The organism is Bradyrhizobium sp. 2TAF24, from assembly GCF_052115025.1.
Taxonomy (GTDB): Bacteria; Pseudomonadota; Alphaproteobacteria; order Rhizobiales; family Xanthobacteraceae; genus Bradyrhizobium_A.
The window spans coordinates 1-56,727 of sequence record NZ_JBFRFW010000014.1 but is presented as its reverse complement, the minus strand read 5'-3'; the positions used below and the strand labels follow the sequence as shown (position 1 = coordinate 56,727).

The following is a 56,727-nucleotide window of genomic DNA, read 5'->3' as shown; positions in this document are numbered from 1 at the left end:
CGCAAGGTCGGCACCCGCCAGCAGATCATCATCGACGAGGTCGGCCCGAGCGTCGTCAGAGGCCGCTCCAAGGCCGACGCGCCGGAAATCGATGGCAGCGTCTATCTGTCGAGCCGCCGCCCGCTCAAGGTCGGCGACATCGTCACTGCCAGGATCGAGCGCGCCGACGCCTATGACCTGCACGGCACCGTCGCCGGCTTTTAAGGCGTCTTGACAAAGGGGGCCGTTCGGCTGTACGAGCGCGCCCCATGATTTCAACCCGGACCATCCGCCGCGCAGACCGCCGTCGTCGCTCGTTCGACGATGATGGGTCGCGCCGAGTCCGACGACAGAGCTGAAGCACCAGGTCAGCACCGTTTTCGAGAAGGCCGCGCCCGCAAAGCGCGGCCTTCTTGCATTTCAGCCCCCGTTTCCACTGCCCACGTTCCCCAACCACAGGAGCCTGCCATGACCGCTGCGATCCATCCGTTCGACACGCTGATGGACATCACTGCCCGCCCGCCCGTGGTGTTCGTGCGCGGCGAAGGCGGCTGGCTGTGGGACGACAGCGGACGCCGCTACCTCGACTTCGTGCAGGGCTGGGCCGTGAACAGCCTGGGTCATTCGCCGCCTGCCCTCGCCGACGCCCTCGCGGCCCAGGCGAGGAAACTGCTGACGCCGAGCCCGGCGTTCTACAACGCCCCGAGCCTGAGGCTCGCGCAGCTGCTGGTGGAGAGCAGCGGCTTCGACCAGGTGTTCTTCGCCAACTCCGGCGCGGAGGCTAATGAGGGCGCGATCAAGCTCGCGCGCAAGTACGGCACGCTGCACCGTGGCGGCGCCCATGAGATCATCACCTTCGCGGGCGCCTTCCACGGCCGCACCCTCGCCACCATGTCGGCCTGCGGCAAGAAGGCATTCGAGCCGCTGTTCGAACCGAAGGTGCCGGGCTTTCCCAAGGCGACGCTCAACGATCTTGCATCGGTCGAACGGCTGATCACCGACAACACTGTCGCCGTGATGCTGGAGCCGATCCAGGGCGAAGCCGGCGTATGGCCCGCGACCGACGCCTTCCTCCACGAACTGCGGGAGCTGACCATGGCGCGCGGCCTGCTGCTGATCTTCGACGAGATCCAGACCGGCGTCGGCCGCACCGGACACCTGTTTCACCATCAGGGCGTCGGCGTCACGCCGGACATCATGACGCTCGGCAAGGGTATCGGCGGGGGCGTGCCGCTCGCCGCCCTGCTCGCCACCCGCGAAGCGTCGTGCTTCGCCCATGGCGACCAGGGTGGGACGTTCAACGGCAATCCGCTGATGTGCGCGGCGGGGGCCGCGATCGTCGAGCAGGTGCGGCAACCGGCCTTCCTCAAGACGGTCCGCGACAACGGCCAGTACCTCGCAAGCGAGCTGCAGCGGATTTCCGCCCGGCACGGGCTCGGCGACGTCCGCGGCCAGGGCCTGCTGCTGGCGCTCGACCTCAAGCGGCCAATCGGCGCCGCGATCGTCGCCCAGGCGCTTGACGAGGGCCTCCTGCTCAACGCGCCGCAACCGGACGCGCTGCGATTCATGCCGGCCCTCAACGTCAGTCGCGACGAGATCACGCAGGTGATCGCGGCGCTGGATTCAATCCTGCGCCGGAGCGGCGCTGCGCGCTGTGTGAGCTGACTGAGGAGTGCATGGCGGCGGCCTCGTGGCCGCCGCCAGTCCGCGCCTACGGGCGCAGCACCGATGCGCCGACGGTTGCCCGGCTCTCGAGATCGCGATGCGCCTTCTGCGCATCCTTCAGCGCATAGGCGTGATGGATCGGCACGTGCAGCTTGCCGTTGAGCACTGCGGCGAACATGGTGTCTGCGGCTTCGAGCAGTTCACGGCGGGTGCCGACATAGTCGTTGAGCTTGGGCCGCGTCGCGAACAGCGAGCCGTGGTTATTGAGCTCCAGCAGAGAGAACGGCGGCACCGGGCCCGACGCATTTCCGAAGCTGACGAACATGCCGCGCGGCTTGAGGCACGACAGCGAGCCCGGGAACGTCGCCTTGCCGACACCGTCATAGACGACGTCACAGAGTTCGCCGCGGCTGATCTGCTTCACCCGTGCGACAAAATCCTCCTCATTGTAGAGGATGACATGATCGCAGCCATTGGCGAGCGCGAGCTCGGCCTTTTCCTGCGAGCCGACGGTGCCGATCACGTTGGCGCCGAGCGCCTTGGCCCACTGGCTGGCCAACAGCCCGATGCCGCCGGCAGCGGCGTGGATCAGCACGCGGTGCCCCGGCTCGATCCGAAAGGTCTTGTGCAGCAGATAGTACACCGTCATCCCCTTCAGCATCAGCACTGCGGCCTGCTCGTGGGTGATGGCGTCCGGCAGCTTGACCAGCCTGTCGGCGACGATGTTCCGCTCCGTCGTATAGCTGCCCAGATTGGTGTAATAGGCGACGCGGTCGCCCGGATGGAAATTGGTCACCCCGGAGCCGACCGCCACGACCTCACCCGAGGCCTCGTTGCCGGCGATGAACGGCAGCGCCGGCGCCTTGTACAAGCCGGTGCGGTAGTAGGTGTCGATGAAATTCAACCCGATGGCGTGCTGCCGGATTCTCACCTCGCCGTTGCCGGGCGGCGGCACATCGACGTCCTCATAGGTCAGCACCTCTGGTCCGCCGACCTGATGGACACGCACAGCCTTGGTCATCGTCAACTCCCATTCCTCCGCGCGACATTAGGCGGCGGAACAGGATGGAGCAACCCGGTCAGCGGGTATCCTTGTCTGGCCGCGGCCGCTCCCGGTTGCGGCGCGCCATGATGTTGAAGGCCTCCACCGCGAGCGCAAAGGTGATCGCGAAGTAGATGTAGCCGCGCGGAATGTGAAACTGGAATCCGTCCGCCACCAGCGCCATGCCGATCAGCACCAGGAACGCCAGCGCCAGCATCTTGGTGGTCGGATGCCGTGCGACGAATCCGGCAATCGGCCCCGAGGAGACATACATCACCACGCAGGCGATGATCACCGCCGCGATCATGATGGTGAGGTCCTGCGCCATGCCGATCGCGGTGATGATCGAATCCAGCGAGAACACCATGTCGATGACAATGATCTGGACGATCACCCAGAAGAAGGCATTGGCCGGCGTCGCGCCGCCCTCGCCATCGCGGGCTTCGACCTCGCCGTGAATTTCGTGGGTGGCCTTGGCGATCAGGAAGGCGCCGCCGCCGATCAGGATGATGTCGCGCCAGGAAAACGCCTGGCCGAACGCAGTGAAAACCGGTGCAGTCAGACCGATCAGCCAGACCAGGATCGACAGCAGTGCGATGCGAAACACCAGCGCCAGGGCGAGGCCGAGCTGCCGTGCGCGCTTGGCCTGGTGCTCCGGAATGCGCGATACCAGCACCGAGATGAAGATCACGTTGTCGATGCCGAGAATGATCTCGAGCGCGGTGAGCGTCACCAGCGCGGCCCATGCTTCAGGGCTGGCCAGAAGTTGCATCATGCATTCACCTGTTCACCACGATCCGGATGATAATGTCGCTGCACAGAACGTAGAAAGCGATCACACAGAGGCCGACGCGCACCATGACCGGCACCTGAAAATCCTGCACGACCGTCATCAGCGCAAGGATGCCCCACAGCGCGACCAATACCAGATTGAGCGACCGCAGCCGCGTGACGCGCACCGGATGCATGACGTTGAACGGCACAAAGGTCAAAACCAGCAGCGCAAGGACCAGCAGGCTGGCGCTGATCGGCCCCGGCCTCAGCAGGAAGAGATAGAAGGCGGCGACATTCCACAGCGTGGGGAAGCCGCGGAAATGATTGTCGTCGGTCTTCATCCGACGGTCAGCGAAGTAAAGCGCCCCCGTGACGGCGATGGCGGCGCCGAGCAGCGGCGCAGCCATCGGCAGCAGCAGCCCGCTCGCCATGATGGCATAGGCCGGCACGAACACGTAGGTGACGAAATCGACCACCAGGTCGAGCGTCTCCCCCGACCAGTCGGGCAGCTGACGCACCACGTCGAGCCGGCGCGCCAGCGGCCCATCCGCGGCATCAACCACCAATGCAGCCCCCAGCCAGCCGAACATCGCCGCCCAGTGCTCGCGCACCGCCTCGAGCAGCGCCAGCAGCGCAAGCCCGGCGCCGAGCGCAGTGAGGACATGCACCCCGAACGCCCGCCGGCGGGTCGCGGGGGTACCGATCGGCGCCTGGTATGGGTCCGGCTGGGTCATGGGTCGTCATGAATTATCAGGAATTGCGCTGATTTGCACAGGCCGCATTGCGGCGATGCGTCGCGCGATCGTCATACGGCCGCGGTCTGCGAAAGCCGATTGCAGGACCTTTCGGTGGCGCTTATATCCAGCGTCCATGAACGACGCGCCAAGTCCGCACCATCCGTTCGACGTCGCCGTGATCGGCGGCGGTCCCGCCGGCCTCGTGGCTGCGATCGCGCTGGCCCTGGCCGGCGCCGCCACGGCCTTGCTCGCCCGGCGTATTCCCTATACCGACAACCGGACCACGGCACTGCTCGGGCAGTCGATCGACCTCCTGGATACGCTCGAGGTCTGGCCGCGTTGCAGGGACAGCGCTGCGCCGTTGCGGGTGATGCGGCTGATCGACGACACCGGCCGCCTGATCCGCGCCCCCGAAGTGCGTTTCACCAGCGACGAGATCGGCCGCGACGCGTTCGGCTACAATATCGAAAATCGCATTCTGGTCGCGGCGCTGGAGGCGCGCGCCGCGGAGCTTTCGAACCTCACCCGGTTCGACGACGAGGCCCACACCGTCACGCCGCAGGATGACGCGATTCACATCGGTACCCGCCAGGGCCGGACTCTGACGGCGCGCCTCGTGGTCGGCGCCGAAGGCCGCCATTCGATCAGCCGTGAAGCTGCGGGCATCGACGTCAGCCGGCGCGCTCTGGCGCAGACTGCCCTCACCTTCAACGTCGCCCACACCCGTCCGCATCACGACGCCTCGACCGAGTTCCACACCGTGAACGGGCCGTGCGTGTTCGTGCCGCTGCCGGGCGCACGCTCCAGCGTGGTCTGGGTGACTTCGCCGGCGGAGGCCGAGCGGCTCAAGCAGCTCGGCGACAATGACCTGGCGTTCGCCGCAGAGCAGCGCGCCCATTCGATCCTCGGACGGATGCGCATCGAAGGCGGCCGCAACACCTTTCCGCTGGCCTTCGAGCGGCCGAGGCGTTTTGCCATGCAGCGCGTCGTACTGGTCGGCGAAGCCGCCCATGTGCTGCCGCCGATCGGCGCGCAAGGGCTCAATATGGGCCTGCGCGACGCCGCCGACATTGCCGCGATCGTCGGCGAGGCGCTTGCCCGGCACGACGATCCCGGCGCGCCGGCCGTGCTGTCCCGCTTCGAGCGCGCGCGCTGGGCCGACGTCAACAGCCGCACCTTCATGATCGACCTCGCCAACCGTTCGCTGCTGAGCGACCTGTTGCCGTTGCACATGCTGCGCGCGGCCGGCATGCACCTGCTCGGCCATGTCGGGCCGTTGCGCCGCCTCGCCATGCGCGAGGGCCTTGCGCCGTCCTGGCGTTCGGATTCGCGCTAAACGCCCCTCGCTCAGGGTAGCGCGATCTGCCCGGTCTTCAGCGCCCACATCACACTGGTCAGCGTCACCACCGAGACGAAAGTGCCGAGCAGCACCGCGGCAGAGGCCGGCTCGATCCAGGCGTCGTACTGCCGCGCGATGACGAAGACGTTGAGCGCCGGCGGCAGCGACGCCATCAGGATCGCGGTCGCCGACCATTCCGGCACGAACGGCCCGGCCGCGCACAACAGGCCGAACACGATCAGCGGGTGCCCGACCAGCTTGATCAGGATGATTCCCGGCACCTCCCAGGGCACCCGGCTGAACGGCCGCAGCGCAACGGTGACGCCAAGCGCGAACAGCGCGACCGGCGCCGCGGCGCCCTGCAGGAACTGCAGCATGTTGTCGATCGCCGCCGGCGGGTGCCAATGCAGCGCCGCGGCGATGGTGCCGCAATAGGCGGCGACGATCAGCGGATGGAAGACGATCTGCTTGATGACCGACACGACGGTCGGCCACAGCCGCTGCTGCCTGCCGCCGGAGATCGCGATCAGCAGCGGCGCGAGCGAGAACAACAGGATGTTGTCGAAGCAGAAAATCAGCGCGACAGGCGCCGCCGCCTTCGGTCCCAGGGTCGCCAGCGCAAGGCCAGGCCCCATGTAGCCGATGTTGCCATAGCCGCCGGCAAGGCCCGCGAGCGTCGCCTCGCGCAGCGACAGCCGCCCCAGCAGCCGGCCGATCAATACCGACAGGGTGAAGGCGAGCGCGGTCGCCGCGGTGGTCGCCACCACGAACGGCAGGTTGTTGAGCTCCTCGAACGGCGTTTTGGCCAGGATCCGGAAAAACAGGGCCGGCAGGGAAACGTAGAGCAGGAAGAAGTTCATCCAGGCGAGCCCCGCCTCGGGGAGCCGCCGGAACTTGCCGCAGGCGAAGCCGATGAAGATCAGGCCGAAGTACGGCAAGGCCAAATTCAGAATATCAATCATGAGGATAGCCGGCGCTTGGGCGCTTCTTGCGGGGACATCAGGGATGATTTCGGGGGCGGTTCAGCGGCCTCAGCAGACCGGTTTTGCCACTAGCATCGGCCACAATCCTGGTCTATCGACGAGACATGATCAAAGCGCGTACCGCCAAGTTCCAGATCGGCCAGATCGTCCGCCACCGGATCTTTTCGTTCCGGGGGGTGATCTTCGACATCGATCCGGAATTCAACAACACGGAAGAATGGTGGTTGTCCATCCCGGAGGGTGTGCGCCCCCACAAGGATCAGCCATTCTACCATCTGCTGGCCGAGAATTCCGAAACCGAATACGTCGCCTATGTCTCAGAGCAGAACCTCGTTGCCGACGAATCCGGTGAGCCGGTCCGGCACTCGCAGGTCTCTGAAATCTTCGTGAAGGACAAGTCGGGCGGCTATCGTCCGCGCAATCCGTCGCTGAACTGAGCACGCCATCCGGCGTCGTGCCGGGTGGACACCGCAACTCCGCTGCGCCATCGGTCAAATTACAGCTGAAACAAAAAGGGCGCGCATCGCTGCGCGCCCTTTTGCTGGTCTGTCAGCCGAGGATCACTTCGGCGCGGCCGGCGCAGCGCCGTTGGCGGCAGGCGCGGCCTGCTCGAGCTTCTGGCGTGCCTCATTGGCGCGCTTCTGCAGTTCTTCCTGCAGCTTCTTCTGGTTCTCCTCGAACACCTTCGGGTCGGTCGGCGGACCGTCGTAGGCCTTGGCGAAGCTGGCGCCGCCGGTTTCCTGCAGCGGCAGCTGCAGCGTCAGCGGCACGCCGTTCGCGTTGATCGCCTGCACCGTCAGGACCTGGCCCTTTTTCAAGTTGGCGATCATTTCGGGAGACGCTTCGTAGTCGGACATGCAGCCGTTGGCGAAGCAGATCACGTAGGGGCTCTGCGCCGGGGCATTGCCGTCGACGATCACCCGGGTGCCGTGAACGAGCTGCATCCCGAGCGGCAGCGTCACGCGCAGGATCTTCTTCGGCTCGCCTTCCGGCTCGATGAGCACGGCGGCAACCACGGGCTGGCCGGACTCGATGCGGCCGTCCTTGCCGGTGAAGCAGATCTGCTTGGCGTTGGCGTCCTGGCCCTTGAGGCAGAACTTGGTCCACGGCGCGTAGATCAGCTGGGGCACCTGCTGTTCCGCCTGCTGCTGGGCCTGCGGAGCGGCCGCGGGCGCCTGGGCGGCGGGAGCCGCCGGCGCAGCCTTCGGGGCGGCCTTGGGTGCAGCAGCCTTCGGCGCCGCCTTGGGCGCGGCAGGCGCCGGAGCCGGCTGCTGGGCGTATGCGGTCGAAATGGTCAATGTCGCGACGGCAACTGCCGCCAAAACCCGCCCGCGCGGCTTCACCGGCACGGCCAAGAGACGAAAATTCATTGCGGAAGACCCTTTCTGAACCGTGGTATCGAAACCGCAGATGCCAGCACCACCCCCCACGATCGGTGGCTGTCTCTGCGGCAAATAAGGCAGTAGCGTGACCGGTCGGGCGGCCCGCCTTCAATCGCCCGCCTTCATACATCCGCCGACGAAAAGATCAATGCCGACGGTCACTTTTGACGAGATCATGAGGTCTTATCCGACACCTGCATGGGGGAGAATGACGTGCGGATGACCGAATCGATTGCAGGTTTCGGACGGGCACTGCTGCGGACCGGGAGGATCCTGCTCCAGGGCTGCCGAACGGCGATCCTGCTGGCATGTCTTGGCTTGTCTGGTCTTGGCTTGGCTGGTCTTGGCTTGTTGTCCGGTCTTGGCCTGTTCGGCCTCGCCGCCGCGGCAGCACCGGCGCCAGCCACCTCCGGCCTCGCCATGCACGGCACCCCGGCCCTGCCGCCGGATGTCGACCATATGCCCTATGCCAACCCGACCGCGCCGAGGGGCGGCCGGCTGACTTTCGGCGTTCTCGGCACCTTCGACAGCCTCAACCCCTTGATCGTCAAGGGCCTCGCGGTTCAGCAGATCCGCGGCTACGTGATCGAGAGCCTTCTGACCCGCGGGCAGAACGAGCCTTTCACCTTGTACGGCCTGCTGGCTGACCGCGTCGAGACCGACGACGCCCGCAGTTTCGTCACCTTCCATCTCAATCCGAAAGCACGCTTCAGCGACGGCCGGCCGGTGCTCGCCGAGGACGTGCTGTTCTCCTTCGCGCTGCTGCGCGACCACGGCCGCCCCAACCACCGGCTCTACTATGCCAAGGTCGTACACGCGGATGCGCTCGACCTGCGCACGGTGCGGTTCGACTTCGGCGACGCCGGCGACCGCGAGCTGCCGCTCATTCTCGGGCTGATGCCGGTGCTGCCCAAACACGCCGTCGACGCGGGGCGCTTCGAGGACACGACGCTCGCTCCGCCGCTCGGCTCCGGTCCCTACCGTGTCACAGAGGTCAACCCGGGCGTCCGCGTCACCTTGAAGCGCGCTCAGGATTATTGGGGCAACGACCTCGCCGTGAACCGCGGGCTGTGGAATTTCGACGAGGTGCGGCTCGACTATTATCGCGAAGCCAACGGCGCGTTCGAGGCCTTCAAGCGCGGGCTCTACGACTTCCGCATCGAGACCGATCCGCTGCGCTGGCACGAGGGCTACGACTTTCCCGCCGCCCGCCGCGGCGAAGTGGTCCGCACCGAGCTTCGCACCGGACTGCCCCAGCCCTCCGAATTCCTCGTGTTCAACACCCGCCGGCCCATGTTCGGCGATCGCCGGGTGCGCCAGGCGCTGACGCTGCTGTTCGATTTCGAATGGATCAACCGCAACTATTTCTTCGGCCTTTATGCACGCGCCGGCGGCTTTTTCGCTGGCTCCGAACTGTCTGCCTACGGCCGGTCCGCCGACGACCGTGAACGCGCATTGCTGGCACCCTATCGCCAGGCGGTGCTGCCCGAGATCCTGGACGGCAGTTGGCGGCTGCCGATGAGTGACGCCTCGGGCCGGGACCGCGACACCCTGCGCGCCGCGCTGAAGCTGCTCGATGACGCCGGTTACGAGCTCGACGGCACCACGCTGCGCAACAAGGCGAACAAAGCGCCGTTCGGCTTTGAATTCCTGGTCACCACGCGCGAACAGGAGCGCATCGCGCTGGCGCTTGCCCGCGACGTCAGGCGGGCAGGCATCGCGATCACGGTGCGCGTCGTCGACGCGGTCCAGTACGACCAGCGCAAGCTCGCCTACGACTTCGACATGATCCAGAACCGCTGGGACCAGTCGCTGTCGCCCGGCAACGAACAGAGCTTCTACTGGGGCAGCGCCGCGGCGGACAACCCGGGCACCCGCAACTACATGGGCGCCAGGGAGCCGGCAATCGACGCTATGATCGGCGCCCTGCTCGAGGCACGCGCCCGCCCCGACTTCGTTGCCGCCGTCCGCGCCCTCGACCGGGTGCTGATGTCCGGCTTCTACGCGATCCCGCTCTACAATGCCGACAGGCAATGGATCGCCCGATGGAATCGGATACAACAACCGCAGACGAATGCGCTGAGCGGGTATCTGCCCGAGACGTGGTGGCAGCAGCCAACCGCGACGGGACAGTGACCTGCGCGACGCCAACCGGACCCGAATTCTGGAAGTCATTCAGGTGTCTGACCGGACCGCCCCCAGGACCAGCCAACCCGCGGCGAATACTGCCTCGCCGTCTCTGGACGACATTTTTCGCCGCCTGGTCGCCCGCCAGCCCGGCCTTCCCGCCCTGATCGATCCGCCCGACAAGCGGCGAATCACGGGCACAGCCCCCTCGGCCTTGACCTTTGCGGAGGCTGACCTCGCGGTGTCCTCGCTCGCCGCACAGTTCGTCAACTCCGGCCTGCCCGCCGGCTCGGTGATCGCTCTGCAACTGCCGAACACGGTCGAGTTCATGCTGACCGTGCTCGCGGCGCTGCGCGCGGGCCTCGTCATTGCGCTGGTGCCGCAGCTGTGGCGCCAGGCCGAACTTTCCGCCGCGCTGAATCGCACCGGCGCCCGTGCCGTCGTCACCATGGGCACGATCGATGGCGTCAATCACGCTGATCTGGCGATGAACGCCGCGGTGGAAGCGTTCTCGATCCGCCATGTGTTCGGCTTCGGCATCAACCTGCCGGAGGGCATGACCCCGCTCGACGGCCAGCCGGACACATCGCCGCGCTTCCCGACCCAGGACGTCCGGCGCGTGGCCGCCATTTCCTTCGATGTCACGCCGGACGGCTCGCGGGCGATTCCGCGCACCCAGCTCCACCTGATCGCGGGCGGGCTCGCCCTGTTTCTCGAGAGCGGCATCGCCCAGGGCGCGACCATACTCTCGACGATGCAGCCATCGTCCTTCGCCGGGCTGACCGCCTCGCTGGTGACCTGGCTCCTGAGCGGCGGTACGCTGGCGCTGAACCATCCGTTCGACAGCGCCGTGCTGGAGCAGCAGCTGGTCGACGAAAAATGCGGCGCGCTGGTCGCACCGGGGCCGTTGGTTGGCCGTCTGCAGGAGGCTGGCATGCTGGAGCGCCTGCCGGCCCTGCGGCATGTCGTCGGGCTCTGGCGCGCGCCGGAGCAGGTCGCTTCCAGCCCCGAGTGGACGCAGACGTCGGCGACGCTGACCGACGTCTACCTGTTCGGCGAGATCGGCCTGTTTGGCGCCCGCCGTGGCGACAACGGTGCGCCGACGCCGATCCAGCCCGGCCCATATGGCGCGTCACGGAACGAGCCGGCCACCCCCATGGCCGGCGAGATCATCCTCACGCCGCACGGCACGCTCGCTCTGCGCGGCCCGATGGTACCTGCTTCCGCCTACCGGCCTCTGACGGATGGCCCGCGCACAGCGCTGTCGCCGGCACCGCCGATCGCCGTCGACTATGTCGACACCGGATATGCGGCGCGGCGAGATCGGGCGAGCGGCGCTCTCTGCATCACGGCGCCCCCCGCCGGGCTGATGTCGGTCGGCGGCTACCGTTTCCTCGCCAACGACCTGCAGGAATGGGCGAAGAGGCTGGCGCAAGGCGCGATGCTGACGGCGCTTCCCGACCGGCTGAGCGGCCATCGCCTCGCCGGCCGCGCCAACGACAACGCGCGGGCCCGCGAAGCGCTGAGCGCGCTCGGCCTCAATCCGCTGATGGTCGAAGCCTTCCGCGACCGCACAGCCGCGGCGTCATGACGCGACAATCGTTCGACATTGGGTGTCTCCATTGACGCCGCATTAAGGGCGTTTGGCTAATGTTGTGGAGCGTCGCGTTCGCGGCGGCGCCTTCGCAGACAGCCGCCCGCCAGACGATGTCCCAGCAAGCTCCTGTCCTCTGCATCACCGACGGCGATACGGCCTCGTCGCAGGCGCTCGCGAATATCGAAACCTTCCCGCTGATCGATACGACCTGGGAGGATGCCGCCGAGGCGATCGTCCGTCTCGGACCCGCCGCTGTGCTGGCGCTGGACGGCCGCGACCACCGCCTCGCCGCGATCGCCGCACAAGTCGGTGCACTGTCTCCCTACGTTCCCCTGATCGCCATCGATCCGGCGACACTGACCGACGTGCCCAACGCCCTGCCGCTGTCGATCATCGATCAGCGGCCCGGCCGGCTTGATGCCCGCCTGAACGCGGCCCTGCGGATCCGCACCCTGCATGCCACCGTGCTGCGCCGGATCGGCGACGACCCTGCCTTGCAGCGGCAACTGCCGACCAGCGATCCTCTCGACGACGCCACCGTGCTGCTGATCGGCCGCGGCGCGTCCTATCCAGCCCTGTCCATCGCACTCGGCGAAAAGATGGGCGTCGTCGGCGCGCTCAGCATCGAGGCTGCGGCCAAGCATCTCAATGGCCGCGACCTCGACGGCGTGGTCATCGGCGATGGTTTCAGCCACCGCGTGATCGACGCCTTTCTCACGGTGCTGTCTGAAGATGCACGCTTTCGCGACCTGCCGGCTGTCCTGTCCGGGGCCGCGGCTGCCTTCGCTTCGCTGCCGGGGCTGCCCAACCTGGAAGTCGTCTCAGGCCGCCCCGAGGACGTCGCGGCCAACGCCGGGCCGCTGATCCGTCAGCACGCTTTCGATGCCCGGCTGACACGGGCGCTGAGATCCCTCGATGTCGGCGGTCTGCTCGATCCTCGCACCGGACTGCTGACCCCCGCGGCGTTCGCGACGGATTTCTCCCGCGCCGTCGAGGAGACGCAGGTACGCGGCGGTGGCCTGTCGGCGGCCCGGATCACGTTCGGCGGCGCGCCGGAGCGCATTCGCTTTGATGCCGCACGCATTCTCGGCCGGCTGATGCGGCGGATGGATTTCGCGACGATGCAGGACGACGGCGCGGTTGTGATCGCGTTCGCCGAGACCGACCTGCGCACCGCGCACATGATCGCACGGCGGCTCGCCAGCGTGCTCAAGCACACCATGCAGGGGGTGACCCAAGAATCCCGCATCGCTCCGGATGTGACGCTGGTCACGCTGCTGCCGAAGGACACCCCGGCGAGCCTGATCGAGCGCCTGCACGGCGAGAACCGCCGCGCCGCATCCTGAGCCGCGCGCGGCCGTCCGTCAGGCGGCCTTGCGTCCTTCCGCCAGCCTCGCAAGATCCCCGAGAATGGTGGTGGTGCCCTCCAGACGCTCCTCCGGCGTCCGCCATTCCTGGAAGAACACGACCTTCATGTCGGGCCGCACCTTGGCGGCGGCGCCATGGGTGCGGATGAAGGCCACCAGACGATCGGGGTGCGCGAACGCGTTGTCGCGGAACGTGATCACCACGCCCTTGGGACCTGCGTCCACCTTCTCGACATTGGCGCGGCGGCAGTAGGCCTTGATGGTGACCACCTTGAACAGGTAGCGCACCTCGTCGGGCAGCGGGCCGAAGCGGTCACGCAGCTCGGCGCCGAATTCGGCGATCTGGTCGTCGGTGTCGAGGTCCGCCAGCCGGCGATAGAGCGACAGCCGCACCGACAGGTCCTTCACATAATCGTCGGGGATCAGCACCGGCATGCCGAGTGTGATCTGCGGCGACCAGCGATCGGCCACCGGCTCGGTGATGCCGGCCTTGAGGCTGGTGATCGCCTCCTCCAGCATCGACTGGTAGAGCTCGAACCCGACCTCCTTGATGTGGCCCGACTGCTCTTCACCGAGCAGGTTGCCGGAGCCGCGGATGTCGAGGTCGTGCGAGGCGAGCTGGAAGCCGGCGCCGAGGTTTTCCAGCGACTGCAGCACCTTGAGGCGACGCTCGGCCTGCGGCGTGATCTTGTGCTGCGCCGGCAGCGTGAACAGCGCATAGGCGCGCAGCTTCGAGCGCCCCACCCGTCCACGCAGCTGGTAGAGCTGCGCGAGACCGAACATGTCGGCGCGGTGCACGATCAGGGTGTTGGCCGATGGAATATCGAGACCGGACTCCACGATCGTGGTCGACAGCAGGATATCGTATTTTCCGTCGTAGAAGGCCGACATGATGTCCTCGATCACGCTCGGCGGCATCTGACCGTGAGCGACCGCGACCTTCATCTCCGGCACATGCTTGTCGAGGAAATCCTTGGCTTCTGCGAGGTCGTCGATGCGCGGGCAGACGTAGAACGCCTGGCCGCCGCGATAGCGCTCACGCAGCAGCGCCTCGCGGATCATCAGCGGATCGAACGGCGCCACGAAGGTGCGCACCGCGAGGCGATCGACCGGCGGCGACGCGATGATCGAAAGATCCCGCACGCCGGTCAGGGCCAGCTGCAGGGTGCGCGGGATCGGCGTCGCGCTCAGCGTCAGCACATGCACCTCGGAGCGCAGCTGCTTGAGCTTCTCCTTGTGGCTGACGCCGAAATGCTGCTCCTCGTCGACGATCAGCAGGCCAAGATCCTTGAACTTGATCGCCTTGCCGAGCAGCGCATGGGTACCGACGACGATGTCCACCGTGCCGTCGGTGAGGCCCTTCTTGACGTTGGTCAGTTCCTTGCCGGCGACGAGCCGTGACACCTGGGCGACATTGACCGGAAAGCCGCGGAAACGCTCAGAAAAGTTCTTGGCGTGCTGGCGCGCCAGCAGCGTGGTCGGCACCACGACGGCGACCTGCCGGCCCTCGAGCGCGACCGCAAACGCCGCGCGCAGCGCCACCTCGGTCTTGCCAAAACCGACGTCACCGCACACCAGGCGGTCCATCGGCCTGCCGGTCTCGAGGTCGTGCAGGGTCGCGTTGATTGCGCCGAGCTGGTCCTCGGTCTCCTCATAGGGAAAGCGGGCGCAGAACTCGTCATAAGTGCCCTGCTGCACCGGGAACTTGGGCGCCTCGTGCAGGAAGCGCTCCGCTGCGACCTTGATCAGGTCGCCAGCGATCTCGCGGATCTTGTTCTTGAGCTTGGCCTTGCGCGCCTGCCAGCCGCTGCCGCCGAGACGATCGAGCTCGACATCGGTCTGCTCGGAGCCATAGCGCGACAGCAGCTCGATATTCTCGACCGGCAGGAACAGCTTGGTGTCGTTGGCATAGCGCAGCTCGAGGCAGTCATGCGGCGCCCCGGCGACATCCAGCGTCTGCAGGCCTATGAAGCGGCCGATGCCGTGTTCGACATGCACCACGAGATCGCCAGTCGACAGGCTGGTGACTTCGGAAATGAAATTTTCCAGCTTCTTGCTGGCCCGCCGCGGCCGCACCAGGCGGTCACCCAGAATGTCCTGCTCGGTGATGACGGCGATGCTGTCAGTCTCGAAGCCGGCGTCCAGGCCGACAACCGCGAGCGTGGCTTCGTTGCGCGGCGTCGCCTGCACGGTGCGCCAGGCGTTGATGCTGGTGATGTTGAGCAGCTTGTGGTCGCGCAGCATGTTGGCCATGCGCTCGCGCGAGCCCTCGGTCCACAGCGCCACCATCACCTTCTTGCGGGCTGCCTGCAGCCCCTGGATATGCGCGACGACGGCCTCGAACACGTTGACCGCGGTATCGGCGCGTTCGGGGGCGAAGTTGCGGCCCTGCCGCAGCCCGGCATCGACGACATCAGCCGCATCCGGTACCGCGAACGGCGTCAGCCGCGCCAACGCCGCATCGGCCAGCAGGCGCGCCCATTCGTCATCGGTCAGATAGAGCTGATCCGGCGGCAGCGGCTTGTAGAGTGCGCCACCTCCCGGATGGTCGAGCGCCTCGCGGCGCGCTTCGTAATAATCCCTGATCTGGGTGATGCGCTCGCGCGCCGCGTCCTCGCTCTGCGGCTCGATCGCGACGGGGGCGCCGCCGAGATAGGCGAACAGCGTGTCCATGCGCTCCTGGAACAGCGGCAGCCAGTGCTCCATGCCGGGATGGCGCCGCCCTTCGCTCACCGCTTCATAGAGCATGTCGTCGCGCTGCGGCGCGCCGAAGGCGGCGACATAGCCCATGCGGAAGCGGCGGATGGTCTCGGTGACGAGCTGGAATTCGGCGACCGGCACCAGGTCGAGCGCGCGCATGTCGAGCAGCGTGCGCTGCGATTCCGGGTCGAAGGTCCGGATCGATTCCAGCGTATCGCCGAAAAAGTCGAAACGGACCGGCTGATCGAGACCGGCCGGAAACAGATCCAGGATACCGCCCCGCACGGCGTACTCGCCGGACTCGCGCACGGTGGACGAACGGTTATAGCCGTTGTGTTCCAGCCAGGCGACGATCGAATCCATGCCAACCGCATGGCCCGGTGCGACCGACAGTGCCTGCGCCGCGATCACCTCGCGCGGCGGCACGCGCTGCAGGATGGCATTGACGGTGGTCAGCACGATCAGCGGCTTGTCGCCGCGCTTGAGGCGCGATAGCCGCGCCAGGGTGGTGACGCGCTGGGCAACGATGCCGCCATGAGGCGACACGCGGTCATAGGGCTGGCAGTCCCAGGCCGGAAACTGCAGCACCGCGATCTCGGGGGCGAAGAACTCGAGCGCCCGCGCCAACTGCGCCATGCGCGGCCCGTCGCGGCAGACCACAGCGAGGCTGACGGCCGGCGGATTGGGCCGGGCCGCGACCGCACGCGCCAGATCGGAGACGATCAGGCCTTCCGCACCCTCGGCCACATTGGCGAGCGTCAACGGACGGCCCGGCGCGAGCAGCTCGGCCGGCGAGCGCATGGCAGGCGACTTGCTCATGCCTCGTCGCCCGTCGCCTTGAAGGCCTTGATGCGCTGGAACACGCCGCGGGTGAACTCTGCGGGCAGTTCGCTGGCGCCGCTCAGCGCGGCATAGAGATCCGGATCCGGCAGCTCGCCGAGCCGCTCCAGCTCGTCGAGCTCCGTGTCGGTGAGGTCGGCGATATGGGCATCGGCGAACCGGCCCAGGATCAGATCCATCTCCCGCGTGCCGCGGTGCCAGCATCGAAAGAGCAGCCGCTTGCGGCGGTCATCGAGCCCAACGCTCGATCGTGTCGTTCCTGTCATGCCTCAAACCTGATCCAACGCCGAAAGCCCGGACGAGCCGGGCGGGACCGATATAACCCTGTCGGCTGCCGATGTCAGCAGCCCAGTTGCGCACCCCCGCCCTTGCATTGCATTCAGGTTATGCAAAAGCGAGCATTCTGCTTCCACTGTCGAGTCGGCTGCATGCGTCCCGAGCGTCTCAACCCCCTGTTCGTGCCGGTCACGAATCTCGCCGGCGTCGGGCCGAAGCAGGACAAGCTATTCCGCTACCTGCTCGACCGCAGCGAGACCCCGCGCCTCGTCGACCTCCTGCTGCATCTGCCGGCCAGCGTGATCGACCGCCGGGCGCGGCCGAAGATCAGGGATGTCGTCCCCGGAACCGTGGTGACGCTCGAGGTGACCGTCGATCGCCATCGCCCGGCGCCCCCGGGACGGTCGCGCGCGCCCTACCTCGTCTACGCCAGCGACGATACCGGCGACGTCTTGCTGACGTTCTTTCGTCCCAAGGGCGACTATGTCGAGCGGCTGCTCCCGGTCGGTACGCGGCGCTACGTCTCGGGAACGGCCCAGATGTTCGACGGCACGCTGCAGATCGTCCACCCCGACCGGGTCGTCGACGAGGCCGGCCTTGCGAAACTGGCGCTGATCGAGCCGGTCTATCCACTGACCGAGGGTCTGGCGCTCGGCGCGCTGCGCCGCGCGGTCGCCCAGGCGCTGGCGCGGCTACCCGAGCTGCCGGAATGGATCGCGCCCGACGTCCTGCGGCGCTGCGGCTTCCCCCCGCTCGCCGAGGCTCTCCGGCGACTGCACGCGCCGCAGGAACTGACCGATGTGCTGCCTGATGGGCCATTCTGGTCCCGCCTCGCCTATGACGAGCTGCTCGCAGGCCAGCTCGCGCTGGCGCTGGTGCGGGCGCAGCTGCGCCGCCCGGCCGGCGCCCGTCATGCCGGCGACGGCCACCTGCGCCGCCGCATCATCGACGCCCTGCCTTACGCCCTGACGCATTCACAACAGCAGGCGATCACGGCCATCGCCCACGACCTGACGCAGCCGGTGCGAATGCTGCGGCTGCTGCAGGGTGACGTCGGCTCCGGCAAGACGGTGGTCGCCCTGCTCGCCGCCGCGGCGGTGGCGGAAGCCGGCGGCCAGTCGGCACTGATGGCTCCGACCGAAATTCTCGCGCGTCAGCACCACAAGACCATCGCACCGCTCGCGGAAGCGGCCGGCGTCCGTGTCGCCATCCTCACCGGACGTGAAAAGGGCAAGGAGCGCAAGACTCTGCTGGCTCGGCTCGAAGCCGGCGAGATCGATCTGCTGGTCGGCACCCATGCGCTGATCCAGGATGATGTGACCTTCAAGACGCTCGCGCTCGCCGTGGTCGACGAGCAGCACCGCTTCGGTGTGCGCGAGCGACTCGCGCTGACCGACAAGGGCAGTGCCGTCGACGTGCTGGTGTTGAGCGCCACCCCGATTCCGCGCACGCTGGTGCTGACCTATTTCGGCGACATGGACATCTCTGAGCTCCGCGAGAAGCCCGCCGGCCGCCAGCCGATCGATACCCGCGCCGTGCCATCGACGCGGCTGAACGAGGTCATGGACGCGGTCGGGCGGGCGCTGAAGACCGGCAAGCGCGTCTACTGGATCTGTCCGCTGGTCGAGGAATCCGAAAAGATCGACTTCCTGATCGACGCCGAGCAACGCTTTGCAAGCCTGAAGGAGCGCTTCGGCGATCGGGTCGGTCTTGTCCACGGCAAGATGAAGGGCACCGAAAAGGACGAGGTGATGGGACGCTTCGCGACCGGCGACATCAGTCTCCTCGTCGCAACCACCGTCGTCGAGGTCGGCGTCGACGTTCCCGCCGCGACCATCATGGTGATCGAGAACGCCGAACGCTTCGGCCTCGCACAGTTGCACCAGTTGCGCGGGCGTATCGGGCGAGGCTCCGAGGCCTCGACCTGTGTGCTTCTATACCGCGAGCCGCTCAGCGAGATGTCGCAGGCGCGGCTGCGGGTGATCCGCGACACCACCGACGGCTTCCGCATCGCCGAGGAAGACCTCAAGCTGCGCGGCGAAGGCGACGTGCTGGGCACTCGGCAGAGCGGCCTGCCCGGCTATCGCATCGCCCGCCCCGAGGTGCATGCGCAACTGATCGCCCAGGCCCGCAATGAGGCGCTGCGGATCATGAAGGACAATCCCAAACTGGCAGGCGCCGAGGGAGAATCGCTGCGCTGTCTGCTCTACTTGTTCGAGCGCGACGAGGCGGTGTCACTGCTCGGTGCGGGATAACTTCCTATACAAAAACCCAGGCTTGCACCGCATTTTGCTCTAAACTAGGCTGACAAGCATCGCATTGGCGTCGAGATTCTGATCGACCTCATCACGTTGGTATTCCTGCCCCAAACCGGCGAGTTGGTTCGATGCATTTCAACATCACTTTTGGAACGCTGACCGGCCTGACCTCATCGCAGCAGACGGCCTTCGAGGCTGCGTGTGTTGCAGCCTGCCAATATTACCAGCATGAGTTCACGAGCAATATTACCGTCAATGTGACCTTCAACTGGTCGTCCCTTCCAGCCGGCGACCTTGCCAACAACAACTACCAGGGCGTGCTCGTCTCCTACGCACAGCTCACCAACGCGCTGAAGGCGATCGGAAGGTCCCCCGACCAGATAAGTGCCTACGCGACATTTCCAGCGAGCGATCCGACCGGGAACTCGCAGTGGTTCGTTCCGCAAGCACAGGCGCGGTTGCTGGGACTGACGTCCACGACCGGAACCGACGATACCATCAACCTCAACAGCAGCATCGGTTTCAACGGCTTCAGCTTCAACCCCTATGCACGCCGAACGCCAGGCACTTACGACGCAATCGGCGTTCTCGAGCATGAGCTGTCGGAAGGGGCGCTTGGCCGGTTTCAGGCGCTCGGCATGACCGGAGTCGGAAACGAGCAAAACTGGAACGGCTGGCATGGTGAGCTGGATCTGTTCCGCTACAACCCGGGCGGCGGTGGCCCTCCGGTGCGCCAGCTCACGGCCGGACCCGGATACTTTTCGATCGATGGCCAGACACTGCTGCAGCAGTACAACAATCCCTTGAACAGCGGAGACGCCGCCGACTGGCTCCCGTCCATCCAGGGAGATTCCTATGGCGACGGCTATCAGGGCACGGGCTCGTTCATCACGCCTGTCGACGTGCGAGAAGACAATATCCTCGGCTGGACCCGCGCCGCGGCGAGCAGCGATTTTACCGGCAACTACACCAGCGACATCTTCTGGCAGAACACGAGCTCGGGAGCCATCGGTGAATGGCTGATGAACAACGGCCAGATTTCGGCCGCTCCCGCCCTTGGCAATGCCGCGAACTACCAGATCGTCGGCACCGGCGATTTCAACGGTGACGGAACCAGCGATATCTTCTGGCAGCAGAGCAACGGAAATATGGGCGAATGGCTCTTTTCCAATGGCCAGATCTACGCTGCCCCGTTCTTGGGAACCATGCCTGCCGGCTACAGGATCGCGGCAATCGGCGATTTCAACGGTGACGGAACCAGCGATGTGTTCTGGCAGGACACATCGTCCGGGAATGTCGGCGAGTGGCTGATCTCCAACGGCCAGATCTATGCCGCACCCTTGCTCGGTCAGGCCTCGACCAGCCTGCAGATCATCGGCGCCGGACATTTCACCGGCACCAGCACCGACGATATCCTGTGGGAGCAGAGCAACGGCGTGGTTGGTGAATGGCTGATCTCCAACGGCCAGATCTATGCGGCTCCGAGCCTCGGCGGCACAGCGTCGGGCTTCCAGCTCATTGGCATCGGCGATTTCTCCGGCAACGGCACCGACGATATCCTGTGGCGCGACAGCACCAGCAATACCGTCGGGGAGTGGATGATGTCGAACGGCAACATCGCGCAGTCGATCACGCTCGGCAGCATTCCCTCGACCTGGCAGTTCGTCGGCGTTGGTGACTTCACAAGCAGCGGCGTTCAGGACATCGTCTGGCGCGACACCAGCACGGGCGGAATGACCGAATGGGTCATGCAGGGTGGCCAGATCAATCAGGGCATCGGACTGGGGTCCGCCTCGCCCAGCTTCAATCTGGTCCTGCGCAAGTAGCCGGTCGTGACATCGCCTGGCGAGCGGAGCGACGACCGCCGCTCCGCCGCTTATCTCTCGTGCCCGGCCTGGGAGACGGCGGTGCGGATCGGCGACAGCAGATAGTCGATGACGCGGCGCTGTCCAGTTTTGATTTCCACCACGACTGCCATGCCAGGAACCAGCAGTACCGATTTGCCGTCGACGGCCATTGCGCGCTGATCGAGCTTGATCGTCGCGGGGAAGACGAGGCTCTGCCCCTGCCCCGCGGTGGAATTGCCGCCTGATTTCGTCACCGCCGACGCATCGCCCGACGTGCTGGGATCCCGCTGGTCGACGCCGTCGCGCGAGACATTCGTCACCAGCCCGTCGAGCGTTCCGTAACGGGTAAATGGAAACGCCTCGACCTTGACGACGGCACGCTGACCGGCATCGACGAAGCCGATGTCCTGATTGAGGACCTGCGCCTCGACCTCGATCGATGCATCCTGGGGCACGATCGTCATCAACGCCTGCCCGGACCCCACCACCTGGCCGATCGTCGTCACGGCGAGTTGCTGCACGATCCCGGTAATCGGCGCTTTCAGCTGCATCTGTGCATTCTTGGCGCGAGCCTTGATCAGGTCCTGGGCCACATGATCCAGCTTGCGCTGCGCCTCCGCCCCCTTGCTCGTCTGATCGGCCACGAAACGCGACACGGCCTCGTCGATCTGCCGTGTCAATGACTGCATGGCCGCCTCCGTCTCCACCATCTGGCTGCGGTCGGCGACATCGGCGGCGAGCTGGGTTTCGAGCTGCTGCTGCGCCTCGATGGTCAGCGCACGAGAGCCTGCGCCGCGCTCGGTCAAGGTCTCGCGCATCTCGACGCGCTCCCGGCTGAGTGCGATCAGCCGCGCGCGGGCGGTGATACTGGCCGTCAACCGGTCGCGCGAGGCGACCTTCTCGGCGCGCTGGGCTTCGAGACGTGAGCGGCTTGCGGCAAGATCCGCAAGATCCGCCTGCAGGACCAGTTCCTCACGCCGCCTCACGCCATCGTCGACGCCAGGCGCGAAGGCGATCGCCGGCGCAGCGATCACGGGCTGGGCAGCTCCATCGACCGCGGCGCGGCGGCGCGCGACCTCCGCCGTCAAGCTCTCGACGTCGTGCCTGAGGGCGTTCATCTCGGCGGATGTCTCGGTTCCTTCAAGCTCGAGCAGAACATCGTCCTGTTTCACCTGGTCGCCGTTGTGGACACGAATCGCTGCGACCTTTCCCGTCTCCAGCGGTTGCACGATCTTGGAGCGCCCACTCGGCTGAATCCGTCCGCTGGCGACCGCATAGATGTCGATCTGTCCGAAATAGGACCATGACAGCACTGCGATGGTCGCCAGGGCCATGAACCAGATCAGCGCGGTCGCGACTGGTGACGGCGGAGTTTCGAGAATTTCGATCGCAGCAGGCAGGAACTCGCGGTCCGCAGCCAGCATCGCCCGCGTCCGGCGACTTACCTCGCTCGCAGCCGGCGCCTCCGGTTGCAGGCCTCCGAAACCTGGCGCGCCGGCGGGCCCGGCCCCCGGTGCGGGCTTGTCCGCCCTGGCGTCTGGCGTGACATGGGGAAGCACGGCAAAGTTTCTGCCGGATTTCGGCGGGGGCGATCCAGCGTCGGCGCTGCTCACGCGATCCCCTCCTGAACCTGCAGGCGCCACAGCCTGGCGTAAACGCCATCCGCGCGGGCCAGCAATTCGTCGTGGGTGCCGTCCTCGACAATCCGGCCCCGATCAAGGGCGATGATGCGATCGCAATGGCGCACCGCCGCGAGGCGATGGGCAATGATGATGGCGGTACGGCCATGCACGATCTGGCGCATATTGTCTTGAATGATGCGCTCGCTTTCGTAGTCCAGCGCGCTGGTGGCTTCGTCGAAGATCAGGATCCGAGGCTTGGTGGCGAGTGCGCGCGCGATAGCGATGCGCTGGCGCTGACCTCCGGACAGGTTGGCGCCGCGCTCCTCGATCGGCGTATCGTAACCGAGCGGCAGACGCGCAATGAATTCGTCCGCTCCCGCAAGCCGTGCCACGGCCATCACCTGCGCGCGGTTCATCTCGGCCGCAGCCAGCGCAATATTCTCATGAACCGTCCGGTTGAACAGCGTGCTTTCCTGCAGCACGATCCCGACCTGGCGGCGCAACCACGCCGGATCGACCTGAGCGATATCCATGCCGTCGATCATGACCGTACCGCGCTCCTGGCGGTAGAGCCGCAGGATCAACTTGGCGAGCGTCGACTTGCCGGACCCCGATGCGCCGACGATGCCAAGAACCTGCCCGGCGGGAATCTCGAGATCGATGCCGTCCAGAACGGTCGGCCCTCCCGCCTGATACCGGAACAGTACGTCCTTGAAGCTGATCGCCCCACGGGCCGGCGGGAAATTGCTCAAGCCCATGCGTTGATATTCGGGCGGGCTGTTCAGGATATCCCCGAGCCGTTCGACCGAAATCTGGACTTGCTGAAAATCCTGCCAGAGCTGGGACAGCCGCAGGATCGGCATCGTGACCTGGCCCATGATCATGTTGAAGGCGATCAGTGCGCCGATGGTCAGCTCATCGTTGATGACCGCCTGTGCCCCGAAGAACAGGATCAACGCCATCGTCGCCTTGTTCACATACTGAAATGCGCTCTGACCGATATTGCTGAGATTGACGGCCTGAAACGATGTCCTGACATAGGCCGCCAGCCTCTCCTCCCACTGCCGGCGAAGCAGCGGCTCGATCGCCGCAGCTTTCAGCGTGGAGATTCCGAAGATCGACTCCACCAGGAACTGCTGGCTGGCTGCGCCCGTGTTGAAGCGCTCCTTGTTCTTCTCGCGGAGAAGCGGGCGGATCACCATCGCGATGACCAGGTAGAACGGCAGCGACAGCAGCACGATCAGCGTCAAGCGCGGCGAATAGACGAACAGCACCGCCACGAACACGAAGGTGAAGAGCACGTCGATCATGGACGACAGCCCCTGCCCGGTCAGGAACTGGCGGATGGTTTCGATCTCACGCATGCGCGCCACCGTCTGCCCCGCCGGGCGGGTTTCGAAGTAGCCGAGCGGCAGGCGCAGCAGGTGGTCGAACAGGCGGCTGCCGAGTTCGACGTCGATCCGGCTCGTGGTGTGGCTGAGTGCATAGGCCCGCAGGAACTGGAGAACCGCGTCGAAGATACCGATCCCCGCGAGGCCGATCACGACCACGACCAGGGTCGCCATGCCCTTGTGAACCAGGACCTTGTCGATGACGATCTGGAAGAACAGCGGCGTCACCAGTGCGAACAGCTGGATCAGCAGGGACGCCACGAGAACATTGGCCAGCGGTCTGCGGTAGCGCCAGATCGAAGGCAGGAACCAGCGAAAGCCCGCCATCTCAGGATTGACACCGGGGCCAAGCAGGCGCCGCGTCACCAGAATGATCTCACCGCTCCACTGCGGTTCGAGCACCTCAGGTTCGACGCTCGCGACCACGCGCGTCACCGGATCGACCAGTCTCAGCTTGCCGTCCGGAAGTTGCGCCGCCACGACGCAGAACCCCTTGTCCTTCAACCGGATGATCGCCGGCACCGGCACAGACATCAGCCGCGCGCAGGTCTGACCGGTCAACAGGCGCGCCTTGAGACCGATCCGTGCTGCAACACGCAGGATGTCTTCGGCATCGCCGCGTCGCGCGCCGAGCCCTGCGTCGTGGGTCAGCTGAAGCGGATCCGCGGCGATCTGATAGCGGCTGGCGACCAGCGCAATGGCAAAAATCCCCGAGTCGGCGAACGCAGCCTGCGAACGAGGCTCAGATGCAGCAGTGGAAGGGCTGGCGGATTTGATCCGAGCCTGCCCATCGACATCGCGCAGCAAAAGACAGCTCCTTCGCTAAAATCACATTTTCTTCAATAACGTACCAGTATCGACAAACAATACGAGCGGAAAACTGCCGGGCAAATGGCGCGTCGACGCCGGCGTTGGAAACGGGACGCTAGCTGGTCGGCTCTACCGCCTTGTTCTGCGGCTTGGCCGACAACGTTTCATCGCGGGCCGCATTCGCCGCGCGCGCGGCGTTCGCCATGTCCGCGAGGACCGCGACCTTCTTGTTCGGGTCGCCGCCGGGCTGCACCACGCCGGCCGACATGATCAAGGTCGCGGCCTCCTCGGCGCTCATGTCAATCTCGATGACACTGGCCTTAGGCACATAGAAGAAGAACCCCGTGGTCGGGTTCGGCGCACACGGCATGAACACCGACATATATTCCTGCTGCCCTGGCAGCTTGGCGGCGACGTCGCCGCTCGGCGTCTGGGAGATCAGCACGATCGACCACATGCCCGGCGATGGAAATTCGACAAGCCCGACCTTGCGAAAGCTGGAGCCATTGCCGGAAAACAGCGTCTCGAACACCTGCTTGAGGCCGCGGTAAATCGCGCGCACGACCGGCATGCGGCCGAGCAGCCCCTCACCGAGATCGACCAGCGTGCGCCCGATCAGGTTATGAGCAAAGAAGCCGAGCACGGTGAGCGCAAGGAAGGCCACGACCAGCCCGGAGCCGGGAATGCCCCACGGCAGATAGGTTTCCGGGCGATAGTCCTGCGGAATGAACGGACGCACGATGCCGTCGACCCAGGTCACGAACCACCATGTCAGATAGATCGTGATCGCGACTGGACCGGTGACGATCAGCCCAGTCAGGAAATAGTTCCTTATCCGCGCCATCAGCCCACGCGGAGCGTCGGGATGGGTAACGTGCGGCACCTCACCGCCCGGCGAGGACGGCGGCTTGTCATGTGAAGTCATCGTTCGTCCAGATCATCCCAGGGCACTGTCGCAGTACCGACACAAACCGTCGCCGGCGCAACCCATCATAGCAGGTTTTCGCACCGCAACAGCCGGGAACCTGAGACGGTTTGTCACGAGTGCCCGGGTTCTGGCATTCGCCTCCCTGCGACGAATGTCATATCCACCACACTGGACGATGTTATTCCACGGTCACGGATTTTGCGAGATTGCGCGGCTGATCGACGTCGGTGCCCATGATGACGGCCGTGTGATAGGCCAGCAGCTGGACCGGGATCGCGTAGACCAGTGGGGTGACCGTGGCCGGCATGTCCGGCAATGTGATGGTCACCATGGACTCGACAGTGGCTTCCGCCGCGCCCTTGGCGTCGGTCATCAGGATGATCCGGCCGCCACGGGCGGCAACCTCCTGCATGTTGGACACCGTCTTCTCGAACACGCGGTCGTGCGGGGCGATCACCACCACCGGCATATGTTCGTCGATCAGGGCGATCGGGCCGTGTTTCAGCTCTCCCGCCGCATAACCCTCGGCATGAATATAGGAGATTTCCTTGAGCTTCAGCGCGCCTTCGAGCGCCAGCGGATAGCTGGTTCCGCGGCCGAGATAGAGCACGTCCTTGCTCTTGGCGATGTCGCGGGCGAGCTTTTCGATCTGCGGCTCGAGGGCCAGCGCCTGCGCCATGAGGCGCGGCACTTCGACGAGCGCACGGGCGAGACGGGTCTCATCCTCGTCCGAAAGGATCCCGCGCGCCTTGCCTGCGGCGATAGCGAGCGCCGCCAGCACGGTGAGCTGGCAGGTGAAAGCCTTGGTGGAGGCGACGCCGATCTCAGGGCCAGCAAGCGTCGGCAGCACCGCCTCGCTCTCGCGCGCGATGGTCGAGGTCAGCACGTTGATGACCGACAGGGTATGCAGTCCCTGCTCCTTGGCATAGCGGAGCGCCGCCAGCGTGTCGGCGGTCTCTCCCGACTGCGAGATGAAGATCGCCAGATCCCCCTTGCGCAGCGGCGCCTCGCGGTAGCGGAATTCGGACGCGATATCGATATCGACCGGCAGCCGCGCCAGCCGCTCGAACCAGTAGCGCGCCACATAGCCGGCATAGCTCGCAGTGCCGCAGGCGGTGATCGAGATGCGCTCGATGGTGCGCAGGTCGAACGGCAGCTCATGCGGCAAGGCGATGCGCTCTGCCGCCATGTCGACATAGCGTGCCAGGGTGTGGCCGACGACCTCGGGCTGCTCGTGAATTTCCTTGGCCATGAAGTGGCGATAGTTGGCCTTGTCGACCAGGAAGCTCGATGCGCCCGACTTCAGGATTTCACGACGCACGATGCCGTTCTGCTCGTTGCGGATCACCGCGGACTCGCGGGTCAGCACCACCCAGTCGCCGTCGTCGAGATAGCTGATGGTGTCGGTGAGCGGCGCAAGCGCGATGGCGTCGGATCCCAGGTACATCTCGCCATTGCCATAGCCGATCGCGAGCGGCGCGCCCTTGCGCGCGCCGATGATCAGGTTGTCATGTTCCCTGAACACGAAGCCGAGCGCGAACGCGCCGCGCAGCCGCGGCAACGAGGCCTTGACCGCGTCTTCCGGCGACAGGCCCTTGGCGAGGTAGGAATTCACCAGGTGAACGGCGACCTCGGTATCGGTCTCGGTGGCGAATACCGCGCCCTGCTTTTCCAGCTCGGTGCGCAACTCGCGGAAGTTCTCGATGATGCCGTTGTGCACGACCGCGACATTGTCGGTGGCATGCGGGTGGGCGTTGTTTTCGGTCGGCTTGCCGTGGGTCGCCCAACGGGTGTGGCCGATGCCGATGTGGCCGGCGAGCGGCGAGGACACAAGGCGCGCTTCCAGATTCTTGAGCTTGCCCTCGGCTCTACGGCGCGCGATCTCACCACCTTCCAGCGTCGCAACGCCAGCGGAGTCGTAACCGCGGTATTCCAACCGCTTCAGGGAATCGACCAGAAGCTCCGCGACCGGACCACGTCCGAGAATTCCGACAATGCCGCACATGCGGGCAGTCTCTCCAAATCATCTCAATTTGCGCTCATCTCTATCGAGATTTGCACGGCGCAAGGACTCAATAATTGTTGCCGATTGCGACAGGTTAAACCGTTAACCTAAACGCAACCGCTCATTTGACGCTTCCCAGCACTTAAGCCTTCGGCTTGCGCCGCGCCAGCCGGGCATCCCGGAAGCGCTTGGCCCAGCCGTCCCGCACCGTCTGCTGGCTGCGCTCGACCGCGAGCGCGTCGTCCGGCACATCGCGAGTGACGACCGAGCCGGAGCCGATATAGGCCCCGCTGCCGATCGTCACCGGCGCCACCAGCGACGAGTTGGAGCCGACGAACGCACCGGCGCCGATCTCGGTGCGGTGCTTGTCGAAGCCGTCATAGTTGCAGGTGATGGTGCCGGCGCCGATATTGGCCCCCGCCCCCACATGGGCGTCGCCGATATAGGTCAGGTGGTTGGCCTTGGCGCCGGCATCGATGGTCGCGGCCTTGGTCTCGACGAAGTTGCCGATCCGCGCGCCCTCGCCCAGCGAGGTCCCCGGCCGCAGCCGCGCATAAGGGCCGACGGATGCCCTGGCGCCGACGCTCGCGCCAGTCAGATGCGAGAAGGCGTGGATCACGGCGCCGTCGCCGACGCTGACCCCAGGTCCGAACACCACGAACGGCTCGATGGTGACATCCTTGCCGAACACGGTGTCGCCCGACAGATAGACTGTCTCCGGCGCGATCATGGTGACGCCGGCATCGAGCGCCGCCTTGCGCAGGCGCTGCTGCATCACCTGCTCGGCTTCGGCCAGCTGGGCCTTGGTATTGATGCCACGCACTTCGTCCTCGTCGGTTTCGATCACGGTGGCACGCAGCCCGAGATCGCGGGCGATCGCCACCGCGTCGGTCAGATAATATTCATTCTTGCTGTTGGCATGGCCAATCCGATCGAGGATCTCGAGCGCGCGACGGCCGTCCAGTGCCATCACACCGGCATTGCACAGGGTGATCCGCCGCTCCTCGTCGCTGGCGTCGGCCTGCTCGCGGATTGCCAGCAGGCCCTTGTCGTCCTGCACCAGGCGGCCATAGCCGGTGGGATCGGCGGCGCGGAAACCGAGCACCACCAGCGCTGCCCCCCCGGCCAGCGGCTTGCGCAGCCGCGCGAAGGTCTGCGACGAGATCAGCGGCGTATCGCCGAACGCCACCAGCAGATCGTCGGCCCCGCTCTCGATCGCGGCGCGGGCAGCAAGCACCGCATGGGCGGTGCCGCGGCGCTCCTGCTGAACGAAGATCCGTGCATCCGGCCGCGCCCGCGCAGCCTCGTCGGCGACAGCCTGGTGATCGGGGCCGACGACCACCGCAACCAAAGAACCCGCGCCGCCCGGCGCGGCGGCAAGGACATGGGCGAGCAGGGACTGACCGGCCACCGGATGCAGCACCTTGGGCCGCGACGAGCGCATCCGCGTGCCTTCGCCGGCGGCAAGCACGATGGTCAAGTTGGTCCTGTCGGTCATCCGATGTCCTGCAACCGTCTGATAGGCCCCGCACGGGTTCGCCGGGGTCTTAGCCGACCCGACGGAGCGACAAAAGACCTTTGCAAAGGCGGCCCGGCGGCGAGCCCGACAGGGCATGTTACGCGGGTTCCTGTTAATCTTTTGGTGTGATTCGCCGCGCTGGCGCCAATCCGGGTGGGAGGAACGCGGTCGTGACCGCGTCTCCAGCCCCGCAACAGGACGGGCTCGGAGCCGGTTCGACGACCGGCGCATTTGGAATGGCAAACCTCTCGCATGGCTAAAGACCGCGATCCGCTTGCCGACATCACGGCTGACGACAGCCAGGGCCTGTTGACCAACATCCTCGCTGAGGAGCACGAGGGCGGCTGGCAGATGGTGTGGCGGCTCGGGTCGTGGGCCGCCGGCGCCATCGGCGCCCTGGTCGCGGCCTTCCTGGCGGTCCATACCTCGACCGGCTGGCAGCGCGACCAGTTCGCGGCAGCCGATATCGCGCGACAGTCCCAGCAGCTCCAGTCGATCGCCCGCGAAAGCCAGGCCGAAGCGCGGCGGCTGGCGTCGGCCATCACAACCCTCAGCAGCGATCGCGACCGGCTGTACGCACGTGTGACGGTCCTGGAACAGGGGCTGGATTCGGTCACCGGATCAGTCGCCCGCCAGGCGCCGCCGGCCTCGCTGGTGCTGTCATCAGCGACACAGGCGGTGAGCGCGCCGCCGATGATCACCGCCCCTGCGGCAGTGGCTGCGAGCGAGCCCACCCTGCCGAATACGCCGCCCGCCGCCGAGGCCGCGGTCACCGCGCCTCCGCAGGGGCCCGAGCACCCCGCCCATCCGCACACCGCGGCAGCCAAGGAGCTCCTGCCGGCTTCGACGATCTACGCGCCACCGGATCCGGGAGCGCCGAAGCTGGTCGTCGAGGCCCCCCTTCCCACGCCCGCGCCGGCCAGGGGGGCCGCGGCTGCCATGCCGGCCGAGCCAACGGCGCTCGAGAAGACCGCGCCGAAGGTGGCGGAGACGGCGGCCCCCCAGGCCGACAAGGCGCGCCCAGTGGCGATCGCCGCGCTGCCCGAGATCCGGCCAGCCGAAACGGCATCCCCGCATGCGGAAGTCGCTGTCCAGCGCACCGAGTTCGGTGTCGACCTTGGCGGCGCCAACTCGATCGACGGCTTGCGCGCGCTCTGGCAAGGACTTGCCGCAACGAAGGGATCGCCGGTCGCCGCGCTGCGGCCGGTCATCGCCATCAAGGAACGCCGCAATGGGCTCGGGCTGCAGCTGCGTCTGGTGGCCGGCCCGCTCAGTGATGCCGCCGCGGCGGCGCGGATCTGCGCCTCACTCGCGGACGGCAACCGGCCTTGTGAGACCACCGTGTTCGACGGACAGCGACTGGCCATGAAATCCGCTGACGAGCCGCCTGCAGCGCCGGTCATTCGTCCGCGGCGGCGGACCGTCGCCGCGGCCGCCCATCCGGTCAGGCGGGACGACGCGCCGCCTCCCCCGCCCCCCGCGGTCGCACCACCCGCACCGGCCGCGCCAGCGGCATCGCCGATGAGCGGCTTGTTCCGCAGCCATTGACCCGTCCCCGGTCTTCCCGTGGCCATGGGTTGCTCCGCGCCACGTTCCGAACCATAGTCGCGCCATGAAGAAAGATCCGTTCCGCCTTTCCGCGCTGCAGGTGCAGTGGCTCCTGGTCGTGGGTTTCCTGACCGTCGGCTACGCCCTCTATATCCGCTATCTGGCGATCGAGTACTCGCCGCTGGCGCTCGCCTGCGATGGCGGGCTGCAGACCATGTTGTGCAAGACACGCCTGCTGATGACGACGCTGTTCCGCAACTCGGTGTTCGGCATCGCCGCGCTGGTGATCGCGGCGCTGCACCTGATCCGGCCCTCGATCGTCACGCTGACCGCCGGCCTCGTCGCGGCCGGCTTCGGGATCGTGCTCTACAATATCGGCCTGTCGGGTATCGCGATCGGCCTTCTCATCCTCGGATTTGCACGGCCCGCGCCCGCCACAGCGTGAGCGCGAGCAGCAGGTACGCACCGCAGGTCCACAGCGACTGCCAGTTTTGCACCCCCTCGTTGAAGACGATGTAGAGGGTCGAGAACGCGAACAGGCCGGCGAGCACGGCCTCCGCGACCGGCCGTGTGCCGAGCAGCGGCCGGTTCAGCGCCATCAGCGCGGCGAACGGCACCACCACCATGGTGAGCGAGGCAAACGGGAAGTCGCGATAGCGGGGATCGAACACGAAGCCGAGCGCGGTCTGCGCCGCGATCAGCGTGGTCACGATCAGGATCAGGCCGAGCGCCGCGCACAGCCGCGAATCCGTCCGCCCGCCGCGCGGACCGACGATTTCCAGGAACGTCGGCAGCGATCGCCCGGACATCAGTGCGGTCGCTGACAGCATCGGCGCGAGGATGCCCGCGGCGAGCAGCAGTCCCCATTGCAGCCAGCCGCCGGCGCCAAGGCTCTCATAGAACATCTTGTCGATCGCGATCCCGAGCAGCGAACCCGCGGTGGTGGCCGAGATCGCCACCGCGATCCACGACGACAGGCGCGGCTGCCAGGGCCGCCGCCGCGACTTGAAGAACGCCGCACCGAACACCAGCACGCAGAGCACGAGACCGCCCGCCATGTGCAGCTGCCACGACGGGAAATTGCTGATGGGCTGGCCGGGCGGATATTTCAGCGCTCGCTGGTCCTCGTCGATCAGGCCCCAATAGCCGCCGACCGTGCCCTCGAGACGCCGCTTCCAAGGCTGGTCATAGGCCTCGATCAGGTTGACGCGGAAGCCCTCGCGCTTGGCAAGGTCCAGGATTTCCGACACCACGCGGGCCTGGTTGGTGCGAGACGGCAGCGCCCCCTCGCGCATCCGTCCGGCGCTCGGCCAGCCGGTCTCGCCGATCAGGATCTCCTTCTCGGGGAATGCCGCCGCCATGCGCTTGCGGATCTGGTCGACATGGGCCGCCGCGTACCGCGCACGGATCGGAAAATCCTCCCAGTACGGCAGGATGTGAATGGTGACGAAATCAACCGCATCATAGACCTCGCGGTTGCGCAGCCAGTACTCCCAGACGTCGGCATAGGTGACGGGGGTCTGCGGCACCTGCGCCTTCACCGAGCGGATCAGCGCGGCGAGGTCGGAGGCCGTCATCTCGCCGCGCAGCAGCACCTCGTTGCCGACCACGACCGACGAAATCACGTCCGGGTGCGCCTTCGCGAGGCCGACCGCGCTCTCGATCTGCTGGCGATTCTTGACCCGGTTGGAGCCGAGCCAGATGCCCTGGATCACCTTGAGGCCAACCTTGCCGGCGAGCTCCGGCACCTGGTCGACGCCGTTGTCGACCGAGTAGGTGCGCACGCAGTTCGTGATCTTGGCGAGTTGCGCCAGGTCTTCGGCGATCTGGGCCGCGTCAATGTGGAGCGCCGGGTTGAGGGGGTTCTGTGCGCCACGGAACGGCGCATAGGAAACGCATTCCAGCTTGGCTGCCGGGTCGATCGGCGCGCGCGGCAGCGTCACCGGCGTGGCGAGCCACCACCAGAGCGCAACGATGCAACCGAGGGAGATCAGGAGAAGCGCCAGCGGCGTACGAAATGAAATTGGTTCCCCTCCAGCTGACGTCTTTGGTCGATTAGCCCGTCGGGACGCGCCTGCCAAGCCCCGAACGCAGCCGTCCCCAGTTGCGCCGTCCGCAGTTGCGATACCGCCACGGCTGCAGGGCTGCGGCAAAAGCGCCCGTCGGGGAGCAGAACGGCCTCGTTCCGGCACCGGTCTGAACGAATGTTCATCTCGACGTTCATCGGTCTGCGAGTTTGCTGGACAAAATCGAAAATGTCCGCCATGGGATTCCCGGGACGGCGGAACAGCGATCCGCCGCATTCGGGGCCAATTTCAGCGGCATCACACAGGCCAACCCGTCCATGGGACCGCAACGGATGGACCATCGGACGGCAACGCCAGCGCGGGCCGCGCTGCAGTCAAAATTGTCGGGGACTTCATGGGTCGTCTGCTGTCTGAGTTTCGTCGCGTGATCTTTCGTGCGATCGCGGTACCGTCTGCGGTGCTGCTGATCGGCATCGGCGGCGCCATCGCCCAGAGCGGCGACCTGCGGGCCCAGGACCCGTCGGCGAAACCGGCGGCGAGCAACGGCACCGCCCCGGAGGCGGCCGCGAAGGAGAGCCAGCGCAAGACCGACGAATTCGCCGAGGCGGCGCAGGCCATCAACGGCCCGGCCGGCAACCCCGAGTGCGTCTGGCTCGGCCGCCGCGTCGTCAGCCTGATGTGGCGCGACGACCTCGACACCGCATTCCGCCATCTCGACCTTTACGACCGTTTTGGCTGCCCCGGCGGCCACGTCCAGGCGGCGTTCCGCTGCCTGACGCGGTTCGGCGGCACCATCGATTCGAAGGTGCCGGAAAGCCTGACCAGCCGGGTGCACGCCTGCTGGGTCAACCCCAATGCCCAGCCGCAATCCGCCGCCGCTGCGGCACCTGCGCCCGCTCCGGCAGCGCCGGCCGCTCCCGCCGCGGCGCCCGCGGCCGCTGCAGCGCCTGCGCCCGCCGCACAGGCGAAATAGTTTCATCTGGACCGGAACGATCGGACGGTTTCAGGGTTGCGCCACGAGCCGCGCCCTGAAATCGCCATGCCGTCATACCAGTTGTTAAACCGCATGGCATAGATAAGCTGCCCTCGATCGAGCTTCTCCCTCTGGTCCGATTGAACGCCTGCGAGTCGTTGCGCGAATCCCGGGGACGGATTCGCACCCTGGCACCACAGTCCCGGTATGGTTTCGTCGCGAAATGCGCGCAGTAGTCGCCGTCTTGGTTTTTGTCACGGCCGCCCACGCGGCCCTCTGGGGTCTTCTCCGCGACAAGCAGGACGCGCCTGATTTCAGAGGAACGCTGCCGAGCGTCTCCTACGCCCCGTTCGACGGCACCGGCCACCCCGACGTCGACAACATTCCGACCGCGGCGAAGATTCGCGCGGACCTGAAGACGCTGTCGAAGATGACCAAGGCGATCCGTCTCTATTCGTCGACCGGCGGCGTCGAGATGGTGCCGCCGATCGCCAACGAGTTCGGCCTCAAGGTCACGGTTGGCGCCTGGATCGACAAGAACAGCGAGCGCAACGAGCGCGAGATCCGCGCCGCGATTGATCTCGCCAAGCACAACAGCAACGTCATYGGCATCGTCGTCGGCAACGAAACCATCTACCGTGGCGAGCAGAAGGCCGAGGACCTGATCGAGCTGATCCAGCGGGTCAAGAAGCAGGTCAGCGTTCCCGTCACCACCGGCGAGATCTGGAACATTTGGCGCGATGATTCGATCGAGGCTGCCGAACATAACCGGCCAAGCCTCGCCTCCTCGGTCGACTTCATCGCCGCCCACGTGCTGCCCTACTGGGAAAACTTCACCGACAAGCAGGCGGTGGATCAGGCGATGTACATCTACGGCCTGCTGCGGGACTACTTCCCCGGCAAACGCGTGGTAATCGCTGAATTCGGTTGGCCGAGCGCCGGCTACAACCTGCGCAACGCGGTGCCCGGACCGTTCGAGCAGGCCGTCACCCTGCGCAACTTCGTCAGCCGCGCCGAAGCCATCGGCATGGAATACAACATCGTCGAGGCGATCGATCAGCCCTGGAAGTTCTTCGAAGGCGGCGTTGGTCCTTACTGGGGCATCCTGAACGCGGCGCGTGAACCAAAGTTCGCCTGGACCGGCCCTGTCGTCGATCCCGACTACTGGAAGCTCGCCACCGTCGCGCTCTTGGTCGGCGTGCTGCTGTCGCTGCCAATCCTGCGGCTGTACCGCCCGACCGTGATGCAGGCCGCGGTGCTCGCGGCCACCGCCAACGCGGTCGGCGCCTGGGCGGCCATCGTCTTTGCGTACTGGAATACCCACTACTTCGTGTTCGGCTCGGCGTTCGCGCTGACGCTCGGCCTGATCCTGCTGGTACCACTGGTCATCATTGCGATGGCCCGGATCGAGGAGATCGCCACCGTCGCCTTCGGCCGCGCCCCGCGCCGGCTGATCACCAACGGCGTGCCGGCCCCGGCGGACGGCGTGTTCCCGAAGGTCTCCATCCACATCCCGGCCTATTTCGAACCGCCGGAGATGCTCAAGCAGACCCTCGACGCGGTGGCCCGCCTCGACTACCCGAACTTCGAGTGCGTGGTGATCATCAACAACACGCCCGACCCGTCGTTCTGGCAGCCGATCCAGGACCACTGCCGGATGCTCGGCGAGCGCTTCGTGTTCATCAACGCTGAGAAAGTGAAGGGCTTCAAGGCCGGCGCGCTGAAGATCGCCATGGCGCGCACCGCCCCCGACGCCGAGATCATCGGCGTGATCGACGCCGACTATGTGGTGACGCCGGACTGGCTCAAGGACCTTGTCCCCGCCTTTGCCGATCCGCGGGTCGGCCTCGTGCAGGCGCCGCAGGACCATCGCGACGGCGGCCAGTCGCTGATGCACTACATCATGAATGGCGAATATGCCGGCTTCTTCGACATCGGCATGGTCCAGCGCAACGAACACGACGCCATCATCGTGCACGGCACCATGTGCCTGATCCGCCGTGCCGCCATGGACATGTCCGGTGGCTGGGCCGGCGACACCATCTGCGAAGACACTGATCTCGGCCTCGCCATTATCGAAAACGGCTGGATCACCCACTACACCAACAAGCGCTACGGCTTCGGCCTGCTGCCGGACACCTACGAGGCGTTCCGCAAGCAGCGTCACCGCTGGGCCTATGGCGGCTTCCAGATCGTCAAGAAGCACTGGCGCCGCTTCCTGCCGGGCGCCAGCCGCCTGACGCGGGACCAGAAGCGCGAGTTCTCACTGGGCTGGCTCAACTGGCTCGGCGCCGAGAGCCTTGGCGTCGTGGTGGCGATCCTCAACCTGATCTGGGTGCCAATCGTCGCCTTCGCCGCTATCGCCATTCCCGACAAGATCCTGACCCTGCCGATCATCGCCTCATTCGTGGTGTCGGCGCTCCACTTCCTCACGCTGTACCGGTTGCGGGTGCAGGTGAAGGTCGGCCAGATGCTGGGCGCGATGGTCGCCGCCATGTCGGTGCAGTGGACGGTGTCGCGGGCGGTGGCCAACGGCCTGATCACCGAACACCTGCCCTTCGCCCGCACCTCCAAGGGCGGCCTGTCGCGGATGTCGGTCGAATTCCAGGCGTTCTGGGAAGCGGTGATCGGCCTGCTGCTGTGGATCGGCGCCGCGGTGCTGGTGATGACCAACAGCCAGAAGCAGGTCACCGAGATCTACATCTTCGCCGGTGTCCTGATCCTGCAGAGCCTGCCGTTCCTGTCGGCGGTGGCGATCGCGGTGCTGGAGAACTCGCGGATCAATGCCTTCACCTTCTGGCGCGAGACCGGCATCCGCACCGCCGAGCTGATCGGCCTGCGGCCGGTGGCGCTGCCGCTGCCCGGCGCCATCAGCCCGCCGCCGGGGTCGGAGATCCGCAGCGAAACGCCATGAGCCGGCCCTGTTGAATGGGCCAGCTGCCAAGCATTTCGTCGCTGATGTTGATTTTCATGGTGAGCGCGGAGGGACTCGAACCCTCGACCCCATGATTAAAAGTCACGTGCTCTACCGGCTGAGCTACGCGCTCACTCGACGCGCTGTGTAGGGGGCAGGCCCCCCGGGGTCAATAGCGGCGCGGCTTGCAAGCCACACCTGTGGACCAAATGCCGGGCTGACCGGTTGGTTCCCCCAAGCAGCGATCTCGGCTGGCTTCGGACCACCGGCTCTGCTTTGATCCGAGATGATCGCGTCCGGTCCGGAGCATGCCGCCATGTCCGCGCAGTCCAATAATCTGCTCGACTGGAAAGCAAAAGGATTTGCCGCCGATCCCGTGGCAAAGGTCTGCGGTCAGCACGGTCTCCTGCTGTACCGTTGCTGGGGCGGATGGAGCAGCAAGGAGCTGCCACCAGCAATCAAGGATGGCTATTTCTGCCTGACCAAGCCCGCATCGGTGTTCGAGGCCGAGCTGAAATACAACATCGCCGACTGGGGCAACGCCATCCGCTTCGTCTCGACCTTCCGGCTGAAGCCGGGGTTCGCGTACTTCGAGGGCCCTGTCGCCAACGCGCCCGGAGATCTGTCCATCAGCGCGCTCCAGATCCTCGTCCCGGCACCGGTCGGCGTCAAAGTCGCGCGGCTTGCCCGGGAGGTCCTGAAGCAGGACGTCAGCGTGGTCCAGGCAGGCACGCCCTGGCTGAGCTGAGCGTGCCCATGGCATCAGCCTCCGATTGCGGCTCGTATCCGCTGGGCTCCCTCTGAAAGGACTTTATTCACAGCCCTCCTTGCACTCCCGTCCTGGTTGCAGGAAGATTACGAAGGGGTTTGGGGAGTACATTCTTCATGCATAAACTTTGGCTTGTGGCTGTCGCGGCCATGACCACGGCTGGCTGTGCCTCGAGTTCGAAAGAGATTCAGGCGGCTTACGTTTCACCTGTCACATACCAGAACTACACATGCCAGCAGCTCACGATGGAGGCCCAGGCCCTGTCGAGCCGTGCGGCCATCGTGTCGGGCGCACAGGATCAGAAGCGGACCAATGATGCGATCGCAACAACCGCTGCGGTGGTGGTGTTCTGGCCGGCGGCGTTTCTTGTCGGTGGCGATGGCCAGACTGCGGCCGAGCTCGCCAACCTGAAAGGGCAGATGGTCGCCGTCGAGCAGGCCTCGATCATGAAAAAATGCGCAATCCAATTCCAGGGGGAGCGCCCGCCAGCTTCTTGAGCCGCACCACCGCTCAATTCGCCCAGCTTCAACTCGCCTTGGCGCGGTGACGCAGCTGCTGCACCAGGCGATCGCGTTCGGCGAGCGCGCGGTGCAGCTCGTTGCGCAGGACGAACAGCTGCGCGGTCGCGCCATCGCGCTCCTCAGCGCGCATCGCATTCCAGAGTCGGATGATGTCCTGGGTCTTGCCGGCGAGTTGCTGATTCATGGGTGGCCTCATTAGTAGATGAGGTCATAGAACAAATAGAGAACAAAATTGTCAAGCGTCGCGGCCTGCGACCACGCCGCTGTACCCGCCTCGGCGGTTACAGCGTCTCCTGCTTGTGCCCGCACTCCTTGCAGGCGAAGGCAACGCGGCTGACGCCTTTGGGCGCCGAGACGCGGTTGGGCGCGCCGCACTTGCCGCACTTGGTCTCGATCCGCGTCTCGCCCTGCTTGACGACGACGGACTTGCGCGCGAGCGCCTCACGCATCAGCCGCTCGGCCTCTTCACGCATTGCTTGCTTGGACATTCGGCGGCTTCTCCGTTCGACAATATGCAGCTGGACAGATTCCGGAGATGCTTGAGGAATCCTCCGGCGAGCCGTCGATACCATTCCTATCCGAAAATGACGAAGCATGTACGGCAGGCCGACACGGCAAAATTGACAAAGTTGTGCGAACCATGTGGGGCTTCCCTACGAGCCAAGCCCGCCACGGACCCCGCCTCATGAAGCTTCCTCCCGCCGCCGTCATCCTGGCCCTCCTCGCCGGCCCGGCGCTCGCCAATGATCTTCCGCCTGGCAGGACGAAGACCAGCGACAACCTGCCGGGACCGTCCGCCTGGTCGATCAGGTCATCCGAGCAAAAGCAGCCGGCGACACGCACGCGAACTGCGAATCCGTGTTCGCAGTTTGGCGCCGGTTTTGTTCAGATCGAGGGATCATCGACCTGCGTTCAGGCCGGCGGCGGTCTCGCAATTTCCGCTGGAAGTGGAACAAGGCCCTGATATTAATCATATTATTTCCGCACAAAAATCATAATTCATCTCTTGAAATTTATGGTGCGTCGCAGCATATAGACTGACATAGGGATACGAGACGTCCTCACGGGCAACCATGAGGAGATTTGTCATGAGCGATGTTGCGACCATCCGGTCCACGTCCGGGACCGGTGTGATCCGGGTCCTGAAGGCCGATGAACAGCATCTGTTGCGCGACCATCTGTTGCGCCTGGATCCGGCCAGCCGCCACGACCGCTTCAACGGCGGCATCAGTGAGGAATTCCTGAAAGGCTATGCCGCCCGATCGTTCGGGAACGGCACCATCGTGATCGCCTATCTGCAGGACGGCGTGGTGCGCGGCGCCGCTGAATTGCATGCGCCGGAGCGCTCGCTCGATGGCGAGCCGGAGATTGCCTTCAGCGTCGAGAGCCGTATCCGCCGCCAGGGCGTCGGCAGCGCGCTGTTCGAGCAATTGCTGCAGGAAGCCCAGCGCAAGGACTATACACGCCTGCGCATCACCACCGGTGGCCAGAACGAGCCAATGAAGGCGCTGGCGAGCAAGTTCGGCGCGCATCTCAGCTTCCGCCGCGGCGAAGCCACAGGTTCGCTCGACCTCGCCCGCAGCCCGGCGCTGGCGGCGAAGCCGGCGGCCCGTCCCGCGCTGCCTTTGTCCCTGCTGGTCACGCAGGAAATGATCCGTGGCAGCCAGACGATGTGGCGACAGCTGTTCCGCTTCTACAGCGAATTGCTGGAGGGCCGGCAGCGCCTGGGCACGCGGTAATTCCGTCCGCGGTTCCCGGCGCAGTGGCGCGGCGGAAAACCTCTTTGAAAAACCGCGCCGCGCTCCGATATGATCACCATGCATCGCCCCCGGTGCGGGTGATCGCGGAGCCGCCCCATGAGTCTTGCAGAGGTCTATGAACTGCCGGTGGCGCGCACACCGCTTGTGCCGCCCCACCCGCCCCATGCGCCGCAGACCATGTCGACGTTTCGCCGCCTGCTGGCGATGCGCAAGAGCGGCATCGCCACCTGGGGCGAACGGGCCTATCGCGAGGACCTGCTGCAAGGCCGCTTCTTCGGCCGCAGCAGCTTCATCCTGAACGATCCGGCCAGCATCCGTCATGTCCTGATCGACAACTACGAAAATTATGAACGCACGCCGCCGGGCATCCGCGTGCTGCAGCCGATGCTGGGTGAAGGCCTGCTGCTCGCCGAGGGCAAGACCTGGAAGCACCAGCGCCGCACGCTTGCGCCGGCTTTCACGCCGCGCGCCGTCGCCACGCTGGTGCCGCACATGCTCGCGGTCACCAACGAGACGATCGCCGAACTCACAGCGCAGCAGAACCAGCCGGTCGACCTGCGCGAGGCGATGCAGCGGATGACGCTGGAGATCGCCGGCCGCACCATGTTCTCGTTCGGCATGGCCGAACACGGCCCGACGCTGCGCAACTTCGTCATCGAATACGCCTCCCGCCTCGCCCGCCCGCATCTGTGGGACCTGCTGCTGCCGCTCGGCTGGCCGAGCTTCCAGGACATCGAGCGGAAATTCTTCCGCCGCCGCTGGACCCGCTTCGTGCGCATGCTGATCACTGAGCGGCGCGCCGCGAGCAAGCCCGATGAAGCGCCGCGCGACCTGTTCGACCTGATGGTCGCGGCACGCGATCCGGAGACTGGCCAGGCGTTTACCGACGACAACCTGATCGACCAGGTCGCCACCATGATCCTCGCCGGCCACGAGACCACGGCGACGGCATTGTTCTGGTCGCTGTTTCTGCTGGCGCAGGACCATGCCACGCAGGATCTGGTGGCGCGGGAGGTTCGCGCCGCCAGCGTCGCCGGCGAGCCCGACGCGGACAAACTCAAATTTACCCGCGCGGTGCTCGACGAAACCATGCGGCTGTATCCGCCGGCCTACCTGATCGCCAGATGCGCCGGCGGCCCCGACATGATCGATGGCCGTGCCGTGAACAAAGGGGACGCGATCTTCATCGCGCCCTGGCTGCTGCACCGGCACGAGAAGCTGTGGGACAATCCCAATGCCTTCATGCCGCAACGCTTCATGGCCGGACCGCCCCCGGATCGCTTCGCCTACCTGCCGTTTGGCGTGGGGCCACGGGTGTGCATCGGCGCCCATTTCGCCCTGGTCGAGGCGACGCTCGCGCTCGGCAAGATCATCGCCACCTTCCGCATCGAGCTGCAGGACGACAAACCGGTGATGCCGGTAGGCGTCGTCACCACCCAGCCCGACCACTCGCCGCCTTTCCGCCTGACCGCTCGCTGAGGCGCAGCGGGCGCGCTCAGGCGGTCTCGACCCCGCACCAGTCCGCGACAAACAGCGCGATCGCGCGCGTGGTCTGCTTCAGCGACTGAAGCTCGACACACTCGTCGAAGCCGTGCATGCGCCGCGCGGTCGCGCCGAAGCACAGGCAGGGAATGCCGTGATGGGCGTAGTAGCGGGTGTCGGTGATGGCCGTGAAGCTCAGCTCCGGCAGGTCACCGCCATAGACTGAACCGTAGGCGCGGCGCAGTGTCGCCTCCGCGGCACTGCCGGGCGCGAGTGTAAAACCTTCCGACAGGAAGCCCGACCATTCGACCTCAGGTGGATTGTCGGCGAGGAACGGATGCGCGCGCGCCGCAGCCTTGACGCAGGCCTCGATCTCCTTCTGGCGGTCGGCGAGCGTCCAGCCCGGCAGGATCGCGATCCGGCAATCGACATCGCACCAGGACGGCACGCTGGAGGCCCAGTCGCCGCCCTTGATGATCCCTGGATTGAAGTTCAGCGGATGCTTCACGCTCGCGAAGTGAGGATCGTCTGCCGCCCGCGCGTTCCAGTCCGCCTCGAGCGCTTCCAGCGCCCGGATCAGGTCCATCGCCGCCTTGATGGCATTGGCGCCGACGCCGGCCTCGAACACATGGGCGGGCCGGCCGCGCACCCGAACGCGGAACCAGATCACCCCGACCTGGGCACGCACCAGCGCACCACCCGTCGGCTCGGGGATCAGGCAGGCATCGGCACGATAGCCGCGCTGCACGGTCGAGAGCGCGCCAAGCCCCGTGCTCTCCTCCTCGATCACCGACTGCAGATGGATCCGCGCGGTCGGTCGCAACCCGGCATGATGGATGGCGTCGAGCGCATACAGCGCCGCGAGGGTTCCGGACTTCATGTCGGCGGCCCCGCGGCCGTAGAGCCAGCCGTCGCGCACCTGCGGCGCGAACGGCGGGGTGGTCCACATCTCCAACGGTCCGGCGGGCACCACGTCGCAATGCCCCTGCAGGATCAGGGACCTGCCGCTGGTGGTCGCGGGCCGGTAGGTGCCGACCACCGTGCGGGCCCGGGAGAAATCGGTCTCCACCGGGCCGAAGTCGCGCAGGCCCTTGAGGTCGTCGGCCCTGATCACCCAGTCGTCGACCTCGTAGCCCCGCGCGCGCAGCAGGTCGGCGAACATGTCCTGGCACGGCGCCTCGGCGCCGCGCGTGCTGGGAATGGATGCGAACGCGATCGTGGTGGCGATCTGCTCGTCGAACCGGGCGTCCACCGCTTCGAGGATGCTTTGCTGCGCCCCGGCTGCCGCCATCGCTGTCAGATGCCTTCGAACAGCGCGGTTGAGAGGTAGCGCTCCGAGAACGACGGGACGATGGCCAGAATGGTCTTGCCCGCGTTTTCCGGCCGCGCGCCAAGCGCGAGGGCCGCGGCGATTGCCGCGCCCGACGAGATGCCGCCGGGGATGCCTTCGTTGCGCGCCAGCGCGCGCGAGGTCTCGATCGCGGTCGCGCTGTTGACCTTGACGATCTCGTCGATCACCGCGCGGTCGAGCACGTCGGGAACGAAGCCGGCACCGATGCCCTGGATCTTGTGCGGCGTATGCTGGCCGCCGGACAGCACCGGGCTCTCTTCGGGCTCGACCGCCACAACCCGCAGCGACGGCTTGCGGGGTTTCAGCACCTGCCCGACCCCGGTGATCGTACCGCCGGTGCCGACGCCTGCGACGAAGATGTCGAGGTTGCCACCGGTGTCGCTCCAGATTTCCTCCGCCGTGGTGCGGCGATGCACCTCCGGATTGGCGAGGTTCTTGAACTGCTGCGGCATCACCGAATTCGGGGTGGTCTGCAGCAGTTCCTCGGCCTTGGCGATCGCGCCCTTCATGCCCTGGGCGGCCGGTGTCAGCACCAGCTCGGCGCCCAGGAAGGCCAGCATCTTGCGCCGCTCGATCGACATCGATTCCGGCATCACCAGCTTCAGCCGATAGCCCTTCGCGGCGGCGACATAAGCCAGCGCGATGCCGGTATTGCCGGAGGTCGGTTCGATCAGCACGGTGTCAGGCTTGATGATGCCGGCCTTCTCCATGGCCGACACCATCGCCGAGCCGATGCGGTCCTTCACGCTGGCGGCCGGATTGAAATATTCGAGTTTGGCGAGAATCGTCGCGTTCACTCCGCGCTGCTGCGGCAGCTTGTTCAGCCGCACCACCGGCGTGTCACCGAATGCATCTGCGATGCTCTGATAGATGCGGCCCCGACCAGGGCGGTGCGAGGTGTGCGAGTTCGCGGACGTTTCCATGGGCAGTCTCCGGGCTGAATTGAATGACGGGTCGTTCCGTTCATTTTGAGCATGTTTCGCGACAAAGTCGAATCGGCCCAGCCTCACGCAAGCGTCACGCGCATCTGAAACCGAAAGTTGCCGGACACACGACAAAGTGTAGCAAGCTATTGCAGCGCAAAATGGATTTCTTCAAACGAACGTATTTGTGTTGCGACACCGTCAAAGGTTTCAGTGTAGGATGCATGCGGCTCCAGATCATGAGGAGACCCACGATGCCAGCGTTTGCTGAAATCATGTCGTCGAACTCGCACCGTCCTGCCCCGCGCGAACGTGATCTGCCCACTTGTGCCGTGTGTTCGGATTCCATGATCGCTGCGGAAGCTTCGGCATTCCTGTCGGAAGAGGTCGTGAGCTATCTGTGGACGTGCGAGACCTGTGGCTACGGGTTTGTGACCAAGCACGCGTTGACGCGGTTCAGCTGTAACTGAGTGTTCACCATTCGAGGCCCGGCCAGGAAAGGCCGGCTGTCGGCGAATCAGCGCGCGGCGATGTCGCCGCGGGCCCAGTCTGCGCGCGTTCGCTCGGTGAAGGCGGCAAAAGTGCCGTGCGTAATGGCGTCGCGCATGCCGGCTGTCAGCGTCTGGTAATAGGCGATGTTGATTTCCGACAGCAGCATCGCGCCGAGCGTCTCGCCGGCCTTGATCAGGTGATGCAGATAGGCACGCGCATAGGTCCGCGCCGGTGCCCACGGGCTCTCCTCGTCGAGCGGCCGCGGATCCTCGGCATGGCGGGCGTTGCGCAGGTTGACCGGACCACGCCGCGTGAACGCGACGCCATGGCGGCCGTTGCGCGTCGGCATGACGCAGTCGAACATGTCGATGCCGCGCGCCGTCGCCTGCAGGATGTCATCGGGCGTGCCCACCCCCATCAGATAGCGCGGCCGGTCCTGCGGCAGCAGCGGCTCGCAGGCCTCGATCATGTCGAGCATCACCTGCTGGGGCTCGCCGACCGCAAGGCCCCCGACGGCGTAGCCGTGGAAGCCGATATCGGTCAGCGCGCGGGCGCTGTCACGGCGCAGTTCGGCGATATCGCCGCCCTGCACGATCCCGAACAGCATGTGGCCCGCGGGCGCGCCCTCGAACGCGCGCTTGCAGCGCTCGGCCCAGCGCAGCGACAGCTGCATGGCGCGATCGATGTCGGCGCGCTCGGCCGGCAGCCGCACGCACTCGTCGAGCTGCATGGCGATGTCGGAGCCGAACAGGCGCTGCACCTCGATGGCCCGCTCCGGCGTCAGGTCGACCTTGGCGCCGTCGATGTGCGAACGGAACACGACACCGCGCTCGTCGACCTTGCGCAGCTGCGCCAGCGACATCACCTGGAAACCGCCGGAATCCGTCAGCATCGGGCCGCCCCAGCCAGTGAAGCGCTGCAGGCCGCCGAGAACGGCGATGCGCTCGGCGGTGGGCCGCAGCATCAGGTGGTAGGTGTTGCCGAGCACGATGTCGGCGCCGGCCTCGCGCACGTCGCGCCAGTGCACGCCCTTCATGGCGCCCTGGGTGCCGACCGGCATGAAGGCCGGTGTACGCACCACACCATGCGGCGTCGTCAGCGTGCCGGTGCGCGCCGCGCCGTCGCGGCCTAGCAAGGTGAAGTGATTGGGAACGGTCATGACGCGGCTCCGCCGTCGGCCCGGAACAGCAGCGATGCGTCGCCATAGGAATAGAAGCGGTAGCCCTCGGCAATGGCGTGGGCGTAGGCGCTCTTCATCGTATCGAGGCCGGCGAACGCGGAAATCAGCATGAACAGGGTCGAGCGTGGCAGGTGGAAGTTGGTCATCAGCACGTCGACCGCACGGAAGCGGTAGCCCGGCGTGATGAAGATCGCGGTGTCGTCGGCGAACGGGGCGATGGTGCCGTCGGCGCGCGCGGCGCTCTCCAGCAGCCGCAGCGACGTGGTGCCGACCGCGACGATGCGCCCGCCGGCCGCGCGTGCGGCATTGAGCGCGTCTGCGGTCTCCGCCGAGACCATGCCCCACTCCGCATGCATGCGATGTTCGGCGGTGTCGTCGACCTTGACCGGCAGGAACGTGCCGGCGCCGACATGCAGCGTCACGCGCTGCAGCCCGACGCCGCGGTCGCGCAGCGCGGCCTCCAGCGCCGGCGTGAAATGCAGCCCCGCGGTCGGCGCCGCCACCGCGCCCTCATGGGCGGCGAACATGGTCTGATAGTCGGCGGCGTCCTGGTCGTCCGGCGCGCGCTTGGACGCGATGTAGGGCGGCAGCGGCGGCGCGCCGACGTCGGCGATCGCCTGGTCGAGAATCGCGCCATGGAAAGCAAAGGCGAGCGTGATCTCGCCGGCGTCGCCCTTGTGCTCGACGGTGGCATCGAGATTGCCGAGCAGGCACACCCGTCCCTCGTTGCCGAAGCGGACGATGTCGCCGACCTGAAGTTTCCTCGCCGGCTTGACCAGCGCCTGCCAGCGCGCGCCGTCGAGCCGCTTGATCAGCGTCGCCTCGATGCGCGGCTCGGCCTCACGTCCGATCCGCCGGCCGCTGAGCTGGGCCGGGATGACTTTGGTGTCGTTGACGACGAGCTGATCGCCCGCCTTCAGGAAGGCGGGAAGATCGCGGACGATCCGGTCGTCCCAGTGTCCGTCCGCGCCGACCACCAGCATGCGCGCGACATCGCGCGGGCTCGCGGGCCGCAGCGCGATCCGTTCCGGCGGCAGGTCGAAATCGAAGAGGTCGGTGCGCATGGGCCGTTCGCAAAAGGCCGGCGGCCCTGGCGGCGGCCGGCGCGAGGCGCGGGAGCTGTCCCGCGCCCCATGTCGGCGATCAGGTCGCGTCGGCGGCCATGTGGGCGCGCACGATCTTGTCCGGATTCTGCACCGGCTCGCCGCGCTTGATCTTGTCGACGTTCTCCATGCCCGAGGTCACCTTGCCCCAGACGGTGTACTGGCCGTCGAGGAAGCGGGCGTCGTCGAAGCAAATGAAGAACTGGCTGTCGCCGGAATCCGGGTTGGCGGCGCGCGCCATCGACGCGGTGCCGCGCACGTGCGGCTCCTTGTTGAACTCCGCCGTCAGCTTCTTGCCGGAACCGCCGGTGCCGGTGCCGTGCGGGCAGCCGGTCTGGGCCATGAAGCCTTCGATGACGCGGTGGAACACGATGCCGTCATAGAAGCCTTCGCGCACCAGCTCCTTGATCCGCGCGACGTGACCGGGCGCGAGATCGGGACGCATCTCGATGGTGACCGGGCCCTGGGTGGTTTCCAGAATCAGAGTGTTCTCGTTGTCTGCCATGTTCTCTTCTCGGTTGATTTGGTTCGTCTTGCGTCAAACCTGAACCGTATCGGACGACCCGCTACGGCATTTCCAAGTCCATCGGTAAAAGGCATCGGCGAGCAGCGCTGCAGCGTCTCCATGACGGCGGTGCGATACAGCAGCCGCTCGTCATCCGATGCGTATTCCGATTCATATGTGATCTTCGGCTGGCCGAAGATCTCACCATTGCGTTTGAAGGTCACGAGGACCGTGATCTGCATGCCCGGATCTCCGGGCGGCAACGTCGGCGATTTCCAGCACCCGCCGAGATGCGCGAACAACTCTTTCAAGGAGTCGATCTTCGCCTCGGCGCCGGCGTCCTCAGCCCCCGCGCGACAGGTCGCCGCGAGCACCGTGAAGCCGATCAGCGCGGCGAACAGAACAGCAGGTCCGGTTCGCCGCGTCATGGCCGCTCCTACTTGATGTCCGAAGCGACCTGGACCTTGACCATCTTGTCCGGATCGGGGACAGGCTCGCCGCGCTTGATCTTGTCGACGACGTCCATGCCCGACACGACCTCGCCGACCACGGTGTACTTGCCGTTGAGGAACGGACCATCGGCGAACATGATGAAGAACTGCGAGTTCGCCGAGTTCGGCGAGGCCGCACGCGCCATGCCGACGATGCCGCGCTTGAACGGCACGCTGGAGAATTCGGCCGTGAGATCCGGGTACTTCGAGCCGCCTGTGCCGTTGAAGTTCTTGCCGTCGCCGGTCTGGGCCATGAAGCCCTCGATCACACGGTGGAAGGGAACGTTGTTGTAATAGCCGTCACGCGCCAGCTGCTTGATGCGCTCGACATGCTGCGGCGCGAGGTCCGGCCGCAGTTTGATCACGACCCGCCCCTTGGTGGTGTCGATGACAATGGCATTGGCCTTGTCGAGACCGGCGGGCAGTGACTGGGCGAACGCCGGTACCGCAAACACCAGCGCAGTCAGGACGGCAAGAATTCGGATCATGGGAACTCCAGAAAAGCTCGGTAACGGTTGGACCGGGTGCGAAGGCAATGGCACCCGGAGTGAAGCCGGATGGAACCGGCGTCAGGCAGCAAATGGACGAGCCGCCACTAGCGGCCGAACTTGGCCTTGAGGCGTGACGCCACGATGGCGGGCACGAAACTCGAGACATCGCCCCCCATGCCCGCGATCTGGCGCACCAACGTGGCGGTGATCGGGCGAACCAGCGGCGACGCCGGCAGAAATACGGTCTGGATGTCCGGCGCCATGGTCTGGTTCATGCCGGCGATCTGCATTTCATAGGCCATGTCGATGCCGTCGCGCAGGCCGCGGATCAGGACCGTGGCCCCCACCCGCTTGGCGGCGGTCACCGTGAGATCGTCGAAGGTGGTGCAGTCGACCTGGCAGCCCGCCTCGGCGGCGAGCGGCGCGAACACCTCCCGGATCATGTCCAGCCGTTCCTCGGTCGAGAACAGCGGCTTCTTGCCGGGGTGGACACCGATGGCGACGACCAGGCGGTCGACCAGCCGAACGGTCTGGCGGACCACGTCGACGTGGCCGTTGGAAACGGGGTCGAACGACCCCGGATAAAGGGCAATGCGCGGCATCCCCCCCTGTACCCCGGCGCGGATGGAGCCGCAAGCGGCCGGTTCCCCCACTCGGCCGCGTTTTATTTCGCCGAACCGACCGAACCCGTGGTCATGCCGCCGCGTCTGATGGGTGGATGGGCGCAATCGATCCCGGCGGGTTCCTGGATTGTTTCGTGCCTCCCGGGGCGGCGAAACACATTCGGCCAGCGACGAAACCATTTTCCGCATCGCACGCAGACCGGCCGAAACGCAGCGCCGCTACAACACCGGGCAACGACAAACCGGGCCGGATGGGCCCCGGACAGATAACAGGGGACTTCCATGATCAAGGCGCTTTCAGCGATTGCCGTCGCCGCACTCGTCACGGCCGCTCTGACCGTGCTGCCGGGCTTCGCCCCGCAGGTTGAGGCCAGTGTTCCCGTGGCGCTCGCCAAGGGCGACCGGCTCGACATCCGCCCGGTTGGCCGCGACTGCTCCCAGCAGGCCTGGCCGAATTTCGAAGCCGCCTGCCTGCGCAAGGCCGGGTCGAAGGCCGCGCTCAAGGTCGAGGCCCGTCTCGTCACCACCGACCGGCTCTGATCGCCTCCCGATCTCCAGCCTGCCCTCTTTCAACCTCTTTCAAGCGATCTCCAAGCAAAAGGCCGCCCGCATGCCCGCGGGCGGCCTTTCGGCATTCTCGATGGCAGGCTGGCGCGATCAGCCGCCGTTGCCATTGCCGTTGTCGGCATCCTCGGTCAGGTGCTCGACGGAGACCACATGCTCGTCCTCGGCGGTGTCGAACACGATCACGCCCTGGGTCGAGCGACCCGCGACACGGATGCCCTCGACCGGGCAGCGGATGAGCTGGCCGGCATCGCTGACCAGCATGATCTGATCGCTGTCCTCGACCGGGAACGAGGCCACCAGCTTGCCGTTGCGGCTGTTGACCAGCATCGCGACGATGCCTTTGCCGCCACGTCCGGTGGTGCGGTACTCGTAGGACGAGGTGCGCTTGCCGTAGCCGTTGACCGACACGGTGAGCACGACCTGCTCCTGCGCCGACATCTCGACATAGCGCTCCTGGGTGAGCTGGAAGCTGCCCGAGCTCTCCTCGCCGTCGGCCTCCACCGGCTCCTCGTTGGTGGCTTCGCCGGCCACGGCGCGGCGCATCTTGAGATAGGCCACGCGTTCGTCCGAGGTCGCCTCGACATGGCGCAGGATCGACAGCGAGATCAGCGCGTCGTTCTCGGCGAGCGCGATGCCGCGTACGCCCATCGAGGTGCGGCCGGTGAACACACGCACGTCGGTGACCGGGAAGCGGATGCACTGGCCGCCGGCGGCGGTCAGCAGCACGTCGTCGTGCTCGGTGCAGATCTGCACGTCGACGATTGCCTCGCCCTCATCGAGCTTCATGGCGATGATGCCGGAGCGGCGCACGTCGACGAAGTCCGACAGCTTGTTGCGCCGGACGTTGCCGCCGGTGGTGGCGAACATCACGTCGAGATTGGCCCAGGACGATTCGTCCTCCGGCAGCGGCATGATGGTGGTGATGCGCTCGCCCTGCTCCAGCGGCAGGATGTTGATCAGCGCTTTGCCGCGCGCGTTCGGCGCGGCCATCGGCAGACGCCAGACCTTCTCCTTGTAGACCTGGCCGCGCGACGAGAAGAACAGCACCGGCGTGTGGGTCGAGGCCACGAACAGGCGGCTGACGAAATCCTCGTCGCGCGTCTGCATGCCCGAGCGGCCCTTGCCGCCACGCTTCTGGGCGCGGTAGGTCGAGAGCGGCACGCGCTTGACGTAACCATGGTGCGACACCGTCACCACCATGTCCTCGCGCTGGATCAGGTCTTCGTCCTCAACCTCGCCTTCCTGGTCGACGATCACGGTGCGGCGCGGGGTTGCGAACTCGGCCTTCACGGCGATGAGCTCGTCCTTGACGATGCCCTGGACGCGGGCGCGCGAGCGCAGGATTTCGAGGTAGTCAGCGATCTCGACCGCGAGCTTGTCGAGTTCGTCGGAAATCTCGTCACGGCCGAGCGCGGTCAGGCGCTGCAGGCGCAGGTCGAGGATCGCCTTGGCCTGCTCGAACGACAGCCGCGCGGTGCCGTCCTCGGCGACGCGATGGCGCGGATCGTCGATCAGCATGATCATCGTCGCGACGTCCTTGGCCGGCCAATCGCGCGCCATCAGGGTCTCGCGGGCGGTGTTCGGATCGGGCGAATTGCGGATGACGCGGATGACCTCGTCGATGTTGGCGACGGCGATCGCAAGACCGACCAGGATGTGGGCGCGCTCACGCGCCTTGCCGAGCAGGTACTTGGTGCGCCGTGTGACCACCTGCTCGCGGAATGCGACGAACAGCGTCAGCATGTCCTTGAGGTTCATCAACTGCGGACGGCCGCCGTCGAGCGCCACCATATTGGCGCCGAAGCTCGTCTGCAGCGGCGTGTACTTGTAGAGCTGATTGAGCACCACGTCCGGCACCGCGTCGCGTCGCAACTCGACCACGACGCGATAGCCATCGCGATCGGACTCGTCGCGCAGGTCGGCGATGCCCTCGATCTTCTTCTCGCGCACCAGCTCGGCGATGCGCTCGACCATGCTGGCCTTGTTCACCTGATACGGGATCTCGGAGACGATGATCGCCTCGCGGTCCTTGCGAATGGTGTCGATCGTCACCTTGCCGCGCATCACGATGGAGCCGCGGCCGAGATGATAGGCCGAGCGGATGCCCTGGCGGCCGAGAATGATGCCGCCGGTCGGGAAATCCGGACCCGGCACGATATTGATGAGATCGTCGATGCTGAGCGCCGGATTGTCGATCAGCGCGATGCAGGCGTCGACCACCTCGCCGAGATTGTGCGGCGGGATGTTCGTGGCCATGCCGACGGCGATGCCGCCGGCGCCGTTGACCAGCAAATTGGGAAAGCGCGCCGGCAGAACCGTCGGCTCGCGCTCGGAACTGTCGTAGTTGGCCTGGAAGTCGACGGTGTCCTTGTCGATGTCTTCCAGAAGCGTATGCGCCACCTTGGCGAGCCGCGCCTCGGTGTAACGCATGGCTGCCGCGGTATCGCCGTCGACCGAGCCGAAGTTGCCCTGGCCGTCAATCAGCGGCAGGCGCATCGAGAAGTCCTGCGCCATGCGCACCAGCGCGTCGTACACCGACTGGTCGCCGTGCGGATGATATTTACCGATGACGTCGCCGACGGTGCGCGCCGACTTGCGGTACGGCTTGTTCCACTCGAAGCCGTTCTCGTACATCGCATACAGGATGCGCCGATGCACTGGCTTGAGGCCGTCGCGCACGTCCGGAAGCGCACGCGCCACGATCACGCTCATCGCGTAATCGAGGTACGATCGCTTCATCTCATCGGTGATCGAGACCGGACGAATATCGACGGGCTCGGACGAGCCATTTTCCGGATTGTCTTGGTCGGCCAAAACGAAAGAATCCCCACAAAAGCTTCGTCTTTTTATATAGGCGATTCAGCGCGCCCGACCAACCCCTCCGAAGGCTTTCTCACCCAAGGAAAGCGCAAATATTTCAGATATTTACAATTTGGATGCGACGCCACCCGCGAGCCGCCTCGCTGGACTGCGGAACACCGCCTGAAACGCTCCGGAAACGGCTCGTCCGCCCCTCACCGCGGACCGAACACCACCGCATGCATCAGCCGTCCGGGAACCGGGGTGAACACCGCCGCAATCACCAGCGCGCCGCAGAAGATCGCGATCATGGCGATGCGATGTCCGCGTATACGGTGATGGCGCGCCGCCCACATCGCATAGACCTGCGCCAGCGGCGTGAACACCGACAACAGGTGGATCGGGCTCCACGGTCCCCACACCCGCAGGCCGTGCAGATAGAACGAGGAGACGCTCACCGCGAGCATCAGCAGGACCCAGATCCATCCCGGCGTCCGATGGGGCAGCGTGCCCTTAGGCTCGGTGAACTGCACCAGCCGGAGCACAAAGGCGACCACCCCGGCGAAGGCATGGATCTAGGTCAGCAGCGAAGCCTCCAGCCGCTGCGCGAGCGACATGAAAGCCCCGATCCCCAACAATGTTAATGATATCAACGTAACCCGGCAAACTGCGGCAGCTAAGCCCGACTTCGGCGCGGTCAACAGGCCGGCCTGTCCCCTTGGAGACGTGAGCCAGACTCGGGTTAAAACATCACAGGCTTGGGCTCGAACTCCAGCGCGACGACAAAGACTGCCGCGAACGATGGCCTCCACGGACAACCCCACCGCCAGTGGCGTGCCGGGCACGCAGGGCTACGCCGCCCTCGCGGCAGCGCTCGTCGCGCGCTGGGAGCAGATCTCCAGCGCCGAGCACCACGGAGCCGTGATGCATCTGATGCCACGGGCGCCCGCCGACGTGCTCGACATCGGTGCGGGATCGGGACGCGACGCGGCCTGGCTCGCCGCCATGGGCCATCGCGTCGTCGCCGTGGAGCCGCTCGACGCATTCCGGCACGCCGGCATGGCACTCCATCGCGCACAACCGATCGACTGGCGCGACGACAGCCTGCCGGATCTTGCGACCTTCAGCGAGGACCGCAGCTTCGACCTCGTCATGCTCTCGGCGGTCTGGATGCATCTCGCCGCCGACGAACGGTGCCGCGCGATGCCGCGCATCGCCGCGCTGCTCAAGACCGGCGGGACCTTGATCCTGTCACTGCGGCACGGCCCCGTGCCCGATGGCCGGCGCATGTTCGTGGTGTCCGCCGAGGATACTGTGGCTCTTGCGCGGGCCGCTGGCCTGCGCCCCCGGCTGGCACTGACGACGGCTTCGACACAGCCCGCCAATCGCCACGCCGGCGTGACCTGGACACGCCTGGCATTCGCACGGGACTGACGCGCGACCTGCGCCTCCCGTTGCACGATTGACAAAAGCGCCCGCTTTCGCTGTAGTCGTGGCCATGGGGAAGCGATCTCCCCACAAGGCGACATGCCCAAGAATCGCGTCCATCCCTTTGTGAAAGGACGCAGCATGCCCGCTCTCAACGCTATTGCTCCCGACAAGTTGTTTCGCCTCCTCGGCTCCGCCACGTGTCCCGTGCTGGTCGACGTCCGGACCGACGATGATGTCGCAGCAGATCCACGCATGATTCCGACCGCGATCCGGCGCAGCCACGCCGCTGCTCCAGCGTGGACAGCCGATTTTCCCGGACAGACGGTCATCGTCATCTGCCGACACGGCCATGGGCTCAGTGAAGGCGCCGCCGCCTGGCTGCGCCTGGGCGGAGCGACCGCCGCCGTGCTCGAAGGCGGCTTCCAAGCCTGGGCCAGCGAGCGCCTGCCGCTGGTGCCATCGGCGCGCATTCCCAACCGCGACACTGCCGGGCGAACGGTATGGGTCACGCGGGCTCGGCCGAAGATCGACCGGATCGCCTGCCCTTGGCTGATCCGGCGGTTTATCGACCACTCCGCCGTCTTCCTGTTCGTGACGGCATCTCAGGTCGAGGCCGTCGCCGACCGCTTCGGCGCCGTGCCCTTCGACATCGAGAACGTGCACTGGAGCCATCGCGGCGAACGCTGCACCTTCGACGTCATGGTCGAAGAGTTCGGCCTTGCGACCGAGCCGCTGCTGCACCTCGCCACGATCGTGCGCGCAGCCGATACGGCGCGGCTCGATCTTGCACCCGAGGCGCCCGGCCTGCTCGCAGCCTCGCTCGGGCTGTCGCGCATGCATGCCGATGATCTTGAACAGCTCGAGGCCGGACTGACGCTCTACGATGCGTTTTATCGCTGGTGCCGCGACGCAACTGATGAAACCCACAACTGGCCGCACAAGACGAAGCCGAAAGCCAAGGCATGACCGATATGACGACGACGTCCGTTCGTTCCGCCATATCCGGCAGGGCCGCCTTTCCCAGTTTCGGCGACGCCTTCCGGGTGTGGGCACGGATCGCACTGCTGAGCTTCGGCGGCCCAGCCGGACAGATTGCGGTGATGCATCGCATTCTGGTCGATGAGAAGCGCTGGGTATCCGAGGGCCGTTTCCTGCATGCCCTCAACTACTGCATGCTGTTGCCCGGTCCTGAGGCGCAACAGCTCGCCACCTATATCGGCTGGCTGATGCATCGCACCGCCGGGGGCATCATGGCCGGCGGGCTGTTCGTGCTTCCGGGCGTCGTTGCGATCATGGCCCTGAGCTATGTCTACGCACTGTTCGGCCAAGTCGGGATCGTCGCAGCACTGTTCTTCGGGCTGAAGGCTGCGGTGCTCGCGATCGTGGTGCAGGCCGTGGTGCGAGTCGGCCGGCGCGCGCTCAAGAGCCGCGTGATGCAGGGCCTTGCCGCGGCGGCGTTCATCGCCATCTTCTTGTTCGATGCGCCGTTCCCGTTGATCATCCTTGCCGCCGGCCTGATCGGCGCCAGCGGCGGGCGAGCACGCCTTGCCGCCTTCGCTGCGCCCACCCCCCACGACACCAGCGCGGACACCGCGCTGGTGGACAGCCTGCTCGGTGAACGGTTGCCCGACCATGCCCGGCCGACGCTTGCACGCACACTGCGAGTCGCGGCGGTCTGGCTGCTGCTCTGGCTCGTGCCGGTCGCGCTGCTTGCTGCGCTGCTCGGACCAGCCAACGTGTTCACGCTGATCGCGGTGTTCTTCAGCAAGATGGCGGCGGTGACCTTCGGCGGAGCCTATGCCGTCCTCGCCTATGTGGCGCAGCAGGCCGTCGAGCACTATCACTGGCTGCAGCCGCGCGAGATGCTCGACGGCCTCGGCATGGCGGAAACCACGCCCGGCCCGCTCATCATGGTGCTGCAGTTCGTGGGCTTCATGGCCGCGTTTCGCGATCCGGGCGTCCTGCCGCCACTGCTGGCCGCACCCCTCGGCGGCCTGCTGGCCACCTGGGTCACCTTCACGCCCTGCTTCCTGTGGATCTTTCTCGGCGCCCCGTTCATCGAGCAGTTGCGCGGCAACCGCGCGCTGGCCGGCGCGTTGTCCGCGATCACCGCAGCAGTGGTCGGGGTGATCCTGAACCTCGCGATCTGGTTCGCGATCCACACCATCTTCCGTGATGTGCTGCCGGTGCGCGGCTATGGCCTATCGTTCGAGGCGCCGGTGTTCGCCAGCGTCGATCCATGGGCCCTCGCCCTCGCCGTGGGCGCCGCGCTCGCGATCTTCCGCTTCAACCTCGGCATGCTGCAGACCCTCGGCGCCTGTGCCGCGGCCGGCGTCGTGCTGCATGTCACTGGACTGGTGTGAGTCCGACACGCGTCGACGCTCTCCGAAAGCAAAATGCCCCGGACCGGCCGGGGCATTGAGACGTCAGAGACTAGTCGCCTCCTGCGTCTGATCCGACAAAGGCTGTCTCAGATCAGAACGGAATCTCGTCGTCCATGTCGCTGCTGCCGCGGCCACCACCGCCACCGCCGCTGGATACCGCACGGCGCGGCGCCGGGCTCGACACGCCGCTGGAGCCGAAGTCGCCGCCGGCATCGTCGGAGAAGCCGCCGCCACCGCCGCCGCGGCCGTCGAGCATGGTCAGCGTCGAGTTGAAGCCCTGAAGCACCACTTCGGTGGAGTACTTTTCAGCACCGCTCTGGTCAGTCCATTTGCGGGTCTGCAGCGCGCCCTCGATGTAAACCTTGGCGCCCTTCTTCAGATATTGCTCGGCGACCTTGCACAGGCCCTCGTTGAAGATCACGACGCGGTGCCACTCGGTCTTTTCCTTGCGCTCGCCGGTGCCTTTGTCACGCCAGGTCTCCGAGGTGGCGATGCGCAGGTTCGCGATCGGCCGCCCGTCCTGGGTCCGCCGGATCTCGGGATCGGCCCCGAGGTTTCCAACCAGAATGACCTTGTTCACACTTCCTGCCATCGCCGCTCTCCAACACTCTGTCCCGAACCCACACCATCACCGGCAGGGCACTTTCTGAAACTGACCCTATACCCGCTCCCGCCGCCGTCTGGCGGCATCCTGCGGGTTATCCACTACCGATCCCTCATCGATCGCTGATCGATCTCTTCGACACATTATGTTCTCATAATGTTCCTTTGGCAAAACAAATGTGGCGTGCCCAGGTCCGGCGCAAACGAATGCATCTTCCGGGGCCGGCAAATGTGGCAAAAAGCAGCCCGAAATGCGGGGAACCCGGGTGGAACCCAAGGCGAAATATGCTAAATAAATCCTGAACTTAGCTCAATCCACTTCGCCTGCGAGTGTTGCATTTGGGAGACGGCTTTTTGCACTGCCCACCTGTATAGTCCTTTCCAACGTCGGGGCGTTCGCGACGACAAAAACATCGATCCGCCTTCGGGTGGTGGGGATTGAAGTGGAGAGAGTGATGAAGAAGATCCTGCTGGGCAGCGTGGCGCTGATCGCGCTGGGCACGTCGGCTTTCGCGGCTGACCTGCCGGCCCGTACCTACACCAAGGCGCCGGCCTATGTGCCTGCTCCGATCTACAACTGGACCGGTTTCTACATCGGCGGT

Annotated in this window: 49 protein-coding genes, 1 tRNA gene and 1 pseudogene (1 of these 51 only partly in view); 23 read left to right on the top strand and 28 right to left on the bottom strand. The window is 66.0% G+C overall.

Annotated features, from left to right (window positions below):
- On the top strand, positions 1-204 hold the 3' end of the coding sequence (gene rimO / locus AB4Z37_RS21965; RefSeq protein WP_441518869.1) for a 30S ribosomal protein S12 methylthiotransferase RimO. 1,122 nt of this gene lie to the left of the window's left edge; only the last 204 of its 1,326 coding nucleotides appear in the window; its start codon lies off the left edge, out of view; the stop codon is at positions 202-204.
- Positions 205-447: 243 nt separating this feature from the next.
- Complete coding sequence (locus AB4Z37_RS21960) at positions 448-1,644, top strand: acetylornithine transaminase (protein WP_441518868.1); 1,197 nt, start codon at positions 448-450, stop codon at positions 1,642-1,644.
- Positions 1,645-1,690: 46 nt separating this feature from the next.
- Here the strand turns inward: AB4Z37_RS21960 and AB4Z37_RS21955 are convergent, their stop codons facing one another.
- From AB4Z37_RS21955 to pcsA, 3 genes are read right to left on the bottom strand one after another with little or no spacing between them, the layout of a single operon-like run.
- On the bottom strand, positions 1,691-2,665 hold the full coding sequence (locus AB4Z37_RS21955; RefSeq protein ID WP_441518867.1) for a quinone oxidoreductase family protein: 975 nt from the start codon (positions 2,663-2,665) through the stop codon (positions 1,691-1,693).
- A 58-nt stretch (positions 2,666-2,723) separates the two neighbouring features.
- The gene (locus AB4Z37_RS21950) at positions 2,724-3,461 is read right to left on the bottom strand and encodes a TerC family protein (RefSeq protein ID WP_441518866.1); all 738 of its coding nucleotides are present in this window, start codon (positions 3,459-3,461) and stop codon (positions 2,724-2,726) included.
- A gap of 4 nt (positions 3,462-3,465) precedes the next feature.
- Positions 3,466-4,194 carry a phosphatidylcholine synthase gene (pcsA, locus tag AB4Z37_RS21945; RefSeq protein WP_441518865.1) on the bottom strand — a complete coding sequence of 243 codons (729 nt, stop codon included), beginning with the start codon at positions 4,192-4,194 and terminating at the stop codon, positions 3,466-3,468.
- Positions 4,195-4,330: 136 nt separating this feature from the next.
- Here pcsA and AB4Z37_RS21940 point away from each other — a divergent pair, with 136 nt between their 5' ends.
- Positions 4,331-5,533 carry a UbiH/UbiF family hydroxylase gene (locus AB4Z37_RS21940; RefSeq protein WP_441518864.1) on the top strand — a complete coding sequence of 401 codons (1,203 nt, stop codon included), beginning with the start codon at positions 4,331-4,333 and terminating at the stop codon, positions 5,531-5,533.
- 11 nt (positions 5,534-5,544) lie between these two features.
- On the opposite strand, the gene AB4Z37_RS21935 is transcribed toward AB4Z37_RS21940, so the two are convergent.
- The gene (locus AB4Z37_RS21935) at positions 5,545-6,498 is read right to left on the bottom strand and encodes an AEC family transporter (RefSeq protein WP_441518863.1); all 954 of its coding nucleotides are present in this window, start codon (positions 6,496-6,498) and stop codon (positions 5,545-5,547) included.
- Positions 6,499-6,623: 125 nt separating this feature from the next.
- On the opposite strand from AB4Z37_RS21935, the gene hspQ reads away from it, so the two are divergent.
- Positions 6,624-6,956, top strand: coding sequence for a heat shock protein HspQ (gene hspQ / locus AB4Z37_RS21930; RefSeq protein ID WP_441518862.1), 333 nt, complete (start codon positions 6,624-6,626; stop codon positions 6,954-6,956).
- 123 nt (positions 6,957-7,079) lie between these two features.
- Here hspQ and AB4Z37_RS21925 read toward each other — a convergent pair whose 3' ends face one another.
- The gene (locus AB4Z37_RS21925; protein WP_441518861.1) at positions 7,080-7,889 is read right to left on the bottom strand and encodes an invasion associated locus B family protein; all 810 of its coding nucleotides are present in this window, start codon (positions 7,887-7,889) and stop codon (positions 7,080-7,082) included.
- 231 nt (positions 7,890-8,120) lie between these two features.
- Here AB4Z37_RS21925 and AB4Z37_RS21920 point away from each other — a divergent pair, with 231 nt between their 5' ends.
- The 3 genes from AB4Z37_RS21920 to AB4Z37_RS21910 all read left to right on the top strand — a co-directional run bounded on the left by AB4Z37_RS21920 (position 8,121) and on the right by AB4Z37_RS21910 (position 12,971).
- Positions 8,121-10,037 (top strand): extracellular solute-binding protein, encoded by a 1,917-nt coding sequence (locus AB4Z37_RS21920; protein WP_441518860.1) that lies wholly within the window; start codon positions 8,121-8,123, stop codon positions 10,035-10,037.
- Between the two features lie 43 nt (positions 10,038-10,080).
- Positions 10,081-11,619 (top strand): AMP-binding protein, encoded by a 1,539-nt coding sequence (locus tag AB4Z37_RS21915; RefSeq protein ID WP_441518859.1) that lies wholly within the window; start codon positions 10,081-10,083, stop codon positions 11,617-11,619.
- A gap of 116 nt (positions 11,620-11,735) precedes the next feature.
- Positions 11,736-12,971, top strand: a complete 1,236-nt coding sequence (locus AB4Z37_RS21910) for a GGDEF domain-containing protein (RefSeq protein WP_441518858.1) — start codon at positions 11,736-11,738, stop codon at positions 12,969-12,971.
- An 18-nt stretch (positions 12,972-12,989) separates the two neighbouring features.
- Here AB4Z37_RS21910 and mfd read toward each other — a convergent pair whose 3' ends face one another.
- Positions 12,990-16,511: a transcription-repair coupling factor gene (mfd, locus tag AB4Z37_RS21905; RefSeq protein WP_441518857.1), complete on the bottom strand. Its 3,522-nt coding sequence runs from the start codon at positions 16,509-16,511 to the stop codon at positions 12,990-12,992.
- Positions 16,508-16,798: an FAD assembly factor SdhE gene (locus AB4Z37_RS21900; protein WP_441518856.1), complete on the bottom strand. Its 291-nt coding sequence runs from the start codon at positions 16,796-16,798 to the stop codon at positions 16,508-16,510. The genes mfd and AB4Z37_RS21900 overlap by 4 nt, the downstream gene beginning before the upstream one ends.
- Positions 16,799-16,960: 162 nt before the next feature.
- On the opposite strand from AB4Z37_RS21900, the gene recG reads away from it, so the two are divergent.
- Both recG and AB4Z37_RS21890 read left to right on the top strand, forming a co-directional pair.
- The gene (gene recG / locus AB4Z37_RS21895) at positions 16,961-19,063 is read left to right on the top strand and encodes an ATP-dependent DNA helicase RecG (RefSeq protein ID WP_441518855.1); all 2,103 of its coding nucleotides are present in this window, start codon (positions 16,961-16,963) and stop codon (positions 19,061-19,063) included.
- 131 nt (positions 19,064-19,194) lie between these two features.
- Positions 19,195-20,892, top strand: coding sequence for an NF038122 family metalloprotease (locus AB4Z37_RS21890; protein ID WP_441518854.1), 1,698 nt, complete (start codon positions 19,195-19,197; stop codon positions 20,890-20,892).
- Between the two features lie 50 nt (positions 20,893-20,942).
- Here the strand turns inward: AB4Z37_RS21890 and AB4Z37_RS21885 are convergent, their stop codons facing one another.
- From AB4Z37_RS21885 to glmU, 5 genes are all read right to left on the bottom strand, one after another.
- On the bottom strand, positions 20,943-22,337 hold the full coding sequence (locus AB4Z37_RS21885; protein WP_441518853.1) for an HlyD family type I secretion periplasmic adaptor subunit: 1,395 nt from the start codon (positions 22,335-22,337) through the stop codon (positions 20,943-20,945).
- 185 nt (positions 22,338-22,522) lie between these two features.
- Positions 22,523-24,703: a type I secretion system permease/ATPase gene (locus tag AB4Z37_RS21880; protein WP_441518986.1), complete on the bottom strand. Its 2,181-nt coding sequence runs from the start codon at positions 24,701-24,703 to the stop codon at positions 22,523-22,525.
- 148 nt (positions 24,704-24,851) lie between these two features.
- Positions 24,852-25,661, bottom strand: a complete 810-nt coding sequence (locus AB4Z37_RS21875) for a DUF502 domain-containing protein (RefSeq protein WP_441518852.1) — start codon at positions 25,659-25,661, stop codon at positions 24,852-24,854.
- Positions 25,662-25,842: 181 nt separating this feature from the next.
- The gene (gene glmS / locus AB4Z37_RS21870; RefSeq protein ID WP_441518851.1) at positions 25,843-27,669 is read right to left on the bottom strand and encodes a glutamine--fructose-6-phosphate transaminase (isomerizing); all 1,827 of its coding nucleotides are present in this window, start codon (positions 27,667-27,669) and stop codon (positions 25,843-25,845) included.
- Between the two features lie 142 nt (positions 27,670-27,811).
- Positions 27,812-29,167, bottom strand: coding sequence for a bifunctional UDP-N-acetylglucosamine diphosphorylase/glucosamine-1-phosphate N-acetyltransferase GlmU (gene glmU, locus AB4Z37_RS21865; RefSeq protein ID WP_441518850.1), 1,356 nt, complete (start codon positions 29,165-29,167; stop codon positions 27,812-27,814).
- A 273-nt stretch (positions 29,168-29,440) separates the two neighbouring features.
- Between glmU and AB4Z37_RS21860 the strand changes: the two genes are divergently transcribed.
- A complete protein-coding gene (locus tag AB4Z37_RS21860; protein ID WP_441518849.1) occupies positions 29,441-30,736 on the top strand; it encodes a hypothetical protein in 1,296 nt (431 codons plus the stop codon).
- 64 nt (positions 30,737-30,800) lie between these two features.
- On the top strand, positions 30,801-31,181 hold the full coding sequence (locus AB4Z37_RS21855) for a hypothetical protein (protein ID WP_441518848.1): 381 nt from the start codon (positions 30,801-30,803) through the stop codon (positions 31,179-31,181).
- Here AB4Z37_RS21855 and AB4Z37_RS21850 read toward each other — a convergent pair.
- Both AB4Z37_RS21850 and AB4Z37_RS21845 read right to left on the bottom strand, forming a co-directional pair.
- Positions 31,141-32,817, bottom strand: a complete 1,677-nt coding sequence (locus AB4Z37_RS21850; protein ID WP_441518847.1) for a glycoside hydrolase family 17 protein — start codon at positions 32,815-32,817, stop codon at positions 31,141-31,143. The genes AB4Z37_RS21855 and AB4Z37_RS21850 overlap by 41 nt on opposite strands.
- Entirely contained in the window at positions 32,727-33,002 is a 276-nt protein-coding gene (locus AB4Z37_RS21845; RefSeq protein WP_441518993.1) for a hypothetical protein, read from the bottom strand. Before AB4Z37_RS21845 ends, AB4Z37_RS21850 begins: the two co-directional genes overlap by 91 nt.
- Before the next feature lie 155 nt (positions 33,003-33,157).
- Here AB4Z37_RS21845 and AB4Z37_RS21840 point away from each other — a divergent pair, with 155 nt between their 5' ends.
- Both AB4Z37_RS21840 and AB4Z37_RS21835 read left to right on the top strand, forming a co-directional pair.
- Positions 33,158-33,736: a beta-1-3, beta-1-6-glucan biosynthesis protein gene (locus tag AB4Z37_RS21840; protein WP_441518846.1), complete on the top strand. Its 579-nt coding sequence runs from the start codon at positions 33,158-33,160 to the stop codon at positions 33,734-33,736.
- Between the two features lie 223 nt (positions 33,737-33,959).
- Complete coding sequence (locus AB4Z37_RS21835) at positions 33,960-36,650, top strand: glycosyltransferase (RefSeq protein ID WP_441518845.1); 2,691 nt, start codon at positions 33,960-33,962, stop codon at positions 36,648-36,650.
- 57 nt (positions 36,651-36,707) lie between these two features.
- On the opposite strand, the gene AB4Z37_RS21830 is transcribed toward AB4Z37_RS21835, so the two are convergent.
- Positions 36,708-36,783 (bottom strand) — tRNA-Lys (locus AB4Z37_RS21830).
- 183 nt (positions 36,784-36,966) lie between these two features.
- Here AB4Z37_RS21830 and AB4Z37_RS21825 point away from each other — a divergent pair.
- Both AB4Z37_RS21825 and AB4Z37_RS21820 read left to right on the top strand, forming a co-directional pair.
- Positions 36,967-37,398, top strand: a complete 432-nt coding sequence (locus AB4Z37_RS21825; RefSeq protein WP_441518844.1) for a hypothetical protein — start codon at positions 36,967-36,969, stop codon at positions 37,396-37,398.
- A 137-nt stretch (positions 37,399-37,535) separates the two neighbouring features.
- The gene (locus tag AB4Z37_RS21820) at positions 37,536-37,916 is read left to right on the top strand and encodes a hypothetical protein (RefSeq protein ID WP_441518843.1); all 381 of its coding nucleotides are present in this window, start codon (positions 37,536-37,538) and stop codon (positions 37,914-37,916) included.
- Positions 37,917-37,944: 28 nt separating this feature from the next.
- Here the strand turns inward: AB4Z37_RS21820 and AB4Z37_RS21815 are convergent, their stop codons facing one another.
- Both AB4Z37_RS21815 and AB4Z37_RS21810 read right to left on the bottom strand, forming a co-directional pair.
- Complete coding sequence (locus AB4Z37_RS21815) at positions 37,945-38,124, bottom strand: hypothetical protein (RefSeq protein WP_441518842.1); 180 nt, start codon at positions 38,122-38,124, stop codon at positions 37,945-37,947.
- Between the two features lie 97 nt (positions 38,125-38,221).
- Complete coding sequence (locus AB4Z37_RS21810) at positions 38,222-38,428, bottom strand: hypothetical protein (RefSeq protein WP_441518841.1); 207 nt, start codon at positions 38,426-38,428, stop codon at positions 38,222-38,224.
- 600 nt (positions 38,429-39,028) lie between these two features.
- Between AB4Z37_RS21810 and AB4Z37_RS21805 the strand changes: the two genes are divergently transcribed.
- Together AB4Z37_RS21805 and AB4Z37_RS21800 are read left to right on the top strand one after the other, a co-directional pair.
- A complete protein-coding gene (locus AB4Z37_RS21805) occupies positions 39,029-39,679 on the top strand; it encodes a GNAT family N-acetyltransferase (RefSeq protein ID WP_441518840.1) in 651 nt (216 codons plus the stop codon).
- Between the two features lie 117 nt (positions 39,680-39,796).
- Positions 39,797-41,179 carry a cytochrome P450 gene (locus AB4Z37_RS21800; protein WP_441518839.1) on the top strand — a complete coding sequence of 461 codons (1,383 nt, stop codon included), beginning with the start codon at positions 39,797-39,799 and terminating at the stop codon, positions 41,177-41,179.
- 16 nt (positions 41,180-41,195) lie between these two features.
- On the opposite strand, the gene AB4Z37_RS21795 is transcribed toward AB4Z37_RS21800, so the two are convergent.
- On the bottom strand, positions 41,196-42,473 hold the full coding sequence (locus AB4Z37_RS21795; protein ID WP_441518838.1) for an ArgE/DapE family deacylase: 1,278 nt from the start codon (positions 42,471-42,473) through the stop codon (positions 41,196-41,198).
- A gap of 5 nt (positions 42,474-42,478) precedes the next feature.
- The gene (gene cysK, locus AB4Z37_RS21790) at positions 42,479-43,456 is read right to left on the bottom strand and encodes a cysteine synthase A (protein ID WP_441518837.1); all 978 of its coding nucleotides are present in this window, start codon (positions 43,454-43,456) and stop codon (positions 42,479-42,481) included.
- 254 nt (positions 43,457-43,710) lie between these two features.
- Here cysK and AB4Z37_RS21785 point away from each other — a divergent pair, with 254 nt between their 5' ends.
- Complete coding sequence (locus AB4Z37_RS21785; RefSeq protein WP_441518836.1) at positions 43,711-43,926, top strand: hypothetical protein; 216 nt, start codon at positions 43,711-43,713, stop codon at positions 43,924-43,926.
- 47 nt (positions 43,927-43,973) lie between these two features.
- On the opposite strand, the gene tgt is transcribed toward AB4Z37_RS21785, so the two are convergent.
- The 6 genes from tgt to coaD all read right to left on the bottom strand — a co-directional run bounded on the left by tgt (position 43,974) and on the right by coaD (position 48,320).
- Positions 43,974-45,107, bottom strand: coding sequence for a tRNA guanosine(34) transglycosylase Tgt (tgt, locus tag AB4Z37_RS21780; RefSeq protein ID WP_441518835.1), 1,134 nt, complete (start codon positions 45,105-45,107; stop codon positions 43,974-43,976).
- Entirely contained in the window at positions 45,104-46,192 is a 1,089-nt protein-coding gene (queA, locus tag AB4Z37_RS21775) for a tRNA preQ1(34) S-adenosylmethionine ribosyltransferase-isomerase QueA (RefSeq protein ID WP_441518834.1), read from the bottom strand. Before queA ends, tgt begins: the two co-directional genes overlap by 4 nt.
- 79 nt (positions 46,193-46,271) lie before the next feature.
- Positions 46,272-46,736 carry a peptidylprolyl isomerase gene (locus AB4Z37_RS21770; RefSeq protein WP_211969906.1) on the bottom strand — a complete coding sequence of 155 codons (465 nt, stop codon included), beginning with the start codon at positions 46,734-46,736 and terminating at the stop codon, positions 46,272-46,274.
- Positions 46,712-47,164, bottom strand: a complete 453-nt coding sequence (locus AB4Z37_RS21765) for a hypothetical protein (protein ID WP_211969905.1) — start codon at positions 47,162-47,164, stop codon at positions 46,712-46,714. The genes AB4Z37_RS21770 and AB4Z37_RS21765 overlap by 25 nt, the downstream gene beginning before the upstream one ends.
- 8 nt (positions 47,165-47,172) lie before the next feature.
- The gene (locus AB4Z37_RS21760) at positions 47,173-47,715 is read right to left on the bottom strand and encodes a peptidylprolyl isomerase (protein WP_441518833.1); all 543 of its coding nucleotides are present in this window, start codon (positions 47,713-47,715) and stop codon (positions 47,173-47,175) included.
- Positions 47,716-47,822: 107 nt separating this feature from the next.
- Complete coding sequence (gene coaD / locus AB4Z37_RS21755) at positions 47,823-48,320, bottom strand: pantetheine-phosphate adenylyltransferase (protein ID WP_211969903.1); 498 nt, start codon at positions 48,318-48,320, stop codon at positions 47,823-47,825.
- 303 nt (positions 48,321-48,623) lie between these two features.
- Between coaD and AB4Z37_RS21750 the strand changes: the two genes are divergently transcribed.
- Positions 48,624-48,881: a hypothetical protein gene (locus AB4Z37_RS21750; RefSeq protein ID WP_441518832.1), complete on the top strand. Its 258-nt coding sequence runs from the start codon at positions 48,624-48,626 to the stop codon at positions 48,879-48,881.
- 117 nt (positions 48,882-48,998) lie between these two features.
- Here the strand turns inward: AB4Z37_RS21750 and gyrA are convergent, their stop codons facing one another.
- Complete coding sequence (gyrA, locus tag AB4Z37_RS21745; RefSeq protein ID WP_441518831.1) at positions 48,999-51,722, bottom strand: DNA gyrase subunit A; 2,724 nt, start codon at positions 51,720-51,722, stop codon at positions 48,999-49,001.
- A gap of 200 nt (positions 51,723-51,922) precedes the next feature.
- Entirely contained in the window at positions 51,923-52,282 is a 360-nt protein-coding gene (locus tag AB4Z37_RS21740) for a DUF2306 domain-containing protein (protein ID WP_441518985.1), read from the bottom strand.
- Between the two features lie 226 nt (positions 52,283-52,508).
- Between AB4Z37_RS21740 and AB4Z37_RS21735 the strand changes: the two genes are divergently transcribed.
- From AB4Z37_RS21735 to chrA, 3 genes are all read left to right on the top strand, one after another.
- On the top strand, positions 52,509-53,141 hold the full coding sequence (locus AB4Z37_RS21735; RefSeq protein WP_441518830.1) for a class I SAM-dependent methyltransferase: 633 nt from the start codon (positions 52,509-52,511) through the stop codon (positions 53,139-53,141).
- A 135-nt stretch (positions 53,142-53,276) separates the two neighbouring features.
- On the top strand, positions 53,277-54,104 hold the full coding sequence (locus AB4Z37_RS21730; protein ID WP_441518829.1) for a chromate resistance protein ChrB domain-containing protein: 828 nt from the start codon (positions 53,277-53,279) through the stop codon (positions 54,102-54,104).
- A complete protein-coding gene (gene chrA / locus AB4Z37_RS21725; protein ID WP_441518828.1) occupies positions 54,101-55,501 on the top strand; it encodes a chromate efflux transporter in 1,401 nt (466 codons plus the stop codon). The genes AB4Z37_RS21730 and chrA overlap by 4 nt, the downstream gene beginning before the upstream one ends.
- A 112-nt stretch (positions 55,502-55,613) precedes the next feature.
- Here chrA and AB4Z37_RS21720 read toward each other — a convergent pair whose 3' ends face one another.
- On the bottom strand, positions 55,614-56,114 hold the full coding sequence (locus tag AB4Z37_RS21720; RefSeq protein ID WP_441518827.1) for a single-stranded DNA-binding protein: 501 nt from the start codon (positions 56,112-56,114) through the stop codon (positions 55,614-55,616).
- Between the two features lie 466 nt (positions 56,115-56,580).
- Here AB4Z37_RS21720 and AB4Z37_RS21715 point away from each other — a divergent pair.
- Positions 56,581-56,727 (top strand): annotated as a pseudogene (locus AB4Z37_RS21715) (porin family protein); the annotation flags it as partial.

Bases quoted from the DNA above. Each gene is read 5' to 3' on its own strand.
- AB4Z37_RS21960 (WP_441518868.1), top strand. From the start codon at position 448: ATGACCGCTGCGATCCATCCGTTCGACACGCTGATGGACATCACTGCC.
- AB4Z37_RS21955 (WP_441518867.1), bottom strand. From the start codon at position 2,665: ATGACCAAGGCTGTGCGTGTCCATCAGGTCGGCGGACCAGAGGTGCTG.
- AB4Z37_RS21950 (WP_441518866.1), bottom strand. From the start codon at position 3,461: ATGATGCAACTTCTGGCCAGCCCTGAAGCATGGGCCGCGCTGGTGACG.
- pcsA (WP_441518865.1), bottom strand. From the start codon at position 4,194: ATGACCCAGCCGGACCCATACCAGGCGCCGATCGGTACCCCCGCGACC.
- AB4Z37_RS21940 (WP_441518864.1), top strand. From the start codon at position 4,331: ATGAACGACGCGCCAAGTCCGCACCATCCGTTCGACGTCGCCGTGATC.
- AB4Z37_RS21935 (WP_441518863.1), bottom strand. From the start codon at position 6,498: ATGATTGATATTCTGAATTTGGCCTTGCCGTACTTCGGCCTGATCTTC.
- hspQ (WP_441518862.1), top strand. From the start codon at position 6,624: ATGATCAAAGCGCGTACCGCCAAGTTCCAGATCGGCCAGATCGTCCGC.
- AB4Z37_RS21925 (WP_441518861.1), bottom strand. From the start codon at position 7,889: ATGAATTTTCGTCTCTTGGCCGTGCCGGTGAAGCCGCGCGGGCGGGTT.
- AB4Z37_RS21920 (WP_441518860.1), top strand. From the start codon at position 8,121: ATGACCGAATCGATTGCAGGTTTCGGACGGGCACTGCTGCGGACCGGG.
- AB4Z37_RS21910 (WP_441518858.1), top strand. From the start codon at position 11,736: ATGTCCCAGCAAGCTCCTGTCCTCTGCATCACCGACGGCGATACGGCC.
- mfd (WP_441518857.1), bottom strand. From the start codon at position 16,511: ATGAGCAAGTCGCCTGCCATGCGCTCGCCGGCCGAGCTGCTCGCGCCG.
- AB4Z37_RS21900 (WP_441518856.1), bottom strand. From the start codon at position 16,798: ATGACAGGAACGACACGATCGAGCGTTGGGCTCGATGACCGCCGCAAG.
- recG (WP_441518855.1), top strand. From the start codon at position 16,961: ATGCGTCCCGAGCGTCTCAACCCCCTGTTCGTGCCGGTCACGAATCTC.
- AB4Z37_RS21890 (WP_441518854.1), top strand. From the start codon at position 19,195: ATGCATTTCAACATCACTTTTGGAACGCTGACCGGCCTGACCTCATCG.
- AB4Z37_RS21885 (WP_441518853.1), bottom strand. From the start codon at position 22,337: ATGCTGGCTGCGGACCGCGAGTTCCTGCCTGCTGCGATCGAAATTCTC.
- AB4Z37_RS21875 (WP_441518852.1), bottom strand. From the start codon at position 25,661: ATGACTTCACATGACAAGCCGCCGTCCTCGCCGGGCGGTGAGGTGCCG.
- glmS (WP_441518851.1), bottom strand. From the start codon at position 27,669: ATGTGCGGCATTGTCGGAATTCTCGGACGTGGTCCGGTCGCGGAGCTT.
- glmU (WP_441518850.1), bottom strand. From the start codon at position 29,167: ATGACCGACAGGACCAACTTGACCATCGTGCTTGCCGCCGGCGAAGGC.
- AB4Z37_RS21860 (WP_441518849.1), top strand. From the start codon at position 29,441: ATGGCTAAAGACCGCGATCCGCTTGCCGACATCACGGCTGACGACAGC.
- AB4Z37_RS21855 (WP_441518848.1), top strand. From the start codon at position 30,801: ATGAAGAAAGATCCGTTCCGCCTTTCCGCGCTGCAGGTGCAGTGGCTC.
- AB4Z37_RS21845 (WP_441518993.1), bottom strand. From the start codon at position 33,002: ATGGCGGACATTTTCGATTTTGTCCAGCAAACTCGCAGACCGATGAAC.
- AB4Z37_RS21840 (WP_441518846.1), top strand. From the start codon at position 33,158: ATGGGTCGTCTGCTGTCTGAGTTTCGTCGCGTGATCTTTCGTGCGATC.
- AB4Z37_RS21825 (WP_441518844.1), top strand. From the start codon at position 36,967: ATGTCCGCGCAGTCCAATAATCTGCTCGACTGGAAAGCAAAAGGATTT.
- AB4Z37_RS21820 (WP_441518843.1), top strand. From the start codon at position 37,536: ATGCATAAACTTTGGCTTGTGGCTGTCGCGGCCATGACCACGGCTGGC.
- AB4Z37_RS21815 (WP_441518842.1), bottom strand. From the start codon at position 38,124: ATGAATCAGCAACTCGCCGGCAAGACCCAGGACATCATCCGACTCTGG.
- AB4Z37_RS21810 (WP_441518841.1), bottom strand. From the start codon at position 38,428: ATGTCCAAGCAAGCAATGCGTGAAGAGGCCGAGCGGCTGATGCGTGAG.
- AB4Z37_RS21805 (WP_441518840.1), top strand. From the start codon at position 39,029: ATGAGCGATGTTGCGACCATCCGGTCCACGTCCGGGACCGGTGTGATC.
- AB4Z37_RS21800 (WP_441518839.1), top strand. From the start codon at position 39,797: ATGAGTCTTGCAGAGGTCTATGAACTGCCGGTGGCGCGCACACCGCTT.
- AB4Z37_RS21795 (WP_441518838.1), bottom strand. From the start codon at position 42,473: ATGGCGGCAGCCGGGGCGCAGCAAAGCATCCTCGAAGCGGTGGACGCC.
- cysK (WP_441518837.1), bottom strand. From the start codon at position 43,456: ATGGAAACGTCCGCGAACTCGCACACCTCGCACCGCCCTGGTCGGGGC.
- AB4Z37_RS21785 (WP_441518836.1), top strand. From the start codon at position 43,711: ATGCCAGCGTTTGCTGAAATCATGTCGTCGAACTCGCACCGTCCTGCC.
- tgt (WP_441518835.1), bottom strand. From the start codon at position 45,107: ATGACCGTTCCCAATCACTTCACCTTGCTAGGCCGCGACGGCGCGGCG.
- queA (WP_441518834.1), bottom strand. From the start codon at position 46,192: ATGCGCACCGACCTCTTCGATTTCGACCTGCCGCCGGAACGGATCGCG.
- AB4Z37_RS21770 (WP_211969906.1), bottom strand. From the start codon at position 46,736: ATGGCAGACAACGAGAACACTCTGATTCTGGAAACCACCCAGGGCCCG.
- AB4Z37_RS21765 (WP_211969905.1), bottom strand. From the start codon at position 47,164: ATGACGCGGCGAACCGGACCTGCTGTTCTGTTCGCCGCGCTGATCGGC.
- AB4Z37_RS21760 (WP_441518833.1), bottom strand. From the start codon at position 47,715: ATGATCCGAATTCTTGCCGTCCTGACTGCGCTGGTGTTTGCGGTACCG.
- coaD (WP_211969903.1), bottom strand. From the start codon at position 48,320: ATGCCGCGCATTGCCCTTTATCCGGGGTCGTTCGACCCCGTTTCCAAC.
- AB4Z37_RS21750 (WP_441518832.1), top strand. From the start codon at position 48,624: ATGATCAAGGCGCTTTCAGCGATTGCCGTCGCCGCACTCGTCACGGCC.
- AB4Z37_RS21735 (WP_441518830.1), top strand. From the start codon at position 52,509: ATGGCCTCCACGGACAACCCCACCGCCAGTGGCGTGCCGGGCACGCAG.
- AB4Z37_RS21730 (WP_441518829.1), top strand. From the start codon at position 53,277: ATGCCCGCTCTCAACGCTATTGCTCCCGACAAGTTGTTTCGCCTCCTC.
- chrA (WP_441518828.1), top strand. From the start codon at position 54,101: ATGACCGATATGACGACGACGTCCGTTCGTTCCGCCATATCCGGCAGG.
- AB4Z37_RS21720 (WP_441518827.1), bottom strand. From the start codon at position 56,114: ATGGCAGGAAGTGTGAACAAGGTCATTCTGGTTGGAAACCTCGGGGCC.